Below are 57,671 nucleotides of genomic sequence, written 5' to 3'. Positions count from 1 at the left end.
TACGTTCTAATTGATTTAAACTATCAAAATTTTTACCAAACATACGCCGTAAAACTTCTATTACTTCGGTTGGATATAAATCGATCATACGAAGCTCAAGTAATGTTTGTTCTGGTTCATCTTTTTCATATAAAAAAGGAGGACGCCATTCTTGACTTTTCCATCCGCCAAAAATTTTTGGAACTCCTGAACCTGCGCGTTCTCCAAGTCCGATCATAAGAAACATTTGATGCATTAATCGATTTCTACAATCACTCTCTCCACCTTGCATTACTTGTTCAATCGGAAGACGTAAATTACCGGGATTTCTAAATCCAAACATATCAGGTCGTTTAACAACTAAAATAGAAATTCTTCCTGAATAATCTGCATGAACAATAGTATTTACTAACGCTTCTCGTAGTGCTTCGTGTACTGGAGTATCTTCACGTCGTTGATCTCCTTTGAGTTCAAAAGGGGTCTTCAAATCAGCAACAAGTTTACGATAGACTTTACGGTAAAAATCAAATAAGTTTCCCGACCATGTCCCATCTGGGACAATACGATCTACCCACCGTTTTTCCGTTTTTGCTTCAGGTCTTTCTTGATAATCGATAAAATAATGTGGCATCGCTTCTTGAATTGAAGGCCATTTACCAAACATCAACAAGCCTGCTATGGTTAAACCTACTTCTTTTGTCTGGCGGTCTTGCCTCCAACCATTAAGTTGTCTCAAAAATTCAAGTCCATCATAATCAAGAAACGGATGTGTCGGATTACGATCACTCAACATCTGACGATAAATGCGTAAGCTTTCCAAATCGATATCATCAAGATTATATCCATCTAAAATTTTACTATCCCGAATGTCTTCAACTTGTTCGGCTAACATTCGTTTTATTGTTTCATCATCACATCTTCTATCACCTTCATGAAGACGTCGATAGGTATTTCCTCCAAAAGGATTAGCATTTAGAAATACAGGTTTTTGATGACGTGTTGCACGGGGAATATCAATGATTATAATTTCTGCTTCATCAATAGGCAAGCGTTGTATATTTTTGTCTAATATGAGATTATGACTTACTTTTTTAGGATTGTTAAGATTGTCAAAAAGTTCTTTTAATACTTTTTCTGCATCTGGTACACCTTTTGGCTCAAATACTCCATGCTTTTCTTTAACCCCGAGTATAACAACTCCGCCATGAGTATTAGCAAAAGCACTGTACGTTTCCCAAAAACTTTCAGGTAGTTTTCCACGTCCATCTTGCCCAATAGCAAGTTTACATTCTAGCTCTACAGATTCAGATAACCATTGTAAATCATCAAGCGAAGATATGCTAAGCATTTTATTCCTTTAACCTACAACTTGGACAATACTACCTACTTTTTACGGGCAATCATCAACGTCGAAATATCCATCGAAAAGCTTTTGGTATAGAGCATCTCAAATCCCGCTTCTTCGAGTTCGGCTTTCATCTTGGCAACCGTTAAAAAGCCTTCAATAGAATCGGGGAGATAGCGGTACGCTTCATAATTATTAGAGATCAAACCGCCGATACGTGGGAGGACATTGTTCATGTACCAATCACGCACCTTTCCGAGCATGGATGGATTTTCATTTTTCATAAATTCGAGGATAACTACCAATCCCCCCGTTTTTAATACACGGTTAAATTCGCGTAACCCTGCTTGGCGTTCAACGACGTTACGGATGCCGTAAGAGATACTGATGATATCAGCAGAAGTTTCCGGTTTTGGAAGCTCGGTTGCGGGTGCAATGTGAAATGACATCGTCGGAAATTTCTCGCGCCCGACACCGACCATCCCCTCACTAGGATCAACCCCGACGATTTCAGCCACAGCGATGCCCGCTTTATCGGCACGACGTTTCCAGTATCCCATCATATCACCCGTACCGCATGCAACATCGACTATCGAATCCATAGCTTTTGTGGAGCAATAACCAAACGCTAAATCGCATGCTTTGCGACGCCAAAAGGTATCGACACCCATACTAAGTACCCGATTGGCACGGTCATACGTTGGGGCGATATCGTTGAACATCGAGACGATTTTTTCTTGTTTGGTCATAAAAATTCCTACTTCTTTTTCATCCAAAGGATAATATTATCGGTGATTTTAGCGTGCAGTACCTCAAAATCCTCTTGTATGACTCCAAGACTCTGTGATCCCCCGCCGATTTTGGGTGCAATGTAACTTAGATACCAATCACTCGTATCACGGGTTGCGCTAAACATCCCTGCACCCCCTTCGATCATCACCAGTCGATACTCCTTTATCCGCTCCAAATCTGAGGCGATAAAAACTTGACGATTAGGGATATGAAAAAGGGGGATTGATCGATCAAACTCTTCATTATGTGAATAGATCAACACATCGGGAGCTTTTCCATTGACCAGTCGTGCATCGAGTGTCGGGCGATCCTGTCGCACTGTATTACCGCCGATCACGATCAAATCGCATTTATCACGTAGGGCATGAACATGCACGCGTGAGCTCTGTGAGCTGATCGTTCCGTTATCAATCGTCCCATCGAGACGCTGTGCCCATTTAAAAAATACAAAAGGGTTGGTTTGCCACTGGATAAAAGGGGCCAATAGAGCATTCCCCTCACTCTCCATCACCCCAAAAGTACATTTAATCCCTGCATCTTCGAGGATTTTTTCCCCATTCGCAGCCTCAGGATTAGGGTCTTTGCACGCGATAAAAAGTTCTTGAATCTCTAAATCTCGGATGAGCAATGCACATGAGGGGGTTTTTCCACTATGAGCACACGGCTCCAGCGTCACCGCCATAGAAATCGTTTTAAAAATGCCGTTATGATGAGTTCTGAGGTAATCGTGTATGGCGTGGGAATCATCGCTAGTAGCAATAGTGCTATCCCCTGAGAGAATCGTATAGGCATTCCGCAGTGCATAAACTTCGGCGTGGGGACCACCCGCGATTTTATGCACACCGAGAGAGAGGATTGAACCATCCGAAGAAATACACGCTGCACCGACGGCAGGATTAGGGAAAGTGAGAAGTTGATACTCCCACGCTGCTTCGAGCGCGAGTTTCATAGCATGAAGTGCGGTGGTTTTCATTACCACTCGAAGTAGGTTTTAGCCTTGCTGATTGAGCGGAAAGGGATTTTTTGCTCACCGTTCTCTTTGGTCATTAAAATGATCTCATCGTTTTCGACACCGATCATTTCACCCTCATATTTCTCTTTAGAAATGGTACTCAAAGCAACTTTTTCACCCACTGATTGGATAAAGTGCTCTAGTGTTTTGAGACGACGCTCAATGCCGGGTGAGCTTACTTCGAGACGGTATTCACCGCTTACCGGAGAGGTAACGTCTAATAATGGATTGATAAGATGGGTGAGTTCAGCACATTGGTTGAGCGTTACTCCACCAGGAGCGGTAACACTGACACGAAAAATTGTGTTCTCATTTTCATTAAGTACGGCAGTATCGTAGAGAGACAAGCCGATAGATTCAACCATTTTTTTGATGTCAGATTCAAGACTCATCTTTTTTCTCCTTGGCGATTTGGGCGAACAACGCCTCGATATTTTGACTTCGTTTGAGGGTATCATCAAACACGAAGGTCATACGGGGGCTACGAAACCACCCTTGATCTTTCATACAATGCTCTTCGATAATCGGGCGCGCTTTTTCGAGCAGTTTTAAAAAGGCGGCTTGTTCTTGCGGAGTGTAGTGATGAGGATCAAGATAGACTTTTGCATCGCTTCGTCCGCGGGAACAATGGACATCGATTACATCCACTTCACGCACACGCGCATCGGAGAGTTGGCTGATCGCTTCGGGAATCAACTCTTTGAGAATCGATTCCGTTCGCTTGATTTTTATTTGTGCCGGCGTCACAGGGATACTTTTGTCTCGATTTTTTTGAAGGTTTCGATAACGTCACCCACTTTGACATCGGTGTAGCCGTTGAGAACAACACCACAATCCATCCCTTTACCAACCTCTTTGACATCGTCTTTGAAACGTCGGAGTGACGTAAGATCACCTTCATGGATAACAACACCCTCACGGATAACGCGAACCATTCCGCCGCGTACGAGTTTACCGTCAACAACCACACATCCTGCGATAGTTCCTGAGCCTTTAGGCATTGGGAACGTGTCACGAACTTCGGCTTGTCCAGTGTTCTCTTCTCTAAATTGCGGTGCCATCATGCCGCCGAGCAACAATTTAACATCGTCGATCAACTGATAAATAATAGAGTAGGTTTTGATCTCTACACCCATCTGTTTAGCCATCGCGTTAACATTACCCGTAGGACGTACGTTAAATCCGAGTAGTGCACAGTTTTCGCTGTTGTTGACCAATGCAATGTCATTTTCAGTGATTCCACCGACACCGCTAGAGATAACTTCTACTTTTACCTCTTCGTTACGCAACTCTGCAAGAGCCGATTTAATCGCCTCAAGAGATCCATGAACGTCGGTTTTAAGAACGACTTTAAGGGCTTTAATACGACCCTCAGCGATCAATGAGGTCAAATCATCAAACGATGCTTTGGTACTCAATGAAAGTTCGCGGTGCCGATCATACTCGGCACGTTTTTGTGCTACTTCGCGCGCTTCACGATCACTCTCCATCACCATCATCACTTCACCTGATGGCGGTACGTCACTGAGTCCTACAACAACCGCGGTTTGACTCGGTCCGATGTGTTGAAGCTGTGCTTTACGATCACTAATAAGTGCTCGAACGCGTCCATAAGCCCCGCCGCACACGATGTTATCACCGACGCGCAATGTTCCGTTTTGAACGATAACGGTAGCAACCGGTCCACGACCTTTTTCCAATGTAGACTCAACAACAACCGCTTTTGCCATAACATCAGGATTTGCTTTGAGTTCCATCACTTCGGATTGGAGCAAGATCGCCTCTAAAAGCTCATCGATACCTGTCATTGCTTTAGCCGATACGCCGACAAACTCGACATCTCCGCCCCACTCAGTAGGGTTAAGTCCGAGTTCTGCCATTTGTGCTTTAACCATATCGGGATTAGCACCCGGTTTGTCCATTTTGTTCACCGCAACAATAACCGGAACCTTAGCCTCTTTCGCATGTTGAACCGATTCGCGGGTTTGAGGTTTAACCCCATCATCTGCCGCTACTACGATAACGATAATATCGGTAAGTTGTGCACCGCGTGAACGCATTGCGCTAAACGCTTCATGCCCCGGAGTATCGAGGAACGTAATCAATTTACCTTTTTGCTCTACTGAGTAGGCACCGATGTGCTGAGTGATTCCACCCGCTTCGCCGTGGGCTACTTTTGCATTACGGATCGCATCAAGGAGAGAGGTTTTACCATGGTCAACGTGACCCATGATGGTGATAACAGGAGGACGCTCTACTGCACCCTCACTGTCTTCGTGCTCTTCATCGTATGCAGTCTCAAGATTAAAGGCATCTTTTGGATCGATGGTGGTTACTTCGACACCGAACTCACTCGCCAAGATTTCGATTTCGTCTTTACCGAGGAAGTCATTTTTAGTCACCATCATTCCGAGGTCAAAAAGGACTTTAATAACCGCAGAGATAGTCTGACCTACTTTTTCAGCAAACTCATAAACACGGACATCTTCTGCGATTTCAACGTGAGTAATAACTTCATCTTCTTTAGCATCTTTCGTGTAACGTTTACGAGCTTCACGAGATACTTGACGTGGTTTACCACGATTAGCACCCTGTTTTTTACCCGCGTTACGACCGATCGGTTTTTTCTCTTTCGGTTTTTGCTCTTCTTCCGGTGGCAAATTAGCACCCAAATCGTTGAAGTCCATCAAAACAACTTGATCTTGCTCATAGTCCATAGAGACATCGGAGATTCCGCCGCCGAAAATATCAAGGCGAACCCCTTGATCTTTTTTCTGTACCGGTGAACTGCTATTTTGTGTTTTTTTCGCTCGTTTCGCTTCTAATTCACGTTGAGCCTGCTCACTTAATTTGCCATAACTGGAGACATGTGTAGCTTCTTGACGGGCAGGAGCTACGACTTCTTCTTCAACAGGACGCTTTTTCTTAACGATTTTTAATCCTGAACGCTTTGGAGCATCTGGTTCAACAGGTACAATTTCCTCAACAGGTTCACTCTTAACTTCAACAACAAGAACTGGTGATTCTTTTTCAGTTGAGGATACTACTGTAATAATCTCTTCTACATTAGCAGGTTTAGGGGTAGATTTAGGTGCAGAGCTCTCAACGGATGCACCGCTCATGATATAGTTCATGATTTGCTCAGCTTCTTCGATCGAAACCGAACTTGAGGCAGTTTTCACGTTTAGCCCCATTGCGGCTGCTTTATCCACTACCTCTTTCGAATTGATACCAAGTTCCTTGGCAATTTCATGAACTCTAACTTTATCCATCATTAACGATGATCTCCTTTAACCGATTCATTAGCTCTATGCTAGCGCCGCTTTTACATTGACGGGACAACTGACCCGGAGTTTTTTTATGATCGATGCAAGATCGGCACATATAAAAACTTCTCCCTTCGTAGGCATAAGGTTCTAAAGACCCATTGCGACACTGAAGGCGTAAAAGTGCTTCTTGAGCGAAGCGCTCACGACAAACTACGCACATGCGTATAGGCTGATGTAACTTTTGCGCCATTATATCCAATACTTCCTTAGTTATCGTTCGACAACTAAACCGTCATTGTCAAAACCTAAGATTTTGATCTCAAAATCGGTAAATTCCGATTTGAATTTATCGGCTAACATCTGGGCATCTTGGTCATAAACCATGTTAAAAAATGTCGATCCACTACCTGATAATGTAGACATCAATGCCCCGTTATCGTATGCCATTTTTTGCACGGCAAAGAGTTCAGGCAACATCTTCATCCTTACTTTTTGGTGAAAACGATCTTGGGTCGCGAGACGAAGCATCTCCCAATCCTCATTAAAGAAAGCCCCCACTGTCACCGCAGTATGGGAAAGATTAAAGACAGCATTCTCTTTACTATACGATTTAGGGAGTGTCGTGCGCGATTTAGCAGTTGAGATCGGTTTGTTAGGGATAACAACCACCGCTTTGAGATAATCAGGGAGATGTTTTTGCTGTGAAAAAACCTTTTGCTTCTCCACCATAGCTGCATTAAATCCCCCCATTACTGCGGGGGTAATATTATCAGGATGACTCTCATATACGAGGGCATGATTGAGTATGCGACGCTTGGAAACTTTTACTCCTGCTGCTTCATGGGCGCAGCTGATAGCGCTAACGATAACGGCAGATGAACTACCTAGACCGCGCGACATCGGGATTTGGTTGTAAAACGTAAATTTGAAATTTTGGCGTTTTTGGGTTAAACGGCGATAGTGCTCATTGAAAATAGAAACGAAAAGATTATTTCCTTTAAGGCGAGGGTTGTTTTCTCCCTCACCTTTGATGGAAACGGCAAAAAAACGTGACGGCACCAATTCTACTTGGTTACGCAAATCAACAGCAAGCCCTAATGAATCAAATCCGGGTCCTAAATTCGCACTCGTTGCAGGTACACTAACGAACAAATTATTTCCTTATCCTACGGCATCAATCCCATAATAAGGGAGATTATCCGAATCAAAATTTTGTATATCGATAGAATGGGGGAGTTCAAAGGCGGTAATCTCAGGTGAGACCAACGGTTCTAACTCAATGGTTGAGCTATTTTTAACAAAATAGAGCTTTCCAACTGCTTTGATGGGACTATTTTGGTTAAAAAAGAACGCATCCGTTGCCAAAAGGGGAACTTTTTTCGTGATACTGAGGGTTTTGAGAAAAAGATAGGTAACTTTGATCCCCATAAAACTCCCGGGACCTTTGGCATAGATCAAATGAGAAAAAGAGTATTTTTTTAATAAAGAATCGAAAATTTCAGCCAATACATCCGAACTCATACCATCACTTTTAATCTCTTCGACTAACGCTCCTTCTTTGTAAATGCCTACAAGAACAGGAGAACCGAGCGCGATCACGAGGGCATCATGCATACGCTTTTGCCAACTCTTTTGACTCAGTGTACGCGAGTTCAACAATCTCATAATTTGCCGGATCTTTAAGAAGCTCCAACGTCAATTTGTGGTTGAGATCATGACTCCCCGCGAACGCTTCGTAGTTACCGATAAAATTCATCCCAATCAGCGACATATCCCCGATAGCATCGAGGATTTTATGACGAACAAACTCATCCCCGAAACGTAACCCTTCTGGGTTGAGCACTTTTTTGTCATCCAACACCACCGCATTTTCCAAACTTCCGCCCAAGGCGAGCCCTTTGGATCGGAGGTATTGCACTTCGTGTACGAATCCAAAGGTCCGTGCGCGGGCAATCTCTTTTTTATAGTTCTCTTTGGTAAACGCTAAAACATAGCTTTGTTTATCAATGACGGGATGGGAAAATTTGATCGTAAAATCGTAATTCATGTCATTGGAGGGGATCAATTTAACGTATTTATCCCCCTCTTGAACAATAACCTCTTTTTTGATTCGCATAATTTTTTTTGGCATATCTTGAGGTATGATACCAGCTTCTTCAAGGAGCATACAAAAACTCATGGATGAGCCATCCATCACCGGCACTTCATCGGCATCGACAATAACACGTAAGTTATCGATACCATACGCATAAATCGCGGAGAGCATATGCTCAATAGTTGAGATAGTAACACCTTCACGCCCGATTACCGTTGCCATTTTTGTATCAACAACATTCTCAGGAATCAAAGGGATAGATACCCCTGCATCGCTACGGTAAAATACAATACCGCTATTCGCAGCCAACGGCTCAAGTCTCAATTTTACCGGAGAGCCTCGATGCAAACCGATCCCTACTAGTTCAACACTTTTACCAATCGTTGTCTGCATCATTGTTAATTCCTTATTTACCATCAAACAAAAATTATTTAAAAGTTAATTATATCGGTTTTAGCGTTGATTAATTGTGAATTTTGCACTTTCAATAACACTGGTAATATTGTCATAAATCCACTTTGTATCCATCCATTCTTCAGGACGAACCTCAATTCCTTGAACCAAAACACCAAAATGGAGATGATCTCCCATAGCATAACCACTGAGGCCTGTTTTTGCAATTTGTTGTCCTAGTGCGGCAACATCTCCCTCTTGAACATGGACATCAGAACAGTGTCCATACAACGTATAGAGTCCAAAACCATGATCTATAATTGGTAAGTTTCCGTAAATTCCATTCTCTTGAGAAAAAACAACTTTCCCACCATTGGAGGCTTTAATCGCTCCCATCGAAACGCTCGCCAAATCAAGTCCCATGTGGTATGCATTGGAGATATTTTCCTGCCCTTTATAGCTATAAATGCGATGATCTCCAAAGTCTGCAACTTTTTGACCGTTTACCAAGGGGTAAAAAGGTTCAGGTGTAAACTCTGTAATGATATTCTTCGATACTTTTGAAGTTACTTCATGAATTACTTTTTCATTATCAGCACGTACTTTTTCGTTGATAATACGAAATTGTTCCAAACGATCATCTACTCCAGCCGTTTGTTCGTAAACGTTGGCCAACTCTGCAATTTTACCGTCTAAAAAGGCATCACTAAGTTCAATATTCGAGACGCGATAAACATGGTCTTTTAAACGAAGAGGAATTGCATTTTTGGTTTCATTTCCGGCATGGTCACGGGCGACAACGGTTGCACTAAAGGTTTGCTCTTGTACCGGCCATGCTACTAAAGAGGCGTAATATCCCTCTTTCATAAACGGTTGCGCAATAAAGGTTTTACCGAAATTGGTCTCGATTTTCAAACTTTTTAGGTGAGCATCTTCGGCTTTGAAAATAACAATTGCCGCTCCACCTTTTTGAATTTTATAAGAGTTCGCGATAATCGCGAGTAGCGGACGACGCTGATCAATCACCAATGTAATCTCTTCTTTATAGGTATTACCCATAAAAAGACCCCACAAGCTATTATCTGTTGCTTCAATTTTGAGCGTTACCGAAGCTGCTTCAACACGGCGAACCCCTTTTGGAGGGAGAACCGAAAATGTGTTTTTCACTTTAGATGATGGTCTGTTTTCTTCGACGACAACCCACTCTTCGTGTGGTGTAGCAATCGTTGCCTTGAACGATTTTAATCCACTTTTATCTTCTACCGAAACGCTAATAGGATCTTTAAAATTCCAATATCCGTCATGACTTAATGTCACTTTTGGATCTTCTCGCTCAAACGATGGTGAAAACGCCATAAATCCTATGGCACCCACTACCACTGCCGCTAATATCCATCCTATAACTCCCGAATTGTTTCGGCCTCTTCTCACACAAACTCCTTTGTTATCACACTCATTATGTTCTCTACTAATTCTGAATAATTCTTCTGTTTTAATCGTGTACCTGCACGCTTAACATGTCCGCCACCACCAAACAACCCCATTATTCGTGAAGCATCCAGCGTTCCATTACTCCGCAATGAAACTTTTAAGCCCCCGAGAGGATGTTCAAAAAAGATAATAGAAGCGTGAACACTCCGTATTCCGAGTGCTTCATCCAATACTTTTTTACATTCGCTTATGATGGCACCCGTCTCTTCTAAAAGAGACAGGGGAACTTCAAAAACGGCTAATCGCCCATCCGCAAGCAGTTTCATCTCTTTTAACAACACACTGCGAACACGAATGGATGCAAGTGAACGGCGTTGATAAAGCCACTCAACACACCGTGAATGGTCGGCTCCAGACTTTATCAATGCATGCGCAAGATCAAACGTTTTCAGCGAACATTCTGGATCGCTAAAACACCGAGAATCATCCAAAAGTCCCGCATAAAGCGAAAGTGCCATTTTACCATTGATTTTTATATCATTAGTAACAAAAAAGTCATAAACGACTTCAGTTGTGCTTATCGCGTCCGTATTGATGATATTGAGTGTTCCGTAAAAGTCATTACTCACATGATGATCAATATTGATCAGGGGTATCTCTTTTTCAATTCCCAAACGCCCATAACTCCCACAATCAAAGCTAATCATACAATCAGCATCATCAGGGAAACGGTCTGTCAATTTCTCAAACCACGGCAAAAATCCTAAATTAGGATTGATCTCCTTAGAAACACAAAATAATGTCACTTTTTTTTGGAAACGGATAAGATAAGAGTAAAAAGCACATGCAGAACCCAGTGAATCGGCATCTGGGTTGGTATGGGCGATTAGAACAATATGGTGCGAAGAATTAATCAGGGATAAAGGCATAAATACTCTAAAAGTGCCTATATTTCAGGCGGAAATATGGTGATTATAACACGTCTCTCCCCATTTTTTCTTGATCGAAGTAGGTTACTTGGTTTCGTCCATTCTCTTTGGAACGGTACATTGCTGCATCGGCATGACGTACCAGCATCTCGACCTCTTCTCCATGATCAGGATAAAGTGAAGCTCCGATACTCGCCCCGATCGTTATAACATTTTCATTAACCGAAAATGGCTCTTTCAGAGTTTTTAACATACGTTCAAATAGGGGTTGAACATCTTCAAGAGTATCAATATCGCTAAAAATAACTACAAATTCATCCCCACCGATACGTGCTATCGCATCACTTTGACGAAGCTGTTTTCCTAACCTGTCCGCTACCTCTTTTAATACACGGTCTCCGATCGCATGTCCATAAAGGTCATTAACCTGCTTAAACCCATCCAAATCCAAAAAGGAGATAACCGCTTTCGTATTTTTACGTTTGGAAAATGATAATATTTGCTCTGCCAAGGTCATAAAAAGATGGCGGTTAGGGAGATTAGTCAACGGATCGTAATTCGCCATATGATGCAGTTGCTCTTGGCGTTTGAGATGTTCGGTAATATCACTAAAAATCCCAATATAATTTTCTATTGCACCTTCTCCGTCACGTACCGCATCAATTCGTAAAAATTCAGCGTAGCGCTCACCACTTTTTTTGCGGTTCCAAATCTCTCCTCGCCATGAACCGTGAGTCACTATCGCATCATCAAGTTTTTCATAGAATTGCTTATCATGCATCCCTGATCGTAAAAGAATCGGTTTTTGCCCTATCACCTCATCACGATCATACCCCGTCAATTCACAAAAAGCTTCGTTGACATCAATAATTACTTTTTGAGGGTCCGTAATAATAATCCCTTCCCGTGAGTTGTGAAAAACATTTGCAGCTCGGCGCAAATATTTTTCAGTCTCTTGAACAATCGATATCTGTTTTTCTAAGGAGTCTGATTTTAAACGCAATGTATTGGCTAAGTGTCTCATCCCGGTTGTTAAAAAAATCAATAAAGTAATCACGACACTCAATAACAAGATAACAACTAAGGCATATTTTTGGATAACGTCTTGGAGCGAAAAAGCGGGAGCCGCGTCATAGGGTTTAATCCGAAGTGTTTGCATCAATGTACGTATACCTTCGTACGTGAGAGGAATATTCCATCCGTAATACCCTGCACTCTTGGTTATCTCAGATCCATAGGGTAAATTGAGTAGTGCCACACCGACTTGATTAGCCAAAACCCGTTCTGTATGTTTGGAAGCAGCAAAAGGCCACTCTGGATAAAGTGGCGTAGAGAGAGCCTGCGGAAAGTTTCTCATCGGATGGATTATTTTGAAATCATGGTAATTAATTTTTCCCTCTTTAGCCATTTTCTCCAATACACCGGTGCGGATAAATCCTACATCTGCCGAGCCGCTTTCGACGATATAAACAACTTTATCATGAGGCATATCGGTATATTGGATAGTTGATTCTTTAGTTATATCGATACCGTTCTCTTGCAATACAGCTCTCTGAGCCAAATAGCCGCCCAAAGAAAGTTCATCAACGGCTACAATCTCTTTTCCCTTTAAATCGTTTAGTTGTTGAATATCTTTCCGATCCGAACGAGCGATAATAACCCCACCAAACTCGGTTAACTCTCTGTCACCGACATTTGCTCGGATTAATGTCGCCATACGGCTAGCGCCAAATTTGGCTGAGAGATAAATATAGTGTTCTGGGTTACTAAACATAAAATCGAGTTTATCAGATGCAGCAGCTTCATTAAATTCAGCGTAACTGAGAGGACGTATACTAAAGTGATGGGAAGGAATTTTGCTATTAAGGTAGATGGCTAAGGGCTGCCATTCAGTGAGGGTATCGGCTTTTGAACGGAATGCCAAAACGCCGATTACAGCCTCTTTTTTTCCTGTATCAGGTACAGAAGCGGCAACAATAACCGTATAAAAAGCGGTAAAAAATAGTATTAAAACATATCTGAACAACATGCCACACCTTTATAATAAAAAGTATAGAGCCACATCCCTAAAATTATTGTTAAGCTATGCTATCTTATTCTATTGTCGATTGTAAAACCGCTTCAAAATCTTTTTGTGCCTGCATCAATACCGCTTTTCCCTCAGGATCACTGACACGTGCACTGCTCATCCAGTTGTATACCCCTGGGAATCCCATAACGATTTCATTCGCATCTTTTTTCTTATACACCATCAAAGTACACGGGGCGAACGCTGCCGCTTCCGGACGTGTTTTGGCTACGGTATAAATTACTTTTAATTTACAAATAGAGTAAGTGTCGTAAAAATCAAACGGACTTTTTTCCCCAAGGCTAAAGTTATAATCAGTAAAGTTAGACATCACAAATCCTGCCGGTTTCAGACCGTCTTCGATCATCATCTCAGTCTCTTCTTTATCACTTGACCAGCTCTCTTTACTGCTCTCTTTAACATAGCGGCTAAGCAATGCTCCCTCGGAAGGGAGTGATGTTTCGCTCATGGATACTTTTACGTTCGGCAATGCTTTTTTAATCGATGCTATCGCTTCTTTTTCGATCAGTGCGAATTCAGCTGCTTTAAATCCAGCGATTTTAGCCATCGCTTCAGCACTCAAAATCGATACATGAAGCTCTTTTTCTCCATTGCGTTGATAGACGCCAAATCCCATCGGAACGAAAATTCCTCCATCCGGATTTGATGTTACCAATGCTTCTGAGTGAATTTTATGATAAGCGGTCAAAAGATTAAACTGTGCAAAATCACTTTGTCCGAACTGTTTTTTGAACGGCTCATTCATTTCAGTATTTGCCGATATGACAAAACCGTTCGCTTCAAGTGCCTTTTCGACCACTCCTGCATTAAGCTTGCCTTCTGTATTCGAAACACTAAAAAGGTGAAGATCACCGCCAAAAAGGGACAAAAATCCCGCTAACACTGTAATAATAAGAATTTTCATGCTTGACTCCTAAGGTTGAATATAAAATGCGCCCTCGGTGGCGCGCTCGATCACTTCAGCGATCCCTGCACTGACGATCTCGACGTCTTCGATCAGTTGATCCTGTGTGATTTTTTTCGTCTCCATCGTGTTACCGCACGCGACAAATTCGACACCGTATTGCTGCAATGCACGTACTCGCACCGCAATCTCTTTTTCACTTTTTAGCAATGTGCGGATACCGTGATAGTAGGCGACGATCCGTAAATGGATCTTTTCAGGTCCATAGAATTTGAGAACATTGTTCGCGGTACTAAGACCGTGATGGATCGATTCATTGTCACCGGCACTGATTCCCATTACCACCTCACGCGGTTTATCGATCGAGGGTTCAGGCTGAGCAAAACGGACATCACCAAAGGCAAGAGCAGAAAAACAAAATCCCAAAACTAGTAATCGTTTCATCATCACTCCCATTCTAATACCCGATAAGATGCCTCAACGTTATGTCGATGAGTCCCTTCATACAGCTTGTATTGTTGGTAACTTTCCATCGTCACTTTTTTGATCGTATCATCGATCCCCAACCCCTCAGCGATTGCCGAACGGATTTCGTTACGCATCTGAGTAAAATATTCTCGTGTCATACGTGCCGCATCTTTATCGGTTCGATTTCCATGTCCACCAATCACATGTACCGCACCCAATTTATCCAAATCATCCAAAGCGGTGAGCCACCCATTAATATCGCCACCGCGCACGGAAGGAAGTCGATCATTGAATACCAAATCAGCCGCTATCAATACTTTGGATTTCGGCAAGAAAACCACCATATCTTTAGCGGTATGTGCTTTGTGTTTTGCGATTTTAAGCTCTAATGTTTGATTACCTATGTTAAGCGTCGTATCGCTGCTGATCATCTCACTCGGCAAAGTGGGTTTCGTTTTAGCATACGCTTCGCTAGAGATATACGTTTGCATCCGGGTCGGTTCACTCATATCCGCGTTTACTTTAAAATCATCGGTCCCTAAAACACGGATTCCCTGCTCGGTAAAATAGTTGTTTCCCAACCAATGATCATCATGGATATGGGTGTTGATAACGAGTTTAACGGGGAGGGATTTGATTTTTTTCATCGCTTTATAGGCGGACTCGGCATACGAATACGAGGGACCGGTGTCAACGACGACGTACCCCTCACCTGCATCGATGTAACAACTGTTGACGATGTTGCCGTTGTTAGTTTTATCCATAATCTCGGGTTTCCCAAAAAAACAGTGAACATCCGAGCTAACACGTACCGGTTTAAGGGCGTAATCGTACGCGCTCAAACTCGTGGCCGTTAATAATAAAATTCCTAACAACGTTTTCATCGCTCAGCCTTTAGAAGAGGTAGTTAATTTCGAAACGGTATTCGTTGTATGAGTTATAATCCACTGTAGCACCTACAGCCGGATCAGCATCAATGGTTGCAAAACGGAATTTAAACTCAGTATTTGGCACTTCTTTAAATGTTTTCCACATATCGACGTGGAAAATATCACGATCAGTAAAACCGCTTGTAGCTGCTTTTGCATCGTCAAAATTCATATTTTCATAATCAGCCGCTACTTTGAATCCTGGTACCATACCCGCTTTTCCAAAATCATAAACAGCTTTTACAGCCCAGTTTTTCGTGTTCGCGATCCAGTCTACTTGTGCCATTGAACGGGTGTATCCACCTGTCGGGAATCCACGCCATGGGGCAATAATGTCGGCATCGTCAGAAATTTTAGAGTATCCTGCTGAGAGTTCTAATGGTCCACTTGCTGCCACCAAACGTGCCATAATGATGCTTCCGTCTACACTATCACCTGTTGTATATCCTTTTGAAGCAGCATTTGCAGCCGTTACCGTACCAGCTAAAGATGCTCCACCGATTTTACCCGCACCATCATCCATTTGTTTCAGGTAACGAATACCTGGAGTCAATGTCCATGCATCATTCAGTTTAATTTTATAGTTTGCTTCTGCAATAGCTGTACTGAAAAAATCGTTTAATCCCACATACTCTGCATTGAGTTTCAAATTTGGGATAGAGGTATTCTGAGCTGTAATCAATACCATTTCAGGATCAATATCAGCTCCCTTTGCTCTAATCGCTGTATTTTTTAATCCCTTGTGAACACCTGAATCATCATTTCCATATACTTTACTTGTGTCATTATTAAATGCAATTAGACTGTGAAAGCTTTGGTGATCACGCAATTTTTGAGCCATGATATATCCAGCACGAATAGACGTATTTGGAATATCTTTATTTTCAATAACCGCTGCTTCAAATGTGTTCGGAATCATTTTTGTATCGTTGGTTGCTAGCATCATGCTATCAATCCCTTGACGACCTACTTTCACATTGGTTTTACCGGTTTTGTATTCTAAATACGCTTCAGCAAAATTCCCCATAGCCCCTTCCGTTCCATCAGGACGTGTGTGATACGTATCTTTACCCGCTTTTCCATAATTGGTTCCCGGAGTAGCTAGGGTATTATCAGGATGCATTGGAATCGTTCCATAAAAGCCTACTGTTGCACCTAAACCGTGGAAAAAACCTGTTTTATAAACCAAACTACCGCCAAGTCCCCACATGTTGTTGTCTTGAACAGCATTATTTTCATTGTCCCAATCCCACCAAAACATATTCGAACGGAGACGTCCATAGACTTCACCCTCGGTAAACATCTCTTGAATCGAGTTTACCGCACCCGGCGCTTTGGTATATTCTACTTGGTAATTACCTTTTACCGTACGATCTTCTGATTTAAGCGCATGCGCTGACGTTGCCAATAAACAAGTAGCTGCTGCTACGATACTAAGTTTTACTAATTTCATTCCTAACTCCTATTTTGATTTGAACGCCAAAGGAATAAAATCCCTTTGGCTACGCTAGCCGCTAAGGCACTAAAGCTTGCCCCTTATGGGGCAGATTTTAGTCTTTAACAGCTTCTGGAACCTTTTTTCGGACATCCGCAATCATAATCCATCAGTTTCACATTACTGTTACCGCTAATATTAACATTTTTCTGACGACGGATATACGCTGCAGTTACATCGTAAACCGGACGCGTTAACGAATCTTTAAGATTGCTTCCCGCATTTTGCAGGTTACCGCCCCATGAAGAGACTTTATAGACTTTAGTATCATTGAGAGGTTTTCCTCCCACCATGATGTTGGTGATACGTTTACCACTTACCGCTCCAACACGAATCTCATAGGTCACACCGCCGAGACGACTCATATCGCCCCCTTGCTGATAAAGCGGGTTAGCGTTAAAAACGTTATCCGCAATATCTTCGAGCAATGTACGTATATGAAGACCCGTTAGCTCAAACGTATAGACGTTCGGATAAGTGATCGCTGTCATATCGTAGACATCGTCCATCGTGATTTTGTCACCGCCGAGAACCGTAGTCCCCCAGCGGTATCCCGGAGTAAACGAGATGTCCGAATCCATCGCATCGATGATTGAATCGTTGATCAACTGATCAAAGGTCGAGTGGAACGTATCGCGCTTAAACAACGTCGATTTCGTGATCCCCAACACTTCCGAGAGTTCGGAATCATATGGTGAATACAACTCTTTGACCAACGCTTCACCCTCAGGGTCAGCCGGAATCAAGTTGGACGCAACGGGGATCAGTTTGTACTCATACCCTTTGACCTTATGGTTTTGGATATCGATATCGAGGCGTCCTATATATTTACCGTGGCTCCCCGCGATAACGATCACCGTGCCGTTGATGACGGTCGGACGCGGTGATGGATCATGGGTGTGTCCGCTGAGAATAAAATCGATCCCTTTGACTTGACGGGCAACCTCTTGGTCAACGCTGAAACCGTCATGCGATAGAACCACGACACAATCCACTTTTTCCTCTTTACGCAGTTTATCAACATACGTTTGAAGGGTATCGAGACGCAAACCGAAACTCCACCCTTGGGTAAACTCTTTCGGGTTTGCGGTAGAGGTAAATGGAAACGATTGACCGATAATACCGATCTTCGCACCGCCGCGTTCCATGATCGTATACGGTTCAAAAATAAGTTCTTCAAAATCATCGACAAACGAATCATCCCCGATAATATTTTGGGAAATGAATTTTGCGTTGAGCATCTCGATCAGCTCTTTAACCCGTGTTTTGCCATAGGTAAATTCCCAGTGCCCGACCATTACGTCGACACCGAGATAGTTTTGCGCTTTGACGATCGCTTCACCGCCCGTTTTGAGGGCGACGCCCGTCCCTTGCCATGTATCACCCGAATCGAGAAGCATCACATTATCGGCTCCGCGCTCTTTTTTGATATGGTTGATGAGGGTTTTCATGTGTGAAATCCCCCCCATTTTTCCAAACTTAGAGGCTAATGCGTCAAAGTTCATAAAGGTATCGAAATAGGCATCAAGAGTCTTGCCCTTCATCCCGTAATGCTTCAAAAATGACTCTCCGCACAAAAAGCCCGGAGTTCCGGTGAGATTCGGAGCAGAAATAAGTGTCGATGGCTCTCTCCAGTACAACGGTTTGATGTGAGCATGCATATCACAGATATGCAAAATGGTCACATTCCCTTTGGCATTGAATCCGTAAATATCTTTTAATCCCACTTCATCAGCACGTTTAGGTGCAGATGCTGCTGATGATAGAGTCGGTATCCCGATCCCTAAAGCGGCAGCAATATGGAAAAAATCTCTTCGTGATAAATCCATAATTCAGTCCTTAACGTTTCACGCTAGGGACACTGATAGGGTTCCCTTTGGTTTTATTGGTAACGTATACTTCCAATGCTACGATCTCACGTGATCCGAGTGGAATTTCTGCAAGGAGCGCATTTTTCATACATTGCTGCATACGCTTATCCAACGTTACCATTTGACTTTGGGTCATACGGTATGCTGGCCATGTTCCCGCCGCTGCGGTCTCTTTTGCCCCTAAATCCGGTAGCGGTTGCATACGCAAACGCTGACCGACGATATCCATACTGTGACAGTTGTTGCACGATAGTCCGCGTCCACCGCGACGCTCTTCAAACACTTGCTGACCGAGTTTCATCATCTCAACCATATGTTTGTTTGCTTTTACATCGATAGAGGTTTTTTGTCCGTTTGCGATTGATTTTACATACGCAGACATTTTTACCATCTCTTTACTCTCAAGCTTAGGTACCGGTTTTTCATTTGCAGCTGCTGCCATTTGAATAGTCTGTGCCAACGTCACTACTTTTTTAGCAGGTTCTAAGTAACGGGGGAAACCAGCGATGTATTTCGGTAAATCTTTCTCTTTAACACCCAACATTTTGGCATAACCCGCTGTTCCTATCAGCTCACCAAAGAGTTGTTCCCCTTCAGCCACATCCATCTCAGCCGGGTTGTTTTCTAAAAGCTCCGCATACATCGCTTTATCAGCATCTGACATACTGAGCTTTTCTTCCGCATTCGCTGTTCCCAAAAAAGCCAAACAAATCAATGCGGCCGTAATTGATAAAGTACGCATCGTTTATCCTTTTGGATTAATGGCACTAGTCGTTTCGACACTTTGCCCTTTGTTATCTTTGGCGATAACTTTCAATGTTCCCTCACCTGGTACTTTGAAACTGATAGACATTAATGGATTAACCGACAATGACTCCCAAATCACCATTTTGGTAATCAAAGTATCGTTGAACATAAATTTCACTTCATCGATATAGTTTGCAGGGATCAAATTGCCTGTATCTTTATCTTTACGCATTCCTGTTTCCATCGGGTGCATCGCCATAAAATCGATTTTTACGATATCGCCTGCTTTGTAATTTTTCGGTTTGATTTTGATCAGTGTTTTCATTTTTATTATCCTTATTATTTCGTTGTTATTACTATGACGTTGAATCTAAATCAACCACATCCGCCGATGGTTACTTTTACGTTTTGCTTAGCGGTGAGGAACGATCCGTCACTCATCTCTGCGATGGCTACTACATCTTGAGTTCCACCAAGTTTAATGCGGGTACCGAAGAACGCTTCACCGTTAGCCGGAGTCAAGTAGATATTCGCACAACGAACATTTCCATTTTTAGACGCGAGGATATGAATCGCTTTTACATAATCATTAGCACTCATTGGGCTCTCAACGGTTACTTTTACTGGAACAACTGCACCATTTTCGGCGATTTCAGGAGCTTCCATTTTTACTTTTGCTGAAGCAACCAACGCTTTACCACCGGTAATCGCCGCTACTGCCGTCTCAAAATTCATCGCCATCGGACTGGCTGATTTTTTCTCTTCTGCCGCACTTGCAACATGAGGAAGAGCTACCGCACATGCTGCTACCGCTCCAAAACCTTTTAAAAATGATCTTCTTTCCATAATATTTCCTTTGTTTATTTTTTATCTGCAACAATGTACGATACTAAATCACACACTTCGCGCTCATTCATAAGGCCGTTTGCAAGATTCACCGTCATTGCCGATTTTGGATTATCCAAACGCGGATCAGCAATTTTTTGGTACATAAACTGTGCGTTTCGAACGCCACTGTCCATGTAGAGCTCTTTGTACTTCGTCAAATCCGGTCCGATATTGCCATACCCTTTTGCACCCTCGATGTTATGACAGGCCACACAGTTACCCATTTGTTTTGACTTTCCGTTTGGAAGTAGTCGTGTTAACCCCTCCGGCGGATTCTCTTTGGCATCTTTTCCATTTAGAGTATGAAAAATGTATTGTCCACGAGCGATTGCTTTAGGATCACTGCTGACACATCCCTCAGGCATCGTATACGCTTTTGCAACAGGCAAGGCATCTTTTTTCAAAATAGCCGTCGCATCCGGGGTCTCAATCACCTGCGATAAATCGGCTGCACTTAAAAAAGTCGCAAATCCTAGCATAATCACTTTTCGCATTAGCTCTCCTTGAATTCTTATTTCGAGGAGTATTGTAAAGTAGGAGTGTAAAATTAATGTAAAAAAAGTAAAAATTTACATCATAGTGTAAAGTGGTGGGTAAAAGGTGTACGAAAAGGTACTTCCCTCTCCATACGTTGAGTCGATTTGAAGCTCAATCCCCGCCTTATCGATAATCGACTTGACGATATTAAGACCGATTCCAAATCCCCCTTTATCCCTGTTTTCACGGTAGTAACGCTCAAAAATACGGTTTACATCTTCAATGCCGACTCCGTTATCTCGGAAACGGAGGGTACAATGATCCTCAAATTGCTCCAAGATCACCTCAATGATTCCCTCTTCATGAGAATATTTGATCGCGTTTGAAATATTGTTATCGATAATACGCTGCAACTGTGTCGGATTAAAATGGATCACAATGTTTTCAGTAATCTGAGGGATAATGGTGATATTTTTAAGCGCAGCCACTTCATGAAAATAATCACACCGCTCTTGAACGTACATACTGATATTAATAGACTCATAGTCAAATGCCAACCGTTCATTTTTAATCAAGTAATCCATATCGTTATAGAGTGTTGCCAATGTTTTCGTTGCCGCTTTAATCCGTTGAAGATATTTATTAGTCGGATTGGCACGATGGTATAGATCGATATTGACGTTGATAATAGAAAGCGGGGTGTTAATCTCGTGCATCGAGTCTTTTATAAATTGATCCAACCGTTGGTTAATCCTCTGAAACGGCAAAGCAAAACGGTCTAAAAAATAAAGAGACAAAATAAAGATGAGCGCGGCGATAGAGAGCAAAATCATGACAACGTCCTGATAAATACGTGCATACGAAATCTCTCCGCCTACCACCAAATAAGAAGCATCAAAATAGCGTCTCTCAGGGAGAGAAACCACCAAATAGGCATACCCCCCTTCAATATAATAACCGGTTTTCTGCATCTTCACTTCAGATTTTACAAGGGTAAAAATTGGATTAAAATGGATGTCGTACAAACCGGATTGAAACGAGCGAAATCTCGGATAATCAAAAACTTGTTTTTCTTTAGGGTCGAATTCTTCCATCGCTCGGAGGATAAGATGCGATTGCTTTTTTAGTTTAAACTCATACTGAATCTCATAAACATATTTCATATAGGTAACATAGAGATAGGTTGGGACAAGGAGTAAAACGGCCACTAGCATCGTATATAAAAAAGCGTTTTTAAGGGCGTAGCGATTATCGTTCAATGATGTATCCCTGCCCACGTCTGTTTTGGATAATCTCTAGCGGGAGTTTTTTACGCAGATTGTTAATCTGTACACGGATATTGGCAGGATCAACGTATTCACCCCAAATCTCGTCTTGAAACATCTCTACTGATACAATTTGATTCGTATGTTTGAGTAAGACGGTAAAAATCTCTTTTTCGGTTTTACTCAGTGCAATGTTCTCACCGGCGTGCGTTAGGGTAAAATTTTCAGTATCATAGATCAGTTCTGAACCAAAATCAATTTTGTTTTCACCGTCATGATAATGGCTTTTGAGTGCGTGCATGATCCGTATTTGCAATTCGGTGAGATCGAACGGTTTACGAATATAGTCACAACATCCCGATTTATATCCCTCTTGCAAATCGTTGACATTGACCATCGAAGTGAGAAAAATGGCAGGAGTTTTATTTCCTTCTTTACGCAATGTCCGCAAAAGCTCAAATCCATTCATCCCCGGAACATTGACATCTAGAAGATAGAGGTCAAAATGGGTCTCATAAATCGCATCGAATGCCTTCTCACCATTAGAAAATCCGCTAACTTCAAAGCCTAATTCCTCTAGAAATTCTGTGATGCTTACACGAAGCATGTATTCATCTTCCAGTATTAATACTCTCACCTGATCTCCCCTTTGATCTCATTGGTCACCTTATAATCGAGCATAATACCGATCAGCTCTTCTTTAGAATAGGCATTCAGCCTCTCACGTGCTTCTTCTAAATAAAGCTCGCGATCTTCAGGCGCCACCACATCTTTTAGATACAACAGTTCTTTGTCATAAACACTTTGGAACTGTGCATCTTCGAGTGTTTTTTTGACCGTAATATTGTAAAGCTCATTTCGAGAGAGATGGATTAAGAATGAAATATCCTCTTCATCTGAGTGAGCATACGTCGTTATCTGCTTTTGGGTGAGGGAAAAAACAAAGGCTCCGATTGTCTCCCCTTCTCCATTTTTCATCGGTTCATAAAACAGATAACGCCCTCCGCTAAAAAGGAGACGCGCCGTTTTGAGTGCTTTAAAATCAATCCCGTTTAAAAGCTTCAAATCACTTTGGGTATATTTTGGATTGGCTAAAATGTACTCTTTTCCGATAGAAGGGTTTTCCTGCATGAAAACAGCCGTTTCATAAAATCGATCCTCCATCAATATATACATATCAATTCCCAAACGATCAAAATATTCCTGTGTCGACTCAAAAAAAGAGACTACTTCGACGAACCCGATCATTTTCTCATTATGATATACCGGAACGGTCGCTTTTACCCCCAGCTTGCGCCCCACCTCTATCGCTGAACGAGGCTTTTTATGGGTTTGAAAATAGAGAAGATCGGGACGATGAAAATCCAGAGGCATCCCTGCATACGAGTTATCCCAGCTGCGGGCAAAAATAACATAATCAGCGGTAATAATCTGAGAGCGAATTAACACATCGGTATGCAGTTTAATCGACTCCATCACCTCAGAGAGGATATCAAAACCTTTATCCTCATCTTCTTGTTCCAAGGCATCGCTTAAAGCGCTATTTTGTCCTAGAATAAGAGCAAAACGCAATGCAGTAGAGTGCTCTTTTTCCAATTGATTATTGAGTGCTGTGGAGAGTTGATCACTTAGACGTTCAAGCGTTTGGGAGGTCACCTTTTTTTCGAGATAAAAAAGAAGTGCACCTAAAATGACCATAATGGCCAAAAAGATTCCGGCGATTATTTTTTTATCCGCAAAAAGTTGAAACCAGCGATCCATTAGCTATGTTCCTTCCGTTTTTTACCCATTTTATAGACGTATGCCAACACTTCCGCAACAGCAGCAAACAGCATATCCGGAATCGCTCGATCAATCTCTACCTCAGCATACAATGATCGTGCAAGCGGTGGATTTTGAACAATATGAACCCCATTTTCACGGGCTATTTTTTTGATCTGGATAGCAACATTATCGACCCCTTTTGCCACAACGACAGGAGCGTTATGTTTCGTCTCATCATAAACGATTGCTACCGCATAATGGGTCGGATTCGTGATAACCACATCCGCAGTGGGAACCGAGGACATCATCCGCTTTCTGGCAGCCTGAAACTGAATTTGTCGAATTTTTGCCTTGATATGCGGATCCCCCTCCATATTTTTCATCTCATCTTTTACCTCTTGCTTTGACATTTTGAGTTTATCAAAATAATTTTTACGGGTTAAGAACAGATCGATAATGGCATAAATAAAGATAATCACGAGCATTACCGATGCTAAGATAATCGCTTTATCCCGCAACCACCCCATTTGATCTTGCAACGTAAACAGGGCAACCGTCGGCAGCTCTTCGATGAAGTACCAAAAAAAGATCAGCCCTATTCCCAACGCTGTAAACGATTTAAAAGTAATTTTAAGAGATTCTAGGGCTTTTTGGAGAGTGAACAAATTAGCAAGCCCTTTAATGGGATTCAATTTCGAAAAATTAGGTACCAGAGGCTTGGTGGTAAAATTAAACCCAAATTGAGAAACATTTCCGGCCACTCCGGCAATCGCAATAATAAGTGCAAAAGGAACTGTCATCACCAATGTCTCTTTAAAAGTGACAAACGCAAGATCCATCATTCCCTCCCGTGTTACCGGTTCATTCAGTATGGAAAAATAATAGCGCGTAAGACCCAACATTCGATCAGCAATAAACGTAAACATCATGATTAAAGACAAAATAGCAACAAATAAAACAACAACTCCGGCTACATCTTGACTTTTAGGGACGTTACCGTCTATTCTGGCATCAGAAAGTTTCTTGGAGGTGGGTTCTTCCGTCTTTTCTGTATCGTCAGCCACTTATTAATCCATTTTCATAGACATATCTATCCAATTAGCTTGGTGAATGAGAGAACCGGTACTAATCGCATCAACTCCCGTTGAGGCATAACTCTCGATCGTTTCTAGCGTGATATTTCCGCTCGCTTCGAGGAGAACACTGCTGTGGTGTTCCCATTTGTATTCGACCACTTCGCGCAGTTGTTCGACAGACATATTGTCACACATCACGATATCGGCCCCTACTTCCATAGCATGTTTTGCCATCTCAATCGTCTCAGCTTCAATCTCTATCTTCGCTGTAAACGGTATTTTTGCCCGCGCCTCTTCCATAAAAAGCTCTAAATTGGCAATCGTTTTAAGATGAGTATCTTTGAGCATCAGTGCATCATCCAGCCCCATCCTATGGTTCGTCGCTCCTCCGATACGAGTCGCGTATTTTTCGAAATTACGTAGCAGTGGGCGAGTTTTTCGGGTATCGAGAAGTTTTGTTCCATAGGGGGCGATGAGATCCACATATTTACGGGTCAATGTCGCGATAGAGCTCGCATGCAACAGCATATTCAACAACGTCCGTTCAATCCGCAACAGCGTATGAGAATCGCCGGAGAGTTCCATCAAAGCTTCCCCTTTTACAAACGTCTCACCGTCATGTTTATGCCAAACAATCTCAAATCGCTCCATCTCTGCCAAAACACGCAGATACTCTTCCCCCGCTAAAACACCGTCACTTTTCGCGATGATCTTCGCGCTGGCACTCACCGCATCGGAAACCCGAGCATACAAATCCCCACGCCCTACATCTTCAGCTAATACTTCACGGATAAATTGTTCGATCATAACGCCATCATCCTCTCCAACGCAATTTTCGCCCAATGCGCCGTATCTTCGTCCACTTCGATCTCATTGATCGGGGCACCGTCCTCGATCGATTTAAGGACATTATACAAATCTTCCAACGTCGTTTCATTCATCGTCGGACATTCAGGTTTGGTAGAGGAGAGGATATAGGTATTGGATGGTCGGAGGCGGTTGACCATATTAAACTCTGTCCCTACCGCCACCTTTTGATCCGCTGGAAGTTCCATGATGTATTTGATGAGTTGAGAAGTTGATCCGACAAAATCAGCGCGGTCACAGATAGCAGGGTCACACTCAGGGTGGACGGCGATCAAAATACCGGGATACTTATTGCGGTAAAACTCGATATCCTCGACACTAAAGAGTTGATGCACCGAACAAAATCCGTCGTAACAAATGATATCCGCTTCTTTGGGATCGGTTCCGTCTCCGATGACGCACGATTTCAGCCCCATCATATTGGCGATATTTTGCCCTAAACAGCGATCAGGGACAAATAGGATCTTTTTCCCCTCGGCGAGTGCATTGGTAATAATCGTTTTGGCGTTGGAGCTGGTGCAGACCATCCCCCCCATTTTCCCCACGCGCGCTTTTACTGCCGCATCGGAGTTGATGTAAGTGATCGGGAGGATATCGTCCGCTTTGATCCCTGCATCTTCGAGTTTTTGGATCGATTGATCGTAATAGAGGCCATCAATCATTTTTGCCATCGCACAGCACGCAACTTTCGGCATTACGACCCGTTTATGGGGGCTGAGGATTTTGACGCTTTGTCCCATAAAACCGACACCACAGAACACGACGAACTCTTTATCATCCGCCATCGTACGTTTAGCCAGTTCGAGTGAATCTCCCGTTATATCTCCCATCTCGAACACTTCATCTCGTTGATAAAAGTGCGCTACAACGGTAACGCTGAGACGATTTTTTAAGTCAATAATATTCTGTTTTAATTCTTCAGTAGTCAAACTTATATTCCTTGTTTCATCGATAAAGCTATTATTATAACCTACTCACACCCGTCGCTCCTTGAAGATGAAAACTTCCTAAGCACTTTTTTAGGCAGTTGTAACCATCGGTGCTTTATAATATCACCTCGTTTATCCCAAAAAGGACTCTAATGGATTTTTTATTTAACCTCAATGTACAGTTTTATTTGGCTGCCTATCTCCTCGGCGGTATCCCGTTCGGGCTCATTTTGGCAAAAGTATTTGCCGGGGTCAACATCACCGACTCAGGCTCAGGTAGCATCGGAGCGACCAATGTACTGCGCGTTGTCAAAGAGAGTAATCCTAAACTTGCTAAAAAACTCGGCGCGGCTACTCTCGCACTTGATGCACTAAAAGGGATTATCGTTGTCCTCGCTGCTAAATATTTCGAGCTTAGCGATGCTGCGCAGTGGATGGTTGCTGTCCTCGCTGTACTCGGTCATTGCTTCAGCCCGTATATGTGGTTTGAGGGTGGCAAAGGGGTAGCTACCGGTATGGGCGTTATGGCGGTTATGCTGCCTATCCCTACCGCTATCGCCCTCATTGTATGGGGAGTTGCGGTAAAAACGATCCGTATTTCATCCCTTTCCTCGATGCTAGGACTTGCCGCTCTCGTCATTGCCTCATTCGTTCTCTTTCCGAGTATGCCTCACGCTCCGGTGCTATTTATCGCCTTTATCCTCTTTTATAAACATATCCCTAACTTTGTCCGCTTGTTCAAAGGGGAAGAGAAACGGGTCGCATGAAAATCCTGATCGAGAATCTCACCTTTGAAACCATAATCGGGATTCTTGATCATGAACGTACCACTCCTCAGCAAGTACGTATCGATTGTACGATTGACTACCCCTACTCTGAGGGGAACTTTATCAACTACGCCGAAGTGACACAGCTCATCGAAAGAACGATGAGAGATGAGCAATTTGAGCTAATCGAAACCGCTTTAGACGTTTTAGGAACTACCCTAAAACACCATTTTCCGCTCATCGAAGAGCTCACATTGAATATCCGTAAACCTAACATTTTGCCCCATTGTAGCGTCGGTGTATCGCACACACTCCGCTATTTGTAAACAATTGGTTCACGATTCAACGGTATACTTACAGCATACTAGTTTGACTTTCTAAAGGATTATTTTATGACACGTATGGCTTTATCATTATTAACCGCAGGATTACTCCTTGTCGGATGTGCCGGAACCGAAACCGGTCTTTCTAAAACCCAAACCGGAGCACTTATCGGCGCAGTCGCCGGAGCGGCAGCAGGAGCGGCTACCGGAAATCATAGTGCAAAACGGGTTCTAATCGGTGGCGCGCTTGGAGCGGCAGCTGGTGGAGGTATCGGGTATTATATGGACCGCCAACAAGAAGAGCTTAATAAAGAGCTAAAAGGCTCCGGAGTAGAAGTACAACGCCAAGGAGACACCATCAATCTCAATATGCCGGGCGGAATTACTTTCGACACGGCAAAAACCAATATTAAAGCTAATTTCAATCCGGTCCTAGATGATATCGCAAGCGTTATGGTTAAATATCCGGAAACCAAAATCGAAGTCCAAGGACACACCGATAATGTCGGAAGTGATGCGAGTAATTTAACCCTTTCACAATTACGTGCGCAGAGTGTCACCTCTTATCTCTCAAGTCACGGGGTTGATTCAAATCGTATCAAATCAGTAGGATACGGAGAAACTATGCCCATCGCTTCCAACGATACACCATCAGGACGTGAAGCAAACCGACGTGTAGAGATCAAAATCATCCCTAACCCGACTAAATAAATTTTTCTTCCCAAAATGGGGAGATTAGTCCCGATTGTTTTTTAGACAATCATTTCAAAAGCACCATTATCGTTTATTACTATTCCATTTTTTAAAAAAAATTGAAAAAAAGTTTAAAAATTTCTAAAACTATGGTATCATTTCGGCAAAATTTCCGTTATATGAGGAATCTGAATGCGTATTCTGATCATTGAAGATGAAGTAACCCTCAACAAAACCCTTGCAGAAGGGCTTAAAGAGTTTGGTTACCAAAGCGATGTCGTCGAAACTTTAAAAGATGGCGAGTATTACCTCGACATCCGTAACTATGACCTAATTTTGATGGATTGGATGTTGCCAGATGGCAACAGTGTTGATATCATCCCTGATATCAAAACCAACACTCCAAAAACAGTCGTAGTCGTTCTTTCTGCTCGTGATGACAATCAGAGCGAAATCGATGCACTTCGTGCCGGTGCGGATGACTATATCCGTAAACCATTTGATTTTGATGTCCTTGTTGCACGTATCGAAGCACGCCTTCGTTTTGGCGGAAGCAACATCATCGAAATTGATGACTTGATCATTAATCCTGAAGAGGAAAAAATCATCTACAAAGAAAAAGAGATCGAACTTAAAGGGAAACCTTTCGAAGTATTGACCCACCTTGCACGTCATCGTGATCAAATCGTCTCTAAAGAACAATTGCTTGACGCAATCTGGGAAGAGCCTGAACTCGTTACCCCTAACGTTATCGAAGTTGCAATCAACCAAATCCGTCAAAAAATGGACAAACCTCTCGGTATTACAACCATCGAGACAGTACGTCGTCGTGGTTACCGTTTTTGCTTCCCTAAAGAAGTAAATTAACTTTTAAATTTCCACCTTCTCTAACAAGTCCCTATTTTAGGGGCTTGCATCCTTTCTCTTCTCTCTTTTAACTTACAATTTTCTTGGCTTTATTTCACTCTCTTTAAGAGATTAGACGATAAGAAATTATTGTATAATCATAAAATATTACACGTAACCTGTACTAAGGCTACAACCAAAAGATAGGATGAAAAGAGGAAAATTGTGTTTTCAAAAAGAAGTATAAGACGACGTTTTCTTTTTCAACTGATTGTTGCTTCGGCAGCATTGGTTATCCTATTTTCCTCTTTTTTATTCCTTTTTATCAAACAATCTATTTACGATGAAAAACAAGCTGAACTGATCGGTTATGCTGAAAATATATCATCTTATAAATCTCTTTTATCCTCTCAGCAAAACAACACGGAGACCCTAATGGGACTTAATGTTGAACTCATAACCCTTTCTGTGAAAGAAGAACATCTCGATTTTTACGAAACTACCCACAAAGACAAAACAACCACCCTTACCTTGATTTACCCTTTTGACTTTGAGCGCTCTTCGTATTTAAAAGTAAGCCGTGACATTACCCAAACGAAACGGTTATTGACCAAAATCCTAAACTCTATTTTTCTCATCAATGCCGTTGGCTTTGTTGTTATTATCCTCTATGCCATTGCCTTTTCAAAAATGTTGATTGCACCGATTACCGCTCTCTCACGACGTCTTTCTAATATGAACGAGCACCTCATCCGCCCTATCAAGGTTGAACAGCTCCCTGATGAGTTTGAACCTCTTGGGGAGACCCTGAACCGTCTTATTGCACGGATTCAAAATTTTGTTAAGTACCAAAAAGAGCTCTTTATCGGTGCAGCACATGAGCTCAAAACTCCTCTTGCCGTTATCAAGCTCAAAAATCAAGTTACCCTCATCAAAAAACGCTCTCCTGAAGAGTACATCGAAGCGATCCGTATCACCAACCAAAGTGTCGATGAGATGAATAAAATCGTTGGTGACATCCTCAATATCGGTCGACAAGAAGGGGCACAGCTTGAGATCCCAATACAAACCGATATCATTCAAATTCTAAAAAAATGGGAAGGGGATTTTAAACTTCTCGCGAACAGTGAAAACAAAACCCTTGTAACTGATTTTAGACCCGACGCATTTAGTGCGGTCTTACAAGTGACGCTGTTGAACCAAATTTTGCAGAATTTTTTACAAAATGCCCTCAAATTTACCCCTGAGACAAAAACAATCCGCTTTAATAGCTATCTTAACGGAACCGGAATCGTCATCGAAGTAATCGATGAGGGGTGCGGAATTGATGAAAGTGTCGATCTTTTCGCTCCATTTAAGCGTCAGGGCAATAAATCAGGGGTAGGACTTGGACTATTTTTGGCCAAAAGTGCGGCTGAAGCTATCGGGGCCGTGATTACGTTAACCAATCGTGACGATGGAATTGATGGCACTATTGCCCGTATGGTTCTCCCTTCGAAACTGTGTTGTGTCCTCCCACAGCGATAAGTTTTTCTACTTTAAAACTCCTCAAAGGTTCCTTTCGCTATAAATCGCGCAATAACCAATATAAAAACCGAGGTGCAACCTATGCCACTATTAATAGTCGATGAATGTATCGCATGCGACGCATGCCGAGAAGAGTGCCCGATGGATGCAATTGAAGAGGGTGATCCGATTTATATCATCGATCCAGACCGTTGTACTGAATGCGTAGGAACCTATGATGAGCCTGCTTGTATTGCCGTCTGTCCGGTTGATTGTATCATTCCTGATAAAGACAACGTTGAAACCATGCAAGAACTCCTCTACAAACACAAGCAACTATCGGAGGAAGAGGAGTAAATGGCACAATGTACCGCCGTTATCGACATCGGAAGCAATTCGATGCGGATGGCGGTCTTTCAAAAAACCAGCCGTTTTGCTTTTCATATTCTGCATGAGGTTAAAAGCTCCGTCCGCTTAAGCGAATCCGCTTATAAAAATGGAGGAAATCTTCAACATGAGCCAATGGAGCGTACCTCTTTAGCTATTGGTGAGTTTCTTTCGATCGCCCGTTCATTCGGTGCGCGAAAAATATTGTGCGTAGCTACCTCTGCTTTACGTGATGCCCCTAATGCCTCTGTTTTCCTCTCCCGTATCAAACGTGAACACTCTCTCTCCATCAAAATCATTAGTGGAGAAAAAGAGGCCTATTTAGGGGGGATGGCATGTGCGAATCTCCTCCCTGCTATGGATGAGGCTATCACCGTTGATGTAGGGGGCGGTTCGAGCGAATTTGCCCTACTACGCAACGGAAAAGTGGAACAACTTTATTCTCTGAATATCGGAACCGTCCGCATCAAAGAGCTATTTTTTGATAACGACGATATTAATGGGGCAACCGCCTATATCGATAACGCACTGAAACAGCTCCCCGATTTTGGAACGACTACCCTTGTTGGTATTGGGGGGACTTTTCGTGCCCTCACCAGAGCGTTGATGAAAAAAGAGGAGTATCCTCTCAAAAAACTCCATGCCTATACGAGTGATGCCAATGATTTTTTACGCTTTACCTCTCAAATACTAGGTGCCAGTCCAAAAAAGCTCCGCTCTTTATTTATCAAACCCGATCGTTTTGACACCATCAAACCCGGAACCCTCATTTTAGAGCGTATTATCCGTCATACCCAAAGCCAGAAACTACTGTGTAGTGGGGTCGGTGTACGCGAAGGGGCATTCTTGAGCGATTTACTCCGTAACAACGGAGATAAATTCCCCGCACATTATAATCCAAGTGTACGCTACCTACTCGATACGTACGGAATTCACAGCGATCATGCACTCCAATGCTCTCACCTCTCTAAACGCATTTTTGATTTACTTCATCTCCATTTAGAGATCAATCCTCTCTATCGACATGAACTGAGTGTCGCAGCAAAACTCCTCTCTATCGGTGTTGGTATCCGCTATTATGCCTACCAACGCCATAGCCATTATCTAGCGATGAGTGCTTTGGATTATGCCCTCAGTCATTCACAAATTGCCTTGATCTCCCATCTGTTGCTCTTTAAAAAAGGGAATAGCTCCTCCGATCTCATCCCTAAAAACTCGTACGGATCATTGTTACCCGATGAGGCTACTCTCGATGCCCTGAGCGCAATTTTGTGGCTCTCCCATATCCTCTTAGCCGGACGCGTCAACGCGTCCGATATCACACTCGAAATGGATCCTCACAGCGGTTTATTAATCGTCGGAGGAAAATCTCTCTATTTAGCACGCGAACAGCTCAAAAATATCGTCTTACCCCCTAACTTTACCCTCATACTCAAGGATTAATCTATGGCAGGAAGCAGCCTCCTTATACTCATTGATGATATAACCCTCCTCCTCGACGATGTTGCCGCCATGAGCAAAGTGGCCGCTAAAAAAACAGCCGGCGTTCTCGGTGATGATCTCGCCCTCAATGCACAACAAGTTGCAGGCATACGGGCTGAACGTGAACTCCCTGTGGTCTGGGGTGTTGCTAAAGGGTCATTTAAAAATAAATTGATCCTCGTCCCTGCCGCATTAACTCTTAGTGCCTTTGCCCCATGGTCGATCACACCGATCCTCATGATTGGTGGTGCCTATCTGTGTTATGAGGGGTTCGAAAAAATCGCCCACCCTTTTTTACATTCTAAAGAAGAGGAAGATCATCAGCATGATCTGATTGAAGCTTTCCATAACCCAGACGTTGATCTCGAAGCGTTTGAAAAAGAGAAAATCGAAGGGGCGATTCGTACTGACTTTATCCTCTCCGCAGAGATTATTGTCATTGCGCTAGGGACCGTTGCAGATAAAGATCTCTTAACCCAAACCATGGTTGTTTCTGGAATCGCAATAGCGATCACCATAGGTGTCTATGGGATTGTCGCTGCTATTGTCAAAATGGATGACGCAGGGCTTCATCTGCTTCAAACTGCCCCGGAGGGAAAACGCGGGGCACCACAAAGAGCTTTGGGACAAGGACTGCTCAGTTTTGCTCCGAAACTCATGAAAATTCTCACCGTTGTCGGAACTGCCGCGATGTTCCTTGTTGGGGGAAGCATTCTCTTGCACGGAATTCCTGATGCTCACCATCTCCTAGAGAGTGCCGTACAGAGCGTTGAGAGTATCCCAACTGCCGGAAAGGCATTAGGATGGATAACACCTGTTCTCATCGATGCGATTGCGGGGATTGTAGCAGGTGGAATCGTGATGGGTGTAGTTGAAGTGATTTCTAAAATAGTGAGAGTGTTTAAGAAGTAAGCTTCGCGTTCATGGTTCGACTTAGCTCACCACGAACGGCACTAACCTAAAATCTTTGTCCGATCGTAAACTCAAACGCGGTTGTTTCATCTCCTGGTTTATCCCCGATTGGATTAGCAAACACCAGTTGCAGTGGTCCAACCGGACTAAACCACTCTAGAGAAATACCATAACCGCCCCGTTTGATTTCGCTCAAACTCTTTTCACCAATCATTCCGTAATCGACAAACGCAGTTGCTCGCATACGCGCTTCGGGAACCAATGGAACACTTAACTCAAAACTGTTTGAGAACGTTTGAGTCCCTCCAATTTTATTTGGCTTTCCATTACTATCTACACCATCTGTAGGAGAGATAGAATATCCTTGGTATCCACGAACCGAACCGATCCCACCCATATAAAACTTTTCATTGAGTGGTAAATAGCCACTTTCCTCCGCATAATTAAATCGAGCTTTGTAGCGTAGAATGAGGTCAAAATCGGTCAATTTTTGCAACCCTTTATACGCTCCAAAAGTGGTACGGCTTTTGATAAAATCAGCATCTCCCCCAAGTCCTGCTTTTTCAAAGCTTTGGGAAAATGCATACCCTTCACGCGGGATATAATAGTCATCAGTATTATCAAAGGTAGCCGAAACAATAAGTGAACTTTTTGCATAACTTTCGTAATAGCGTAATTGTTCACTTGTTAATGTAAGCGTATCAAAATCACTGTAATCATTTTTAGAATAGTTATACCCCATATAACCGCTCCAGTAACGATTGAATCGGTGACCTATCCCTACACTTGTACCTAAAGAGGCAACAGAGTAACTATCATATTCTGTTGAACTGTTATAAACTGAAAAATTACCACTAAAATCACTATCGTTAAGGCGAGGATTCGAGATATTAAACGAGTAGTTACTGGTGCGTTGTGAACGCTCCAAATTTAGCCCTACATTAATCCCTGAACCAAAAATATTACGATCACTCACCGCAACGCTGAGCAAGATTCCACCAAAGCTTCCATATCCTCCACCAAGTTGGATATTCCCGGTCGGTGCCTCTTTGGTTTGAACGATTAAGTCCATCGATTCATCATCTATCCGCTTCTCTTCGATTGTATTGCTTTCGAAATATCCAGTACGTCCAATCGCATTACGAGAATCTTTGAGATTGGTCATACTGTACAAATCACCTGGTGCGAGGAAAAGCTCACGGCGTACTACACGGTCTAATGTACGGTTATTACCAGAAACTATTACATTACGAATTCGTACTTTTTTACCTGGATTAATACGGTAAACAACATCAACACTTTTTCCCTCTTTATCTTTTTTTAAATCAGGTTGAACTTGAACATACGCGTATCCCAAATCAGCGATTTTTGTTTTAATACGATCAGCATCTTCACGGAAGGTTTTGATGTTAAAAGGTTTGTTTTTCTCTAGTGCAATAACATCTAAAAGTTCTTTATCATCAATAACAGCTGTATCTTGAAAAATGAGGATATCGCTAACACGATACACATCTCCTTCAAAAATATTGTAGCTCATTTCAGCAGTGTAATGATCGAAATCGACTGCAACAAACGGCTCATCAATTTTCGCATCCAAATAACCGTTCTGCATGTAAAAATCTCGAATACGCAATGGATCGTATTGGAGTTCCGCTACTTTCATCTTACCGTCGTTACGTCCCCAGAGCCATCCCATAAACTGCTCTTCTTTGTTCGCAATCATGCTGTCAAAATCACCACTGTCTTGGGTCAATACTCCAGCGTAACGAAGTTTTTTGATAATAATCTCTTCACCCTCATTAACAATAAAAGTAACGTGCATACTTCCATTCTCGAGTTTTTCGGTATCAATTTCAACTACTGAGTCAATTTTACCATCAGTACTCAGAGCATCGATAATCCGTTTTTTAGCCCCTTCAAGACGCTTTTCATCATAAAGAGCCCCTTTTTCAATCTGCAACAACCCTTTTGTTGCCTCTTCATCATTCTCTTTGTACCCTTTGAGCTCTATCTTAGAGATGATCGGTTTTTCTTTAAAGTGAAACGTTACTTTGCCATCATTTTCATCTGCCCATACATCTTCAAAGTACCCTTGGTCAAAAAAGTTTTTGACGGTTTTATCGACCGCAATCGGGTCGAGAGGTTCACCGACTTTGACCTCATTTAGCCGTTTTGCGACCGCTTCGGAGATGTGGATCATCCCCTCATACTGTATTGATTGAACATTTTGTGTCGATCCGTAAACAAGAGCGCTCGCTACTGCTAAAGAGAGGGTGATTTTTTTCAAGCCAAAGTCCGTTGCGTTAAAATAGTCCCTTATTCTAGCACCGTTACGATTAATAGGAGCGTAAATTAAACTTAAAAGGGCTAAAATAGCACCATTATACGCAAAGGTAAGTTATGAAGATCGGTATTGTGGGGTTAGGATTAATGGGAGGTTCGATGGCGCTTGCCCTCAAGCATCTCTCGTTTATCTCCTCTATAATCGGTTGTGATCATAACGAAGAGCATCAAATGGTCGCTCTTCAACGGGGGTTGGTTGAATCTTTTCTGAGCTTTGAAGACCTTAAAATGCACTGTGACGTTATCTTTTTGGCGGTTCCGGTTAACGGTGTCATCGATTTTTTACAACGATCTACCGACTTGGCAGGAACCGATAAAACCATGATTGATTTGGGAAGTACGAAAGCCCTCATTGTCGAGGCTATCCCACCGTCTATCCGATCCAATGTCGTTGCTGCCCACCCGATGACGGGGACGGAGCAGTTCGGTCCGAGTGCCGCACTCGAGGGGCTCTACGCCGAAAAAGTGGTCGTATTGTGCGATTTGGAACACAGCGGTGATACGCAACGTGATATCGCATTACGGATTTTCCAAGCAATCGGGATGCAGATACGCCGTATGGGAGCGCATCAGCATGACCGTCATGCGGCATTTATCTCTCATATGCCCCACGTTATCTCCTATGCACTTGCTAACACCGTGTTAGCCCAAGAAGAAAAAGAGAATATCCTCACCCTCGCCGCAGGGGGATTTCGCTCCATGAGCCGTTTGGCAAAAAGTTCTCCTGCCATGTGGGAAGATATTTTTCGCCAAAACCGTGAAAACGTTCTCAGTGCGGTTGAACTGTTTGAAATTGAACTTCAAACTCTTAAAAAAGCACTCCAAGAAGAAGATTATTCAGAACTTCGCCGCGAAATGAAGGGTGCGAACAAACTCTACGATATTTTTAAATAATCACCATTCAAATAATTTCGTTTCCCTCGGCAAACGCTTCGGCTGCATCGTGGAGTTTACCCCATCTGTCTGAATCTGTTGATCTCGCTTCTCAATCTTTTTTCTATCCGCTTTAGACATTTCGATCTTTGCCCTACTCTGTTCTAAATTATAACGAAGACGCTTTTGCAACATCGGATCGGCGGTATAGACCCTCTCGTACCAATAACGCGCCCTCTCATATCGACCGCTCATATAAAGAGCATTGGCACGGTTATAACGCACCTGAGGCGAATCGTGTTTCATCTGATGACGTGCAAAAAGTCGCTCCGCTTTTTCATATTCACCCGCTTCATACGCCTCCCTCGCCTTGATAAGCTCTTTAAAATCCAAAATCCCGGCATGAGAGTTCATGGGGAATAGACTCAAAGCAAAAAGGACGATTCCAACACTCACACTTTGACGCTTGCTCATCGAAGAGAGGGCAAACAAAATCAACACCATCGCCAATCCCAAAGGATAAAAAAAGAGGGGGATATGAGCTTGAATACGATGGTTGTTTCTTAGCTCCAGCAATTTTTCATGGACGACTAAAACATCCGATGGGGAAGCAACCAGCATCATACCCTCCATCTTAAACGGTATAGAGGTGATGATGATCGTCATATCTGCTTTACGCTGTGCCAACTTTTCCGTTAACACATCACGATTGGAAGGTTTATCAGAAGGGGCTAGATGACGTATCAATTCCCCTAATATCCCCCCATCATTACTTCGCGGTGCGATTTCATAGAGTTTCTCATCGTATGCCATCAGTTCAATATTCTCACCCAAAACAGAATAGAGAGTTGAGCGTGCCAATGATCGAATCTGCTCAAAATGCTCATTACTCCGATCAATCGCAATGACAACATGAAGCTCTTTCCCCTCGATCGGTGTCGAATCAATAATCACCGGTTGAGCCATAGCTAGGATAATCAACACAGACGAAACTAAAAAAAGGATGTTACGGCCTTTGAGCCCCATAGTGGTCTCAGGTGCACGCAATTTTTCGAGTACCGCCTCACTAAGCCACCGATTTTGGAGTGGTTTTTGAGTAAGCCAAAAATAAAAAAGGAGAAAGCTAAGTGGTAGTAACCAAAAAAGAAATTCGGGATGTAAAAAACTCATGCCAATCCCTTTTGGTTACGGCCATACAGATAGAGGAGCATCGCTAAAAAGCCGATAAAGAGGGGATAAATGTAGTAATACTCAAAATATTTCTCTACCGCAATCCTCCCAAAAGGAGGGTGTGAGCGATGAGACACCTCTACCCAATCCTCAGTGGGTTCGATAATACTCACCTCCAAACCTATCGGTAATGAGCGAATCCACTCTTTGGGTTTCGATGAGAGGAGTATTACCCACCCTCTCGCTTCAGGTGTGGTGGAGAAAAAACGCTCTATCTCTTTGGTTATTTTCCCATCAGAGTTCTCTTTTGTGAGCTGAGAGAGGATTTTTAGAAACGTCTCATGATCCTCCGTAAGAGGGATAATCGTAGGGGATGGCGCAGGGACATAGAGGGCAAAACGATCCGATGGGCGTTTTTCGATAAACGATCGGATATCCTCCAATATTTCGGGTTGAATGGATGAGGGTTCAAGTGCAATCAGGATGTCATATCCTCTTGGCTCCTCTTTCACCTCCCGAACGGGAGACATCAACGCGACGATGAAAAAAGAGATCATCGCCCATTTGGCAACCCACATCCACAAAGGGGGCTTTGTTTCATCCATTCCAAACAGTGCATTGCGGGGAAAATAGATCGGGTTACTGCGAAGCGGACAGAGTGCCTCACATGCGAGAAAGAAAAAGAGGATAAATCCGAGCTTGGGAAACTGGAAATAAATCCCCTCAAGCATCGATAATCTCTAAATAGAGGCGATAATACCCTATCGTCTCCTCATCGATCATCTCCACCTTTGGAGCGTATTTGTAGGGGGCCAAACGCTCAAAGAGGTTATGATATGCCTTTTCTGTACGTTCGTTATCGGAGGCAAACACGCGTCCGAGCTCACTGATGGTGTACGCGGCACGTTTGGGGTCGGAGAAATCGACCGATGAGAGTGCGATAAAACGCTCTTTCCGCAAATTTACACGACGTTTTCGGATCTGCTTGATGAGTGCCAAAATAAGCGCCAAGCTCAAAGCAACCGCTATGAGAACCACCGCGATAAAATAATAGAGTGAATAATCGGGAATCTCCACCAACGGAGCGATGTCATTTAGCGGAATATTCAAATCTTTCATACTCTCCCCTCAAACAACCGTCGCAACGTCACAATCGCATTCGCATCGGTATAGAGCTTGCTCGCGCGAACCCCCGCTTTTCGAAACGATTCAAAAAGTTCGATGTCATGCGCTCTGACCCGCTCGCGGTAGCGCTTCACGCTTTTCTCATTGAAATCCCCCTCCAATACGGCACCGCTCTCAGGATCGATGAGGGCACTAAATCCCATCACTTCAGGATTCTCTTCGGCACGGTCGCGTACGACGATAGCAACTACTTCGTGCTTTCGAGCGAGGAGTCTCAAATCTGGAATCTCGAAAAAATCACCGATCAACACGATCAGAGACCTTCGCTTCGTTCGACGATAGAGCTCTTTGATGCTATGGGTTAGATCAACACGGTGATGCAGTATCTCCGCATCCAAAACACTCCTCGTCGCCTGCTGTACCGAAAAGCGCTTTTTCGCGGGACGAATCTCGTTTCGGAGGGTTTCGGAGTAATTCGCGTGGCCGAAAACATCGCCGTTTGTGACCGCAGAGTATCCGATCAATGCCACCGCTTCGGCAACAGACTCGATCTTAAACTTCTGTGATCCGAAATGAAGTCCCCCGCCGAGCAGTGCGACGGTGAGGACATTAAGCTCGCGTTCTTCTCGAAACACTTTAACGAACGGTTTCCCCATCTTCGCCGTAACGTTCCAGTCGATGTGACGGGTATCATCACCGCTGACGTATTCGCGCAGTTCAATGAAATCGTACCCCTCCCCCCGAAACATCGAGGGGTTGTTTCCGATCCGATCCCCGATGATCTGGCGACGGGCTTTGATAAGGATCTGACGACTATTGTTCATTATGGAATCGGTACCGCTTTAATGATCTTCTCGATGAGCTCATCGACCGCTATCCCCTCTGCTTCCGCTTCATAGGAGAGGACGAGACGGTGACGCATCAGCTCTTTGATAATCGAGGCGATATCACTCGGTGTAACAAATTCCCGACCGCGTAAAAACGCCACCGCACGGGAGGCTTTGAACATATCGATACTCACACGGGGAGATGCCCCAAACTGCAAGAACCCTTTGATCTCATCTAATCCAAACGCTTGCGGATCACGTGTCGCGCTAACGAGGCTGATCATGTATCTCTCCACCTCTTCGTCGATGTGGATTGCTTTGACTCTCTCTTTAAGTGCGATCAATTGATCCGCATCGATTACCGCGTTAATAGCATCACCGAGTCCCGATCCGACACGCCGCGCGATGGAGAGCTCCTCTTCTGGGGTGTTGTAGCCGACATTGATTTTGAGCATGAAACGGTCTAATTGTGCTTCAGGGAGTGGATAAACCCCCTCGTTCTCTATTGGATTCTGCGTCGCCATAACGAGAAACGGAGGGGAGAGTTTAAAACTCTCATCCCCCAGTGTCACCTGTCGCTCCGCCATCACTTCGAGCAATGCCGATTGCACTTTTGCGGGGGCGCGGTTGATCTCATCGGCGAGGAGGAGATTGGTAAAAATCGGCCCTTTTTTGATCTTGAATCCATTATTTTTCGGATCGTAGACCTCAGCACCCAAAATGTCACTCGGAAGCAAATCGGGGGTAAACTGCACCCGTTTAAATCCCAAACCAAGCGATTGCGAAAGGGCTTTTACCGTTGTCGTCTTCGCCAGTCCCGGAATCCCTTCGATCAGAATATGTCCGTCGCACAGCAATCCGATCAACAATCCATCGATCATCTTCTCCTGACCGACAACGACTTTGGCTACTTCGGAGCGTATTTGATTAATTACATCTATCATAGTGTCACCTTTTTATCTGTTGTGAGTTTACCTTGTTTCGTTTTAGGTTTCTATTTGTGTAGAAACTTATCTCGTCATCCCGTACTGGATACGGGATCTATCTTTTGCATTTAAGATAAATTGTGGGATAATTCTCTTGATAAGCCCATGGTTCACCCTGAATAGGGATTTGCCTCTCTCAGCTCACCGATGATGATGCCTTGGGTATTGCATATCGTTCATCTTCTCCATTTTATAATACAAATTCACTCTGTTTATTCCACTTTTTCAATCCATCGAATATTAAAGTTTCCCTGTTTTACATATATCGTCGCCGTATCTCCAATTTGTTTTTTATTGTAAACATCACTATCAACACGAATTTGGTAAGTATCAATTTCATTAGAATTATTATTTAAATGAAATTCATATCTCTTTGCAGACCTTGAAGATGAATATTTGTCTGTAATTATATCTTTAACAATCAATTGAAATGAGTTATCATTCCAAACATTCAAATATTTTATCACTATCATAAAAAAGAAAAAATATGCAATAAAAATATAAAGTGAATATGTTTTTATTAAGTCTATTTTAAATGAACTCATACTAATTTTTTTATAAATATAAAAACAAATTCCAATTGAATATAGAGCAGATAATACGATTGTTGCAAAAATTAACGTTGCTAAGTCTATCGTAGAAGGATATGTAATATATATTTCTATCATACAAAGAAAAAAACTCAAGCTACTCCCAAAAATACTAATAAATTTAATATTTAGAATTGGACGTAAGTTTGTTTGGCTTGAACAATCTAAAACTGATGTATTTATTCCATGATAAATTTCTAAAAAATAATTTCCATATTGTTCTGCAAATCTGGATAAATCGATATCTTTTTTGCGGTATTTTTTCCCTAATTTAAATTCAATTTTAAAAGCTTCATTGTTCTCTATTTTTATACTTTTACAATCATACAAATACGGTAATGAAAAAATATCTAAAATAGCTGAATGCATATTGGCTTTATCGATTTCAGCGTATAATTTTTCATTGTCAGATGCAACATATACAAGTTTATTAAACTGAGTATCATTCGATTGATACGTTCTCAGTAATTTTAGCTTTATCATTAAACGGTCGAATAATGTTTTGTTACGAAAATAAAACCGCTCATCAGAAAGTTTCTGTACAAAAAAAACTATTGATTCTACTTTTCCAGAAATGATTCCATCAATATTCATTACACAACGAATTGATTCATTATTGAATTGAATAATCTCATCAAAATTCCAATCACTATAATCATTTGATTTTTCAGACAAAGAAAATCTAGCTATTAAAAATGATACTAGAATAAAGACTAAAACAAGTACAAAGTAAATCACTTATAACTCCCACTCAAATTTTGGACTAAAATTTAAACCTTGCTTGTGAATATTTTTATAATCTTCAACCCATAAATAGACTAATTCCATCCAAATTCCTAATTTTCTTTTTCTTTTTTTGGGATGGATCCCCGGGTCAAGCCCGAGGATGACAAACCGTCCGTTTTACCCTTCGACAAGTTCAGGGCGAACGACAAATTTTATATGTGTTTTAATGGTATCTTTTGTCCCCTTAATTCATCGAAATTCTATTTTGCACCCCATTTGTGGTACAATAATAAAAAAGGAGTTTGCCATGCGTACCAGTACCAGCATCCGAATAGACAACGATGCAAAAGAGATCGCGACTGCTGTATTGAAACAATACGGCATGAGTCTGAGCGACGGTATCAACCTCTTTTGTAAACAAGTCGCCCTCACCCACTCCATCCCTTTTGAACTCAAAGTTCCAAGCGAGCGGATGAAAATAGCCCTCCAAGAACTCGAAGAGCGCAAGGGTGAGAAATTCACCTCGATGGAAGCGTTAAAACGAGATTTGCTCTCGTGAAATACAATATTTTTGATTGATTTATAAAATAGTCGGATCGTTAGGGAGCAGGTTAAAAACCATATAATCTTCAAAAGCATTTTTACCCGAATTTGGGATATTTTCAAAACCGTATTCTTCGTAAAGACTTCGCTTGTTGGCATTTATAGGGATAAGATAAACATGGTTGATTGCAACTTGTTTTTGAAGTTCAAGCGCAAGGGTTATCGCATAATCAAGAAGTGCATAGCTATTTCGTGGTTCATCGGTATTTTTGTATCTTAAATGCGGTTGGACATAAAGAAATTCGATAAGCAAACCTGCGATATTGTCCACATCGTTGGTGATTTTGAGAGAAATAAATCCGTATGGAGTTTCTCCATTAAATCCTGCATGGATGATATTTTGATAGCAATTGGCTGTTTCACGTAGGAGGCTGACTAATTTCTGGATATGTTCAGATTCACTTTTGAAATCAAATGAATCGAAAAAAGAGGTTAAAGAATTTTGGGGAAGAGGAGTTATCAAGAAGCCAGCTTAGCTCGCAAGCTGTGCTTTGAGCGATTTGATTTTATCGATTTGTTTGACAGTACCGATACGAAGCACTTTTTTTTGCTCATCGGTCAAATTTTTAATAGGTTTGGCGGTCTGTAGTTGATTATCACGAATAATATATGACATTCTAAACCCCTTTTTACTTTGTGATTAGTGAAATTATACCCTAAATACTCACTGGTGCAATCTGATCCAACCTCTTCTTCGCTTCACGCAAATCCAGTGTTCCCGCTTCGAGTTCGGCGATAATCGGCTCGTACACCCTCTCCCCTGAGAGCGCGAGAAGCATCACAAGTTCTTTGGAGGTTTTAGCTTCATCGTAAAACTGCTTTCTTTTTCTGCGAGGTCGCATCTTCCACACTCTTCGTGCAACTTCACCCAACAAGATCCCTGCAAGTACCAGTGCCCCATAGAGAGCAAAACGAGCCAGAGTACTCCAATCACGCAAAGCGGGAGGATCGAGGAGGTTGGAGCGCTCGAATCCTTGTGCCACTTCGATCGCTACCGCCTCACTCTCTAGTCGTTTGATCTTTTGACTTTGGGTATCAAACACCTCGAGTGAGATTTTCGGAATCACAAAACTTTGTTCACTCACGAGGGCAAATTCCTGACGTATCTCCCCCGAAAACCCCGCCGTATCGGGGGTGATGTCGCGGGTCGGCTCTTCGGCGAACACATTGACGCCACTGATGTTTAGCTCATACGGTACGTATTGATCGAGGTTCCCACGTCCACGGATATAGAGGCTCAAATGAACCGGTTCGTGAGCTACCACACTTCGTTTATCGACTCTCACTTCCAAAGATAACTCTCCGCTGAGTGCCGCTGCGTTGGCTTGTGCGGCAATCAGTACTTTGGGCAGATGGGCACTCTCATCATCGAAATCGTATTTTTTGACGTTATCGCGACCGATGGAGGCATTCTCGATCGATGCAAACGTCGTATGACGCATCAGCGCATCCAATGCAACCTCAACGCTCCCCTCTTGGATCGGGGTGATCAGTACATCAAAGGTCTGTACCCGTTTCCCCTCCACGATCCGATCACGCTGGGTTAGGATAGAGGCTTTATAGCGTTCATTTCCGCTCGGTTTAAACGCAATCGTATAGTCCGCCGCATTGGTTGAAAAGGTGCACTCATACCGCACTACACCGCTTTGATGGACGTAGAGACTTTGCGGCGCTTCGAGCACCTTCCACTGATAGGTTGCCCCCCATCCGGACACACTGAGAATCATCAGCGCGACTAGCCTACCAAGGCTTCGTTTCATGGACACTCCTTTGATTGATCAATTCATACTGTTTGGAACTAAGAGCCGCTTTGCCCTGCGACGTTGAAAAGCGCGGATCTGCTTGCGCCTTTTTGCCCGCATCTCCCGCACCGGAGGAGGCTATATCACTTTGCATATTCGATCCGCCCCCCTCTTTGGTTTTCTTCCCCTCACCCGTGGGTTTGTTCTCATCCGAGGTGAATTGATCTTTTTTCTCTTTACGGACATTGAGCGATTTTTGCTCTTGCGCTATGGCAATCGCTTTTAGATTCTGATCGGCTTGGCGGCTATAGCGCAGTGTGAGCGATTTGAGCAGTGCTTGACGCGCGTTTTCAAACTCGCTGAGGCGGATATGAGCGTTACCCATATTGTAAAAGATTTTGGATTTGAAGATCGGATCATTGGATCGGATCGAGCGATACACCGCCAGTGCTTCGGCATATTTTCCACCTTTGTAAAGAGAAGCCGCACGATTAAACTTCCCCTGTGGGGAATCGATATGATAATACCACTGAGCCGAACGTTCATAATTTCCATGAGAATACTCATATTTCCCTAAGGTTTGATAGGGATAATCGAGCAATCCCGCATGGGCACTGATCCCTACAAAAGCCAAAAGGGGCAATATTTTTTTGTTTATTTTCTCCCCTAAGCTCGTATACGCCAACACAAATGCGATCAGCCCCAACACGAGAGGAAAATAAAAAAGTTCTTCATAGCGTGTCACCGTAGATTCGCCTGCGAAATCTTCACTCCGTTCACGTTCGATCCACTCGATCACCGCGTCCGCATCGGCGCCATCGATCACTTTCCCCCCGCTTTGTTCCGCGATGGCATTAATCGCATCGTTGCGTGAACTTACGACGATATGCCCCTCTTCATCTTTGAGCGATCCGTTTTCGCTAGGCAGAGTGCTGCCGCCTGATGTGGCGAGCATCACGATACACACCCTCAATCCGTTTTCTTCTGCAAACGCCGCTTCTTTCTCATACGAGAGTTGATCTCCTCCGTCGGTAAAAAGGACGAGTAGCGGGTGAGCGGCATGGGACATTTTACGGGCAAGTTCCAACGCACTCATCACCTCTGTCCCTTTGGTGATAATCTGCGACTCATCGAGTGAGCCGAAAAGGTGTTCGAGAAGTTCGGTGTCTTTGGTCAGCGGGGAGAGGATAATCGCGCTCGTCGTATGAGCAAGTACCCCGAAGCGATCTTTTTTATCGGTTGCAACAATGCGGTTCAACACCCTCTTCGCCGCATCCAGCCGTGTGGGTGCAACGTCGGTCGCCCTCATCGAATACGACACATCGACGGCTAAGATCACATCGCTTCCCGATTCTTCGACGCTGATCGGTTTTTCTGGTATTACGGGACGGCTGAGGGAGAGGATCAAAAAGAAAACACTCACCAACAGCCAAATTTGGTGATGCCAGCCATAGCGACGTGCCCCCCAGAGATAGAGGGGGAGGAGGATAAGAGCATATAGCCACATCGGAGATAACAAACTCATCCTTTGACACTCCTTCTCCAACCTAACCACAAGACAATGAGCAATGCCCCCGCCACCGCGTACTGGTAATAGTGTTCAAAAAAGGTGTGCTCGGCACTTTTGATGCGGGAGCGTTCGAGTGTATCGATCTGATCATACACCGCTTTGAGTTCCTTTTCATTGGTGGCACTGAAATACTCCCCCCCGCCATCACGCGCCATCTGTGCGAGAAGTTTGCTATCAAACTCCCCCTTTTCGCCGATCCCGATGGTGTAGAGTTTTATCCTAGCTTTTTGCGCCATCGCTACCGCCTCTTTGGGGGAGATCGCACCGCTGTTGTGTTCTCCGTCGGTGAGGAGGATAATCACTTTGGATTTGGCTTTGGAATCTTTGAGCGCTCTCACCGCCTGCGCTACCCCCTCGCCGATAGCGGTATTTTGCCCCGCCATACCGTGACTCAGATAGCCGATCATCTCGGCTATGATCTCTTTCTCATAGGTCACAGGGGTCGCGATAAAGGCAAAATCCCCAAACACCACCACCCCGACGTTATCTTCACGCCGTTTCATCACAAAATCGGAAGCGATCTTTTGGACGATCTCAAATCGAGTGGCACGACTCTCATCACTCGAAAACCCCGAGGCATTCATCGACCCGCTGGCATCGAGGCTTAGGACGATGTCGATCCCGTTACGGTTGCGCGGATCGGAAAAATCGACCACGACGGGAGTCGCCAACGCCCCCACCATCAATGTCACGGCAAGCGCTTTAAACAACCACTCAAGATTTCGCCATTTACTGGGATTTCCGAAAAATTGCAGATGGGGAAAATAGCGTTTTTGAGGGATGATTTTGCACGTGTACAGGCAATAGAGGATGGGAGGAAGAACTAAAAATGCCCACACAAAATCAAACGACCAGATATTCATAGGGGGATTATACCGATTTGAGGATTAAGATTATCGGAGCTTTTTTCGTTATTTTTACACTCTTGATCTATAATCCTTTATAATTTTACAAAAAAGGCCACAAAGATGAAAAAATTATTCCTTCTCCTCGCTCTGTGCGGAGTACTATTCGCCGAAGAAGGGGTTAAAAAAGTGGTTTTCGATCTCACAAGCGGAAAACTCGAAGCGATTGAAAAAAAGGTATTGAGCGGTATCGCTTTCAATAAAACCCATTATGAGAATAACCTCGAAAAACTTGATGTTGCCGTAGTGATCCACGGTGACGCTTATAAATTTTTCATCGATGATTTAGCAAATTCGCCCTATAAAAATGATGCCGCGCTGAGAAAAGCTCACGATCAACTCGGCAAACGGCTCTCCGCAATGGCAAAAAACTACGATGTGGAATTTATCATGTGCGAATCAGGGATGAAATCTCATAAAATCGACAAAAGCACTCTCTACGATTTTGTAAAACTCACCCCGAGTTCAACTATCGGATTGATCGATAAACAAAACGACCAATTTGCCTATGTGCCGATTCACTAAAAAGAGCCTTTGTTCTCTCTAATGATCACACAAAGATATAGTGGTTTTTTTAATAGCTCATTGAACCGGCATTAATTAAACCGATTGAAATCGACATAAATGCCATAAAAGTACCGACGGAGATATCGCCGTTGTGAATATGTTTCTCAACAGAGAATTTACCGCTTAAGCGAGTCAGGATAAAGGCAAAAATGAGTTGTATTGCCATCGCCACTCCAGCCCACATCACAAAATCAATATACGAAACACTATGCACTAATGCACTGTAAAGGGGAATGGAGAGGCCTAAGATGGCTCCGCCGAATCCCAGTGCTGCTGCTGTATTGTTCTCACCGAAGATCATCTGATAATCATCATACGGAGTAACTTTCGCATAAAGAAAAAGAAACAGGGCAAAAACCACGATACCGGTTAGGAAAAAGAGGCCGAACGAGAGAAAATAGTCTATAAACATACTAATCCTTTATTTTAGGGCAATGATAGCCAAAAAAAATTAACGGCACGTCACGTTTGTGTCTAAGATTGCCTCTTCTTTTTTTGCATGAATACATTGTGTTTTACTCATTATGACATCCCTAAAATGGGTCTCCCACAACAACGTATTTTTCATTTTAGCTGTACGCAGATCGTTGCGTATAAACTTGGATCCGCCGATTTCAGAGCCTCTAAAATCGGTTTTATTCAAAATGGCATCCGTGAAATCAGCTTTCCAGACTTTTGCATCACGGATATCGGCACGGCTAAGATCGCTTTGATTTAAATGTGTCCCTTTAAAATTTGCCCCTTGAGCACGAAGCCCTCTTAGATCACTCCGTTCTAATGAAGCTTTCCAAAACACAGCCCCCTGCGCATTCGCATCGCGCAGATTACAATCATTAAAATCAGCCAATTCGAACACACTTTCTCGCAAATCGGCTTTGCTTAGATCACTCCCATGAAAGTCGCCCCCGCTAAAATCCATTTTACTCAGATTCGCCCCCCGAAGATCACATCCGATGCACTCTTTTTCTTCTATCGCTTTTTTCAAATGTGACGTATCGTAAGCGCTCAGACTAACCCCAAAAACAATTGCTAATACAACCCCTCTCATTTGATAGCTCGAATGCGACGAAGCTCCGCCAAAAATGGCTGTGGACGTTTACTTCCGATGATCGTCTCTTTTTTGTTGCCGGCACGATCTACAAAAAACATTGTTGGAATCCCAAAATAATCAAATCCATCCGGAAGTTTACTTTTATGTATGTTTTTATCGATCACCACAAAATGTTGACGCATATACCCTTCGACCGATTTATCGTGAAAAACTTTTTGTTTCATGTACGCACATTCAGGACAATCATCTGTTGTATAAATCATCAGTACAAGCTTATTTTCTTTTCCCATCCCTGCAACCGCATTTTTAAACTGCTCATCATTTTGGATCGTATGGGCGGCAAGATTCAAAACCATGATCCCTACAAGCAACAAAAATTTCATCATTCATACTCCTTTTAAACTCTATAGAACCCAATAATATCATTTTTTCTAATCCATTTTGACTCTTATCGTGTCGCTATCACTACTTTTCGAACAAAATGTCCAATATCCACCCAAATCTATTGACAAAAAAGGTTACAACCGCTATAATTCCCGTCCATAAATTGTGCTGGAACAGTTTATTGTTATTTACGTCCCGTTAGCTCAGCTGGTAGAGCATTTCACTTTTAATGAAGGGGTCGATGGTTCGAATCCATCACGGGACACCACTTTTTTTCAACCACATTTATGTGGCCCCATCATCTAATGGTTAGGATTCCAGATTTTCATTCTGGCCATACGAGTTCGAATCTCGTTGGGGTCACCACTTCATTTTCCAAAAATCATGCTAAACTTACCACTATTTTATAACGTGCTAAAAGAGCCTCTATGAGAATAAAAAATAATTTTTACATCGTCATAACCATATCCATATTAATGATTGCCCTCTCGATCACTATTTCACTTATCAATTACATGGTTTCTCTCCGCTCTACCGAAGCCGATCTCAAAACCCGCTCTCTCCCACTGACCGTTGATAATATCTACACCGAAATTCAAAAACACGTCATCGAACCCAATCTCGTCGCATCGATGATGGCGCATGATACGTTTCTCCAAGACTGGCTTATCAATGATGAACAAAACAGCGATAAAATCACCCGTTATCTTGAAACCATTAAAAATAAATACGGTATGTTTGTTACGTTTTTAGTCTCTGAAAAAACACAAAGTTACTATACCCACAACGGTTTTTTAGAACATCTTAGCCCTTCAAAACCCAATAATGAATGGTATTTTAAATTCAAAAAACTACAAGGAGACAATGAAATCAATTTGGATTTCAATAATAATCTCGATAACTCTTTGATCATGTTTATCAATCATAAAATCTATGATCACAATTACCATTATGTAGGAGCTACCGGAATCGGAATAAAGGTCTCTTATATTAACGAGATGCTCAAGCGATTTCGCCAAGAGTATAATTTTACGGTTATGTTTTTAAATGAACAAGGGGAAATTGTCTTATCCGAACGCACCGATACAAAAGTCCAAAACATTTCTGCCATACCTGAGTTAAATCTTCTCATGGATCAGATCATTGTGAAAAATTCTAGGATTATTGAGTACCAAAAAAATGGAGAAACTTATCTTCTAAAAACAAAATATATACCAGAACTCAATCTCTATCTACTCGTAGAAGCGAAATTGGATTATTTTATCCAAGACGTACGACAAACTTTTTATATCAATCTCACCCTCTCACTCATTGCAACGATGATTATTGTACTAATCATCGTCCGTATGATTAAAGGGTATAACAAAAAACTCGAATTTATGGCTCGCCACGACTCTCTAACCAGACTCTTAAACCGAAATGCTTTTAATGACTCCATGCACGATTTCATCCTTCTTTCAAAAAGAAATTTGACCCCTTTTAGCCTGATTTTCTTCGACATCGATAATTTCAAAATAATCAACGATACTCTAGGACATCAAACCGGAGATGCTGTTCTCATTCGAATTGCAGAAGTTCTCAAAACGCGTCTTCGCCGTACCGATATCGTAGGACGCTGGGGTGGTGAAGAGTTCACAGTGGGGCTCATCAATACTGATTTGGAAAATGCTAAACAAATCGCCGAAACACTTCGTAAATCATTCGAAGAAGATGCTGGACTTTTACATCTATGTGCATCTTCGGTAACCGCTAGCTTCGGCGTAGTCATGCTCTCTGCCGATGATACAGTAGATTCACTCTTAAGCCGCGCCGATTCAGCAATGTATAAAGCAAAAGAATCAGGGAAAAACAAAGTAGAAGTAAAACCTTTTTAAAAGTTTTCCTATTTTAGAGACGGAAAACAACTCACATAAAGAATAAACAATCGTTCGTACATAATGATTATTTTGTGATTTTTAATGGATACTATTGGGCAGCATCTCTCAGTTTTAATAATAGAAAATAACAAATATATAGTTTTTTATTGTTTTAATAAGAAAGATTAAAACGTCATTAAAATCTCATAATGTATGGTTACAATAATCTTCACAAGGAGATAGATTTGTTCAATTGTTTAGCACATATCGAAGAGCTCAAATCGGAAATATTAGACCGTAATTTAATCATGATTACGACTGATCCGACCGGTGTCATTACCGATGTTAGCAAAGGGTTCGAGCTCCTCTCTGGATATGCTAAAGTTGAATTAGTCGGTTTAACGCACAAAATCATTAGCCATCCCGATACGCCAAGGGAAATATTTACTCATCTGTGGGAGACTATCACTAAAGGTAAGCAATGGTACGGAGAAATAAAAAATAAAAATAAGCACGGCTTTGGTTACTGGAGTAAAATCTGTATCGAACCACTCCTCAATGAGGATAATATTTTAGGCTATATTGGGATCTATACCAATATAACAGAACAAAAAGAGTTAAGCCGAAAAGTGGAAATAGACCCGCTTACGGGGATTTATAACCGATCAAAACTGCACCTTCTTCTCATTCATAAAATAGAGCAAGCCTATTTTGAAAACAGTACTTTTCCCATTCTATTTATCGATTTAGACCTCTTCAAATCGGTTAACGATCAATATGGGCATTTAGAGGGTGATCGGATCTTGGTAGAATTTAGTAACCTGATTCGTAATTCACTACGGAGCAGAGACCTTTTTTGCCGGTGGGGTGGAGAAGAATTTATTATTATTTTGGATCAAACGGATATTAAAACCGCCTATCTGATCGCCGAAAAACTCCGTAATCTCGTCCAAGAGTATGATTTTGGTCTCGATCGCCCTATCACCCTTAGTATTGGTATAAGTGAATATGATTCAAAAGATTCAATTGATGATACGATAATGGCGGCAGACCAAGCAATGTACAAAGCAAAAAACCAAGGAAGAAATCAAACCCTTATCGCACATGAAAATAGAGAATAACTATGTTTAAAACGAATAATTTCACCCTGCTTTACATTGAAAGTGATTTAAATATACGAGAAACAAATGCACAATTTATTCGCAGAAATGGATTAAAAGTTTTAGAAACCGATAATTCTCAGAAAGCATGTGATTTATTTCGAACACAAAAAGTTGATATGATATTGATAGATTTGCATCTAACGAATGAAAACGGTCTGGACTTTATCCGATGTCTTCGTCAAAAGGACATATCAACCCCAGTTATTATTACCGCCAGCCATATAGATCAAGATATTCTAATAGATGCGATTAATCTCAATACTACCCGCTATTTGAAGAAACCACTCAAAAACAATGATCTGCTTGATGCTCTTATGTTAAGTGCTAAAAAAATTCTCAACTGTCACTATAGCTCAGCGTATACGATCTTACATAATGGTTTTAGCTATGATCCCATCAACAAAACAATTAAGCATCCTGATGGAGAAATCATACAATTATCCAGAAAAGAATATCTCCTCTTGGAACTCCTCATCAATAAAAAAAGGCTTATTGTCCCTTATAATGTTATAGAATCGATCGTTTGGCAGGAGACTTTAATGAGTATGGATGCCCTTCGAACATTGGTTCGAGGGATCCGAAAAAAGTCTTACCCTGAAATTATTTTAAATATAAACGGAATCGGATATAAAATAGACCTATAGAAATGGACGAATCCGTTAACAAATTCTTGGTAAACTTTTTAATATTTTTCTAAAAAAGAGGCAAAATCATGAAATCTTTGGCACTTATAGTTTTCATCTTCTTTACCGGTTGTTCCGCTACATGGAGTGGTGTCCAACAAGACACTAGCAATGCTGTTGATTGGACAAAAGGACAAGTTAATCAAGGGGCAAATTACGTAAAAGAGAAAACTGAATAGCTTTCTCTTTTACACATCTCGAATAGTCGATGATGGCTCTCCAAAATAATAGCCTTGCGAAAAGTCGACATCCAATTCTTTAACTTTTTCAAAAACATTTTTAGAATGAACAAATTCTGCAACGGTCTTAATATTCATGCTTTTAGCAAAATTGACAATTGATTTGGTAATTATTTGAGAGTTTTGATCATTATCTATATTTTTAATCATCGATCCGTCTATCTTGATGTAATCGACTTTGAGCTTCATCAGATATTCAAAGTTTGAATACCCTGTCCCGAAATCATCTATAGAAATTTTTACACCGTATTTTTTGACACTATCAATAAACTCTAAAACTTGATCAAAGTTCTCAATTCCCTCAGATTCTATAATCTCAAATACTATTTTATTCCCGATGGAAGACTCTTCGAGTTTACTAAAGATAAAATGATGTATCTCTTTATTTAAAATATCTTCTACTGAAATATTAATCGATACAAGATAAGGCAAATTTTCAAACCGTTTAAACGTTTTATCAATGATTATTTTTGTAAGCTGATGATAGAGCTTATTCTTTTTTGCGAGTTCCAAGAAATGGACAGGAGCAATCAATCCCCCTTTGTCATCTATCATCCGCATAAGGGCCTCATATTTGACTATTTTCTCTGTTTTCGTATCGACTATAGGTTGAAAAACCGGTATGATTTTATCTTCTTCTATCGCTTTTTTGAGTCGTTTCGTCCACTCAAAATTTTTCTCATACTCTTTTGCCATTGCCATAGTGTCATCATAGATTAAAAAGTTCTTTTTGCTTTTTTTAGCCAATTTAAGTGCGATATCTGCATTCATTAACAATTGCTCAGACCCATACGATATCCCTATCGTTGCACTGAGACTTACTTCACTTTTATCATCAATATTAAAACTTTTTTGCGCAATTTTTTCACTGACATAGGCTGCAAAAATCTTAAATTCATTAAGTTCCATCCCTCTAGTACACAAATGTGCAAATTCATCCGAATGGAGACGATAAATACCCTCTTTCACAGGAATAATCTCTTGCAGATAATGAGCAAAATCTTTTAAAATAATGTCACCTACATGATCCCCGTATAAATCATTAATCTCCTGAAATCCATCGATATTTATGATCATTAAAAAAACATTCTTATTTTCTTCAAGCTTTTCAGTCAGCTTTCTTCTATTTTCCAATTCCGTTAAACTATCAAAATAAAATTGATGTTCAATCGAGTCAAGCATACTGTTGAAAATATCTTTTATCGAATCGATCTCTTCAATATTATCATTTACTTCTACCCGTTTTGTCATATCCTGAGACGTGGTTATCATTTTGATAACATTTGAAAAGTTTTTAATGGGTTTAATCAAATACTGATTCAATTCTATAAAAATTGCAATAAAGACTGCAAAAGAAAAAATTACGATAAAAATAATAAAAAAGTTGATCATTTCAGTCAGTGAAATTTTTAAATCATCTATCGGGTACGAAACATCAATAACCCCTAAGACATCACCAACGTGTGCATTGGTATGACATTTTAAACAATTATTTTTTGCAATCACTGGAAAATAGTATTCGATAAATTCAGAATCTGAAATATTGAGGACTTCCTCTCCGTTCATGGCTTTTGCAATATCTTGATTTGATTCTCTCGCTAATTTATCTTTTTCAATTTCACCAAAAAGTCCTACTACCGTCTCACTCCGATAAACATTGACTTTCATGTGTTCATCAACACTATTCAGTCGGCTAATGATCTCTTCTAAATCATCTTTAGTCCAACCTCTTTGCATCGCAGAATAAAGTGCTTCAAAAACAAGCATACTCGTTTTCCTAGCATCTACATGAGCAAGATTTGATATGGCCTCTCTTTTCATATACTCACCATATAAAAATGCAGCTATAAGTGTCAGAAACATGGTAATAAAAATGATTTTGGCAGCAATCTTTGTATAGCTTGTTTTTTGTGACATCTTTGCCTACCTGATAAATAAAATCAATAATCTTATAAAATCTATCTTATCAAATAGGGTGTGAAATAAATATTAAAGATTTTAACTTTAACTCGATATGTAAGCTTAGTTGCATACAAATCTCTTTTTTCATTCTACAATAACACATACTGATTCCAAGGACTTTTGATGTGTTTGATTCTCACCCTCGCTTTTCTTGTTGCCACTTTTTCCTTTTTTTCCCAAGGGCTTATTCACCATGCTATTATGAGTGCCATCATCGCCGCTATCTCTCTTTTCTTTTTTATCCGTAAAATTATTACTAACGGCCGTTGTATTTTCGGAAAAGATCGAGATTGTAACAAACCTACGTGAGCTACGCTACAATTCCACCTTTTACCAAAGGTATCGTCAATGCAAATAATCTTTTTCTCTTTACTCCTCTTTATTTCCTTATCTCTTACAGCTGATGAACCACGCCAATGGGGTGAAAACGTCACCGGAGTAACCACCACATTCCAGAGCGATAAGAAAGAGATTGCTCTCACATTTGATGCGTGTGGAGGGAGTTTTCGCAGTTCCCAGTATGATGAGCAACTGATCGATTATCTCAATGAAAATGGTATTGCTGCTACCCTCTTTATCAATGCTCGCTGGATCAAAAGCAACCCCGAAATTTTTTCTGCACTCGCATCCAATCCTCTCTTTGAAATCGCCAATCACGGCACAGCACATCGCCCCCTCTCCGTAAACGGTAAAAGCATTTATAACATCGCAGGAACATCTTCGCCCGAAGAGGTGGAGCATGAAATCAACGGCAATGGAGATTTGATCGAAGGACTCACCGGTAAACGTCCCCGATTTTTCCGCTCAGGTACTGCCTATTATGATGAACAAGCAGTAGCTATTGCTCGGCTCAATGGAGTGGAGATCGGGGGATTTAGTGTGTTAGGAGATGCGGGGGCAACCTTTAGTGCCGAAAAAGTTGCTCATCAGATTACCAATGCGAAAAGCGGTGATATCATACTTCTGCACATGAACCACCCTGAGGGTGGAACCCGCGAGGGGGTTAAAGAAGCGATTGAGAAGCTCAAAGCACAAGGGTTTAGCTTTGTTCGGCTCAGTGATGTTAAAGAGCGACTGATTCCCCTTCCCTAACGTGTATAATTGATCTCAACTGTTACGTGGACAAGCTCTTCGTGAATCCCTAACCGCTCTTTGAAATACTCCGGACTCACCTCTTCATCTGATGAGAGCGAGAGAATCACCGAATATTTCCCTTTTCCTACACGCCAAACATGAAGATCGGTTATTTGTGCTGCGATAGGGCTATCAATAATCACTTCACGAATCTCCTCAACAACAGGATCGTCCATATTAGCATCGAGCAAAATCCTCCCCGTTTGAATCATCAGCCCATACGCCCATACTCCAATAAGTACTGAGCCAACGATCCCCATCATCGGGTCCAGCCACGCCGCACCCCAAAGTTTCCCCCCTACCAACGCCACAATCGCTAAAACCGAGGTTGCAGCATCAGCAAGAACATGTAAATAGGCAGCGCGTAGATTTAGATCATGATGATGTTCATGTTCATGTTCATGATGGTGATCGTGATGATGGCTATCTCTCAAAAGCCATGCACAAATCAGATTGATTGCCAACCCTACGAAAGCAATCGCAATCGCCTGATCATAATGGATTTCACTCGGGTTGATGAGTCGCAAAATTGAGTAATAGAGCATCATTAATGCAACAACGACGAGAAACAACGCACTCGTATAACCGCCCAAGACTTCGATCTTCCATGTCCCAAACGCAAATCGAGGATCTGCCGCGTATCGACGAGCTGCACCATAAGCAAGTACAGAAAGCCCTAAAGCTAGTGCATGCGTACCCATATGCCACCCATCCGCTAAAAGTGCCATCGAGTTGTAAATCCACCCCCCGAAAATCTCCGCTACCATCATAAATGCCGTGAGGGCAACGGCAATTTTAGTATTACGTTCCCCGAGAGGATTACCCTCATCGAAGTTATGGGGATGGGTATAAACTTTTGTACTCATAGCAAAAAGGTCCTTTTAAATAATGATAATTATATGCAATTAATATTCACTCTCTAATTAATAAAAAAAAGTAATTTGCAGTTAGAGGAACTAAGTTCCCATCGTTATAATTCCATACTTATTTTTCAGGACTCACTATGAATGAAACTCTCCTTATCCTTGCGGTGGCATTAGCGATGGACTCTGTCGCCGTATCGATCGCCATCGGTTCCAAATACAAAGATCTTTTAGTTTCAAAAGCCCTCTTTACCGCCGCTGTTTTTGGTTTTTTCCAAGGGGCCATGCCCATCGCTGGGTATTTCATCGGAATCAGTTTTGCGGAATATGTCCAAGCGTATGATCACTGGATCGCGTTTGTTCTCCTTGTAGGACTGGG

63 protein-coding genes and 2 tRNA genes (1 of these 65 running past the window's edge) are annotated in these 57,671 nt (G+C 42.2%); 20 read left to right on the top strand and 45 right to left on the bottom strand.

What is annotated here, in order from left to right; translation table 11 throughout:
- The 28 genes from PHR02_RS01810 to nadA form a co-directional block, all read right to left on the bottom strand.
- On the bottom strand, positions 1-1,327 hold the 5' portion of the coding sequence (locus PHR02_RS01810; protein ID WP_299988080.1) for an RNA-binding domain-containing protein. The gene continues 641 nt to the left of window position 1, outside the view; 1,327 of the gene's 1,968 nt are visible here — the first part of the coding sequence; its start codon is at positions 1,325-1,327; its stop codon lies off the left edge, out of view.
- 35 nt (positions 1,328-1,362) lie between these two features.
- Positions 1,363-2,073 carry a bifunctional demethylmenaquinone methyltransferase/2-methoxy-6-polyprenyl-1,4-benzoquinol methylase UbiE gene (ubiE, locus tag PHR02_RS01805; protein WP_299988077.1) on the bottom strand — a complete coding sequence of 237 codons (711 nt, stop codon included), beginning with the start codon at positions 2,071-2,073 and terminating at the stop codon, positions 1,363-1,365.
- A gap of 8 nt (positions 2,074-2,081) precedes the next feature.
- A complete protein-coding gene (ribD, locus tag PHR02_RS01800; protein WP_299988074.1) occupies positions 2,082-3,089 on the bottom strand; it encodes a bifunctional diaminohydroxyphosphoribosylaminopyrimidine deaminase/5-amino-6-(5-phosphoribosylamino)uracil reductase RibD in 1,008 nt (335 codons plus the stop codon).
- Positions 3,089-3,520 carry a ribosome maturation factor RimP gene (locus PHR02_RS01795; protein ID WP_295013869.1) on the bottom strand — a complete coding sequence of 144 codons (432 nt, stop codon included), beginning with the start codon at positions 3,518-3,520 and terminating at the stop codon, positions 3,089-3,091. The genes ribD and PHR02_RS01795 overlap by 1 nt, the downstream gene beginning before the upstream one ends.
- Positions 3,510-3,875, bottom strand: a complete 366-nt coding sequence (gene rbfA / locus PHR02_RS01790) for a 30S ribosome-binding factor RbfA (RefSeq protein ID WP_299988069.1) — start codon at positions 3,873-3,875, stop codon at positions 3,510-3,512. The genes PHR02_RS01795 and rbfA overlap by 11 nt, the downstream gene beginning before the upstream one ends.
- The gene (gene infB, locus PHR02_RS01785; RefSeq protein ID WP_299988154.1) at positions 3,872-6,400 is read right to left on the bottom strand and encodes a translation initiation factor IF-2; all 2,529 of its coding nucleotides are present in this window, start codon (positions 6,398-6,400) and stop codon (positions 3,872-3,874) included. Before infB ends, rbfA begins: the two co-directional genes overlap by 4 nt.
- Entirely contained in the window at positions 6,393-6,617 is a 225-nt protein-coding gene (locus tag PHR02_RS01780; RefSeq protein WP_299988151.1) for a DUF448 domain-containing protein, read from the bottom strand. Before PHR02_RS01780 ends, infB begins: the two co-directional genes overlap by 8 nt.
- Before the next feature lie 50 nt (positions 6,618-6,667).
- Positions 6,668-7,549, bottom strand: coding sequence for a homoserine kinase (thrB, locus tag PHR02_RS01775; RefSeq protein WP_299988067.1), 882 nt, complete (start codon positions 7,547-7,549; stop codon positions 6,668-6,670).
- Between the two features lie 9 nt (positions 7,550-7,558).
- The gene (locus tag PHR02_RS01770; RefSeq protein WP_299988063.1) at positions 7,559-8,011 is read right to left on the bottom strand and encodes a hypothetical protein; all 453 of its coding nucleotides are present in this window, start codon (positions 8,009-8,011) and stop codon (positions 7,559-7,561) included.
- Positions 8,004-8,888 carry a UDP-3-O-acyl-N-acetylglucosamine deacetylase gene (gene lpxC / locus PHR02_RS01765; RefSeq protein ID WP_299988060.1) on the bottom strand — a complete coding sequence of 295 codons (885 nt, stop codon included), beginning with the start codon at positions 8,886-8,888 and terminating at the stop codon, positions 8,004-8,006. Before lpxC ends, PHR02_RS01770 begins: the two co-directional genes overlap by 8 nt.
- 57 nt (positions 8,889-8,945) lie before the next feature.
- The gene (locus PHR02_RS01760) at positions 8,946-10,316 is read right to left on the bottom strand and encodes a M23 family metallopeptidase (RefSeq protein WP_299988057.1); all 1,371 of its coding nucleotides are present in this window, start codon (positions 10,314-10,316) and stop codon (positions 8,946-8,948) included.
- Entirely contained in the window at positions 10,313-11,245 is a 933-nt protein-coding gene (locus PHR02_RS01755; RefSeq protein WP_299988054.1) for a DHH family phosphoesterase, read from the bottom strand. The genes PHR02_RS01760 and PHR02_RS01755 overlap by 4 nt, the downstream gene beginning before the upstream one ends.
- Before the next feature lie 43 nt (positions 11,246-11,288).
- Entirely contained in the window at positions 11,289-13,274 is a 1,986-nt protein-coding gene (locus tag PHR02_RS01750) for a diguanylate cyclase (protein WP_299988051.1), read from the bottom strand.
- Between the two features lie 64 nt (positions 13,275-13,338).
- Complete coding sequence (locus tag PHR02_RS01745; protein WP_299988048.1) at positions 13,339-14,238, bottom strand: DUF302 domain-containing protein; 900 nt, start codon at positions 14,236-14,238, stop codon at positions 13,339-13,341.
- Positions 14,239-14,247: 9 nt separating this feature from the next.
- Entirely contained in the window at positions 14,248-14,682 is a 435-nt protein-coding gene (locus tag PHR02_RS01740; protein ID WP_299988045.1) for a DsrE family protein, read from the bottom strand.
- Positions 14,683-14,684: 2 nt separating this feature from the next.
- Entirely contained in the window at positions 14,685-15,590 is a 906-nt protein-coding gene (locus PHR02_RS01735) for an MBL fold metallo-hydrolase (protein WP_299988042.1), read from the bottom strand.
- A 10-nt stretch (positions 15,591-15,600) separates the two neighbouring features.
- On the bottom strand, positions 15,601-17,088 hold the full coding sequence (locus PHR02_RS01730) for an OprD family outer membrane porin (RefSeq protein WP_299988039.1): 1,488 nt from the start codon (positions 17,086-17,088) through the stop codon (positions 15,601-15,603).
- A gap of 104 nt (positions 17,089-17,192) precedes the next feature.
- Entirely contained in the window at positions 17,193-18,959 is a 1,767-nt protein-coding gene (gene soxB, locus PHR02_RS01725; RefSeq protein ID WP_299988036.1) for a thiosulfohydrolase SoxB, read from the bottom strand.
- Between the two features lie 10 nt (positions 18,960-18,969).
- Complete coding sequence (gene soxA / locus PHR02_RS01720) at positions 18,970-19,743, bottom strand: sulfur oxidation c-type cytochrome SoxA (protein WP_299988033.1); 774 nt, start codon at positions 19,741-19,743, stop codon at positions 18,970-18,972.
- A gap of 3 nt (positions 19,744-19,746) precedes the next feature.
- Positions 19,747-20,073: a thiosulfate oxidation carrier complex protein SoxZ gene (gene soxZ / locus PHR02_RS01715; protein ID WP_299988030.1), complete on the bottom strand. Its 327-nt coding sequence runs from the start codon at positions 20,071-20,073 to the stop codon at positions 19,747-19,749.
- Positions 20,074-20,123: 50 nt separating this feature from the next.
- Positions 20,124-20,594, bottom strand: a complete 471-nt coding sequence (gene soxY / locus PHR02_RS01710; protein ID WP_299988027.1) for a thiosulfate oxidation carrier protein SoxY — start codon at positions 20,592-20,594, stop codon at positions 20,124-20,126.
- Positions 20,595-20,608: 14 nt separating this feature from the next.
- The gene (gene soxX / locus PHR02_RS01705) at positions 20,609-21,130 is read right to left on the bottom strand and encodes a sulfur oxidation c-type cytochrome SoxX (protein WP_299988024.1); all 522 of its coding nucleotides are present in this window, start codon (positions 21,128-21,130) and stop codon (positions 20,609-20,611) included.
- A 75-nt stretch (positions 21,131-21,205) separates the two neighbouring features.
- Positions 21,206-22,372, bottom strand: coding sequence for a HAMP domain-containing sensor histidine kinase (locus PHR02_RS01700; RefSeq protein WP_299988021.1), 1,167 nt, complete (start codon positions 22,370-22,372; stop codon positions 21,206-21,208).
- Positions 22,362-23,015 (bottom strand): response regulator transcription factor, encoded by a 654-nt coding sequence (locus PHR02_RS01695; protein WP_299988018.1) that lies wholly within the window; start codon positions 23,013-23,015, stop codon positions 22,362-22,364. Before PHR02_RS01695 ends, PHR02_RS01700 begins: the two co-directional genes overlap by 11 nt.
- A complete protein-coding gene (locus PHR02_RS01690; RefSeq protein WP_299988015.1) occupies positions 23,012-24,139 on the bottom strand; it encodes a cache domain-containing protein in 1,128 nt (375 codons plus the stop codon). The genes PHR02_RS01695 and PHR02_RS01690 overlap by 4 nt, the downstream gene beginning before the upstream one ends.
- Positions 24,139-25,206 (bottom strand): flagellar biosynthesis protein FlhB, encoded by a 1,068-nt coding sequence (flhB, locus tag PHR02_RS01685; protein ID WP_299988012.1) that lies wholly within the window; start codon positions 25,204-25,206, stop codon positions 24,139-24,141. The genes PHR02_RS01690 and flhB overlap by 1 nt, the downstream gene beginning before the upstream one ends.
- 3 nt (positions 25,207-25,209) lie before the next feature.
- Positions 25,210-26,025 carry a carboxylating nicotinate-nucleotide diphosphorylase gene (nadC, locus tag PHR02_RS01680; RefSeq protein ID WP_299988009.1) on the bottom strand — a complete coding sequence of 272 codons (816 nt, stop codon included), beginning with the start codon at positions 26,023-26,025 and terminating at the stop codon, positions 25,210-25,212.
- A complete protein-coding gene (nadA, locus tag PHR02_RS01675) occupies positions 26,022-27,020 on the bottom strand; it encodes a quinolinate synthase NadA (protein ID WP_299988148.1) in 999 nt (332 codons plus the stop codon). Before nadA ends, nadC begins: the two co-directional genes overlap by 4 nt.
- Before the next feature lie 146 nt (positions 27,021-27,166).
- Between nadA and plsY the strand changes: the two genes are divergently transcribed.
- From plsY to PHR02_RS01635, 8 genes are all read left to right on the top strand, one after another.
- Positions 27,167-27,781, top strand: coding sequence for a glycerol-3-phosphate 1-O-acyltransferase PlsY (gene plsY, locus PHR02_RS01670; RefSeq protein WP_299988006.1), 615 nt, complete (start codon positions 27,167-27,169; stop codon positions 27,779-27,781).
- A complete protein-coding gene (locus PHR02_RS01665; RefSeq protein WP_299988003.1) occupies positions 27,778-28,107 on the top strand; it encodes a dihydroneopterin aldolase in 330 nt (109 codons plus the stop codon). The genes plsY and PHR02_RS01665 overlap by 4 nt, the downstream gene beginning before the upstream one ends.
- Before the next feature lie 66 nt (positions 28,108-28,173).
- Entirely contained in the window at positions 28,174-28,815 is a 642-nt protein-coding gene (locus tag PHR02_RS01660; protein WP_299987998.1) for an OmpA family protein, read from the top strand.
- A 174-nt stretch (positions 28,816-28,989) separates the two neighbouring features.
- Positions 28,990-29,664, top strand: a complete 675-nt coding sequence (hsrA, locus tag PHR02_RS01655; RefSeq protein WP_299987995.1) for a homeostatic response regulator transcription factor HsrA — start codon at positions 28,990-28,992, stop codon at positions 29,662-29,664.
- A 204-nt stretch (positions 29,665-29,868) separates the two neighbouring features.
- Complete coding sequence (locus PHR02_RS01650) at positions 29,869-31,170, top strand: HAMP domain-containing sensor histidine kinase (protein ID WP_299987991.1); 1,302 nt, start codon at positions 29,869-29,871, stop codon at positions 31,168-31,170.
- An 81-nt stretch (positions 31,171-31,251) separates the two neighbouring features.
- Positions 31,252-31,506 (top strand): YfhL family 4Fe-4S dicluster ferredoxin, encoded by a 255-nt coding sequence (locus PHR02_RS01645; protein ID WP_299987988.1) that lies wholly within the window; start codon positions 31,252-31,254, stop codon positions 31,504-31,506.
- Positions 31,507-32,979: a Ppx/GppA phosphatase family protein gene (locus PHR02_RS01640; protein ID WP_299987985.1), complete on the top strand. Its 1,473-nt coding sequence runs from the start codon at positions 31,507-31,509 to the stop codon at positions 32,977-32,979.
- A gap of 3 nt (positions 32,980-32,982) precedes the next feature.
- Positions 32,983-33,930, top strand: coding sequence for a DUF808 domain-containing protein (locus tag PHR02_RS01635; RefSeq protein ID WP_299987981.1), 948 nt, complete (start codon positions 32,983-32,985; stop codon positions 33,928-33,930).
- Positions 33,931-33,976: 46 nt separating this feature from the next.
- Here the strand turns inward: PHR02_RS01635 and bamA are convergent, their stop codons facing one another.
- Positions 33,977-36,217 (bottom strand): outer membrane protein assembly factor BamA, encoded by a 2,241-nt coding sequence (gene bamA, locus PHR02_RS01630; protein WP_299987978.1) that lies wholly within the window; start codon positions 36,215-36,217, stop codon positions 33,977-33,979.
- A 113-nt stretch (positions 36,218-36,330) separates the two neighbouring features.
- Here bamA and PHR02_RS01625 point away from each other — a divergent pair, with 113 nt between their 5' ends.
- A complete protein-coding gene (locus PHR02_RS01625) occupies positions 36,331-37,167 on the top strand; it encodes a prephenate dehydrogenase (protein WP_299987975.1) in 837 nt (278 codons plus the stop codon).
- Here the strand turns inward: PHR02_RS01625 and PHR02_RS01620 are convergent, their stop codons facing one another.
- The 6 genes from PHR02_RS01620 to PHR02_RS01595 form a co-directional block, all read right to left on the bottom strand.
- Complete coding sequence (locus PHR02_RS01620; RefSeq protein WP_299987973.1) at positions 37,168-38,316, bottom strand: tetratricopeptide repeat protein; 1,149 nt, start codon at positions 38,314-38,316, stop codon at positions 37,168-37,170.
- Entirely contained in the window at positions 38,313-39,047 is a 735-nt protein-coding gene (locus PHR02_RS01615) for a hypothetical protein (protein WP_299987970.1), read from the bottom strand. The genes PHR02_RS01620 and PHR02_RS01615 overlap by 4 nt, the downstream gene beginning before the upstream one ends.
- Complete coding sequence (locus PHR02_RS01610; protein ID WP_299987968.1) at positions 39,040-39,435, bottom strand: hypothetical protein; 396 nt, start codon at positions 39,433-39,435, stop codon at positions 39,040-39,042. The genes PHR02_RS01615 and PHR02_RS01610 overlap by 8 nt, the downstream gene beginning before the upstream one ends.
- The gene (locus PHR02_RS01605; RefSeq protein ID WP_299987965.1) at positions 39,432-40,265 is read right to left on the bottom strand and encodes a DUF58 domain-containing protein; all 834 of its coding nucleotides are present in this window, start codon (positions 40,263-40,265) and stop codon (positions 39,432-39,434) included. The genes PHR02_RS01610 and PHR02_RS01605 overlap by 4 nt, the downstream gene beginning before the upstream one ends.
- On the bottom strand, positions 40,265-41,212 hold the full coding sequence (locus tag PHR02_RS01600; RefSeq protein ID WP_299987962.1) for a MoxR family ATPase: 948 nt from the start codon (positions 41,210-41,212) through the stop codon (positions 40,265-40,267). The genes PHR02_RS01605 and PHR02_RS01600 overlap by 1 nt, the downstream gene beginning before the upstream one ends.
- Positions 41,213-41,466: 254 nt before the next feature.
- A complete protein-coding gene (locus PHR02_RS01595; RefSeq protein WP_299987959.1) occupies positions 41,467-42,582 on the bottom strand; it encodes a hypothetical protein in 1,116 nt (371 codons plus the stop codon).
- 295 nt (positions 42,583-42,877) lie between these two features.
- Between PHR02_RS01595 and PHR02_RS01590 the strand changes: the two genes are divergently transcribed.
- The gene (locus PHR02_RS01590) at positions 42,878-43,129 is read left to right on the top strand and encodes a type II toxin-antitoxin system RelB/DinJ family antitoxin (RefSeq protein ID WP_295012412.1); all 252 of its coding nucleotides are present in this window, start codon (positions 42,878-42,880) and stop codon (positions 43,127-43,129) included.
- A gap of 21 nt (positions 43,130-43,150) precedes the next feature.
- Here the strand turns inward: PHR02_RS01590 and PHR02_RS01585 are convergent, their stop codons facing one another.
- Genes PHR02_RS01585 through PHR02_RS01565 form a run of 5 tightly spaced genes read right to left on the bottom strand, consistent with a single transcriptional unit; the run spans position 43,151 to position 47,348 of the window.
- Positions 43,151-43,636, bottom strand: a complete 486-nt coding sequence (locus PHR02_RS01585) for a hypothetical protein (protein WP_299987956.1) — start codon at positions 43,634-43,636, stop codon at positions 43,151-43,153.
- A 9-nt stretch (positions 43,637-43,645) separates the two neighbouring features.
- Positions 43,646-43,789 (bottom strand): hypothetical protein, encoded by a 144-nt coding sequence (locus tag PHR02_RS01580; RefSeq protein WP_299987953.1) that lies wholly within the window; start codon positions 43,787-43,789, stop codon positions 43,646-43,648.
- Between the two features lie 40 nt (positions 43,790-43,829).
- A complete protein-coding gene (locus PHR02_RS01575) occupies positions 43,830-44,933 on the bottom strand; it encodes a hypothetical protein (RefSeq protein ID WP_299987950.1) in 1,104 nt (367 codons plus the stop codon).
- Positions 44,914-46,440 (bottom strand): VWA domain-containing protein, encoded by a 1,527-nt coding sequence (locus PHR02_RS01570; RefSeq protein WP_299987947.1) that lies wholly within the window; start codon positions 46,438-46,440, stop codon positions 44,914-44,916. The genes PHR02_RS01575 and PHR02_RS01570 overlap by 20 nt, the downstream gene beginning before the upstream one ends.
- Complete coding sequence (locus PHR02_RS01565; protein ID WP_299987944.1) at positions 46,437-47,348, bottom strand: VWA domain-containing protein; 912 nt, start codon at positions 47,346-47,348, stop codon at positions 46,437-46,439. Before PHR02_RS01565 ends, PHR02_RS01570 begins: the two co-directional genes overlap by 4 nt.
- A 105-nt stretch (positions 47,349-47,453) precedes the next feature.
- On the opposite strand from PHR02_RS01565, the gene PHR02_RS01560 reads away from it, so the two are divergent.
- On the top strand, positions 47,454-47,915 hold the full coding sequence (locus PHR02_RS01560) for a DsrE family protein (RefSeq protein ID WP_299987941.1): 462 nt from the start codon (positions 47,454-47,456) through the stop codon (positions 47,913-47,915).
- A gap of 49 nt (positions 47,916-47,964) precedes the next feature.
- On the opposite strand, the gene PHR02_RS01555 is transcribed toward PHR02_RS01560, so the two are convergent.
- The 3 genes from PHR02_RS01555 to PHR02_RS01545 are packed head-to-tail and all read right to left on the bottom strand — an operon-like array spanning position 47,965 to position 49,394.
- Complete coding sequence (locus PHR02_RS01555; protein ID WP_299987938.1) at positions 47,965-48,369, bottom strand: DUF350 domain-containing protein; 405 nt, start codon at positions 48,367-48,369, stop codon at positions 47,965-47,967.
- A gap of 39 nt (positions 48,370-48,408) precedes the next feature.
- Positions 48,409-49,005 carry a pentapeptide repeat-containing protein gene (locus PHR02_RS01550; RefSeq protein WP_299987935.1) on the bottom strand — a complete coding sequence of 199 codons (597 nt, stop codon included), beginning with the start codon at positions 49,003-49,005 and terminating at the stop codon, positions 48,409-48,411.
- Positions 49,002-49,394 carry a thioredoxin fold domain-containing protein gene (locus tag PHR02_RS01545; RefSeq protein WP_299987932.1) on the bottom strand — a complete coding sequence of 131 codons (393 nt, stop codon included), beginning with the start codon at positions 49,392-49,394 and terminating at the stop codon, positions 49,002-49,004. Before PHR02_RS01545 ends, PHR02_RS01550 begins: the two co-directional genes overlap by 4 nt.
- A 190-nt stretch (positions 49,395-49,584) precedes the next feature.
- On the opposite strand from PHR02_RS01545, the gene PHR02_RS01540 reads away from it, so the two are divergent.
- The 6 genes from PHR02_RS01540 (at position 49,585) to PHR02_RS01515 (ending at position 53,273) form a co-directional block, all read left to right on the top strand.
- Positions 49,585-49,660 (top strand) — tRNA-Lys (locus PHR02_RS01540).
- A gap of 23 nt (positions 49,661-49,683) precedes the next feature.
- Positions 49,684-49,758 (top strand) — tRNA-Glu (locus tag PHR02_RS01535).
- 62 nt (positions 49,759-49,820) lie between these two features.
- The gene (locus PHR02_RS01530) at positions 49,821-51,266 is read left to right on the top strand and encodes a sensor domain-containing diguanylate cyclase (RefSeq protein ID WP_299987929.1); all 1,446 of its coding nucleotides are present in this window, start codon (positions 49,821-49,823) and stop codon (positions 51,264-51,266) included.
- 227 nt (positions 51,267-51,493) lie between these two features.
- Entirely contained in the window at positions 51,494-52,369 is an 876-nt protein-coding gene (locus tag PHR02_RS01525) for a diguanylate cyclase (protein WP_299987927.1), read from the top strand.
- A 2-nt stretch (positions 52,370-52,371) separates the two neighbouring features.
- Entirely contained in the window at positions 52,372-53,055 is a 684-nt protein-coding gene (locus PHR02_RS01520; RefSeq protein WP_299987924.1) for a response regulator, read from the top strand.
- A 68-nt stretch (positions 53,056-53,123) separates the two neighbouring features.
- Positions 53,124-53,273 (top strand): hypothetical protein, encoded by a 150-nt coding sequence (locus PHR02_RS01515; protein WP_299987922.1) that lies wholly within the window; start codon positions 53,124-53,126, stop codon positions 53,271-53,273.
- Between the two features lie 9 nt (positions 53,274-53,282).
- Here the strand turns inward: PHR02_RS01515 and PHR02_RS01510 are convergent, their stop codons facing one another.
- Positions 53,283-55,100, bottom strand: coding sequence for a GGDEF domain-containing phosphodiesterase (locus tag PHR02_RS01510; protein WP_299987920.1), 1,818 nt, complete (start codon positions 55,098-55,100; stop codon positions 53,283-53,285).
- Positions 55,101-55,418: 318 nt separating this feature from the next.
- Here PHR02_RS01510 and PHR02_RS01505 point away from each other — a divergent pair, with 318 nt between their 5' ends.
- A complete protein-coding gene (locus PHR02_RS01505; protein WP_299987918.1) occupies positions 55,419-55,604 on the top strand; it encodes a hypothetical protein in 186 nt (61 codons plus the stop codon).
- Positions 55,605-55,643: 39 nt separating this feature from the next.
- Positions 55,644-56,387 carry a polysaccharide deacetylase family protein gene (locus PHR02_RS01500; protein ID WP_299987915.1) on the top strand — a complete coding sequence of 248 codons (744 nt, stop codon included), beginning with the start codon at positions 55,644-55,646 and terminating at the stop codon, positions 56,385-56,387.
- Here the strand turns inward: PHR02_RS01500 and dmeF are convergent.
- Positions 56,384-57,295: a CDF family Co(II)/Ni(II) efflux transporter DmeF gene (dmeF, locus tag PHR02_RS01495; protein WP_299987912.1), complete on the bottom strand. Its 912-nt coding sequence runs from the start codon at positions 57,293-57,295 to the stop codon at positions 56,384-56,386. The two genes, PHR02_RS01500 and dmeF, sit on opposite strands and share 4 nt — an antisense overlap.
- 137 nt (positions 57,296-57,432) lie before the next feature.
- On the opposite strand from dmeF, the gene PHR02_RS01490 reads away from it, so the two are divergent.
- The coding region (locus tag PHR02_RS01490; RefSeq protein ID WP_299987909.1) for a manganese efflux pump at positions 57,433-57,671 on the top strand (239 nt) is incomplete at its 3' end.

Origin of the sequence: Sulfuricurvum sp. (assembly GCF_028688295.1) — a bacterium.
In the GTDB taxonomy this organism is placed as follows: domain Bacteria; phylum Campylobacterota; class Campylobacteria; order Campylobacterales; family Sulfurimonadaceae; genus Sulfuricurvum.
Note: the sequence above shows the minus strand (reverse complement) of the source record. Positions and strands in the feature narration are given on the sequence as shown.

What these genes read in the sequence shown, in the direction of transcription:
- ubiE (WP_299988077.1), bottom strand. Translation starts at nt 2,073, where the DNA reads ATGACCAAACAAGAAAAAATCGTCTCGATGTTCAACGATATCGCCCCA.
- ribD (WP_299988074.1), bottom strand. Translation starts at nt 3,089, where the DNA reads ATGAAAACCACCGCACTTCATGCTATGAAACTCGCGCTCGAAGCAGCG.
- PHR02_RS01795 (WP_295013869.1), bottom strand. Translation starts at nt 3,520, where the DNA reads ATGAGTCTTGAATCTGACATCAAAAAAATGGTTGAATCTATCGGCTTG.
- infB (WP_299988154.1), bottom strand. Translation starts at nt 6,400, where the DNA reads ATGGATAAAGTTAGAGTTCATGAAATTGCCAAGGAACTTGGTATCAAT.
- PHR02_RS01780 (WP_299988151.1), bottom strand. Translation starts at nt 6,617, where the DNA reads ATGTGCGTAGTTTGTCGTGAGCGCTTCGCTCAAGAAGCACTTTTACGC.
- PHR02_RS01770 (WP_299988063.1), bottom strand. Translation starts at nt 8,011, where the DNA reads ATGCATGATGCCCTCGTGATCGCGCTCGGTTCTCCTGTTCTTGTAGGC.
- lpxC (WP_299988060.1), bottom strand. Translation starts at nt 8,888, where the DNA reads ATGATGCAGACAACGATTGGTAAAAGTGTTGAACTAGTAGGGATCGGT.
- PHR02_RS01755 (WP_299988054.1), bottom strand. Translation starts at nt 11,245, where the DNA reads ATGCCTTTATCCCTGATTAATTCTTCGCACCATATTGTTCTAATCGCC.
- PHR02_RS01750 (WP_299988051.1), bottom strand. Translation starts at nt 13,274, where the DNA reads ATGTTGTTCAGATATGTTTTAATACTATTTTTTACCGCTTTTTATACG.
- PHR02_RS01745 (WP_299988048.1), bottom strand. Translation starts at nt 14,238, where the DNA reads ATGAAAATTCTTATTATTACAGTGTTAGCGGGATTTTTGTCCCTTTTT.
- PHR02_RS01740 (WP_299988045.1), bottom strand. Translation starts at nt 14,682, where the DNA reads ATGAAACGATTACTAGTTTTGGGATTTTGTTTTTCTGCTCTTGCCTTT.
- PHR02_RS01735 (WP_299988042.1), bottom strand. Translation starts at nt 15,590, where the DNA reads ATGAAAACGTTGTTAGGAATTTTATTATTAACGGCCACGAGTTTGAGC.
- PHR02_RS01730 (WP_299988039.1), bottom strand. Translation starts at nt 17,088, where the DNA reads ATGAAATTAGTAAAACTTAGTATCGTAGCAGCAGCTACTTGTTTATTG.
- soxB (WP_299988036.1), bottom strand. Translation starts at nt 18,959, where the DNA reads ATGGATTTATCACGAAGAGATTTTTTCCATATTGCTGCCGCTTTAGGG.
- soxA (WP_299988033.1), bottom strand. Translation starts at nt 19,743, where the DNA reads ATGCGTACTTTATCAATTACGGCCGCATTGATTTGTTTGGCTTTTTTG.
- soxZ (WP_299988030.1), bottom strand. Translation starts at nt 20,073, where the DNA reads ATGAAAACACTGATCAAAATCAAACCGAAAAATTACAAAGCAGGCGAT.
- soxY (WP_299988027.1), bottom strand. Translation starts at nt 20,594, where the DNA reads ATGGAAAGAAGATCATTTTTAAAAGGTTTTGGAGCGGTAGCAGCATGT.
- soxX (WP_299988024.1), bottom strand. Translation starts at nt 21,130, where the DNA reads ATGCGAAAAGTGATTATGCTAGGATTTGCGACTTTTTTAAGTGCAGCC.
- PHR02_RS01690 (WP_299988015.1), bottom strand. Translation starts at nt 24,139, where the DNA reads ATGGATCGCTGGTTTCAACTTTTTGCGGATAAAAAAATAATCGCCGGA.
- nadC (WP_299988009.1), bottom strand. Translation starts at nt 26,025, where the DNA reads ATGATCGAACAATTTATCCGTGAAGTATTAGCTGAAGATGTAGGGCGT.
- plsY (WP_299988006.1), top strand. Translation starts at nt 27,167, where the DNA reads ATGGATTTTTTATTTAACCTCAATGTACAGTTTTATTTGGCTGCCTAT.
- PHR02_RS01665 (WP_299988003.1), top strand. Translation starts at nt 27,778, where the DNA reads ATGAAAATCCTGATCGAGAATCTCACCTTTGAAACCATAATCGGGATT.
- PHR02_RS01660 (WP_299987998.1), top strand. Translation starts at nt 28,174, where the DNA reads ATGACACGTATGGCTTTATCATTATTAACCGCAGGATTACTCCTTGTC.
- hsrA (WP_299987995.1), top strand. Translation starts at nt 28,990, where the DNA reads ATGCGTATTCTGATCATTGAAGATGAAGTAACCCTCAACAAAACCCTT.
- PHR02_RS01645 (WP_299987988.1), top strand. Translation starts at nt 31,252, where the DNA reads ATGCCACTATTAATAGTCGATGAATGTATCGCATGCGACGCATGCCGA.
- PHR02_RS01640 (WP_299987985.1), top strand. Translation starts at nt 31,507, where the DNA reads ATGGCACAATGTACCGCCGTTATCGACATCGGAAGCAATTCGATGCGG.
- PHR02_RS01635 (WP_299987981.1), top strand. Translation starts at nt 32,983, where the DNA reads ATGGCAGGAAGCAGCCTCCTTATACTCATTGATGATATAACCCTCCTC.
- PHR02_RS01625 (WP_299987975.1), top strand. Translation starts at nt 36,331, where the DNA reads ATGAAGATCGGTATTGTGGGGTTAGGATTAATGGGAGGTTCGATGGCG.
- PHR02_RS01620 (WP_299987973.1), bottom strand. Translation starts at nt 38,316, where the DNA reads ATGAGTTTTTTACATCCCGAATTTCTTTTTTGGTTACTACCACTTAGC.
- PHR02_RS01615 (WP_299987970.1), bottom strand. Translation starts at nt 39,047, where the DNA reads ATGCTTGAGGGGATTTATTTCCAGTTTCCCAAGCTCGGATTTATCCTC.
- PHR02_RS01610 (WP_299987968.1), bottom strand. Translation starts at nt 39,435, where the DNA reads ATGAAAGATTTGAATATTCCGCTAAATGACATCGCTCCGTTGGTGGAG.
- PHR02_RS01605 (WP_299987965.1), bottom strand. Translation starts at nt 40,265, where the DNA reads ATGAACAATAGTCGTCAGATCCTTATCAAAGCCCGTCGCCAGATCATC.
- PHR02_RS01600 (WP_299987962.1), bottom strand. Translation starts at nt 41,212, where the DNA reads ATGATAGATGTAATTAATCAAATACGCTCCGAAGTAGCCAAAGTCGTT.
- PHR02_RS01590 (WP_295012412.1), top strand. Translation starts at nt 42,878, where the DNA reads ATGCGTACCAGTACCAGCATCCGAATAGACAACGATGCAAAAGAGATC.
- PHR02_RS01580 (WP_299987953.1), bottom strand. Translation starts at nt 43,789, where the DNA reads ATGTCATATATTATTCGTGATAATCAACTACAGACCGCCAAACCTATT.
- PHR02_RS01575 (WP_299987950.1), bottom strand. Translation starts at nt 44,933, where the DNA reads ATGAAACGAAGCCTTGGTAGGCTAGTCGCGCTGATGATTCTCAGTGTG.
- PHR02_RS01570 (WP_299987947.1), bottom strand. Translation starts at nt 46,440, where the DNA reads ATGAGTTTGTTATCTCCGATGTGGCTATATGCTCTTATCCTCCTCCCC.
- PHR02_RS01565 (WP_299987944.1), bottom strand. Translation starts at nt 47,348, where the DNA reads ATGAATATCTGGTCGTTTGATTTTGTGTGGGCATTTTTAGTTCTTCCT.
- PHR02_RS01560 (WP_299987941.1), top strand. Translation starts at nt 47,454, where the DNA reads ATGAAAAAATTATTCCTTCTCCTCGCTCTGTGCGGAGTACTATTCGCC.
- PHR02_RS01555 (WP_299987938.1), bottom strand. Translation starts at nt 48,369, where the DNA reads ATGTTTATAGACTATTTTCTCTCGTTCGGCCTCTTTTTCCTAACCGGT.
- PHR02_RS01550 (WP_299987935.1), bottom strand. Translation starts at nt 49,005, where the DNA reads ATGAGAGGGGTTGTATTAGCAATTGTTTTTGGGGTTAGTCTGAGCGCT.
- PHR02_RS01545 (WP_299987932.1), bottom strand. Translation starts at nt 49,394, where the DNA reads ATGATGAAATTTTTGTTGCTTGTAGGGATCATGGTTTTGAATCTTGCC.
- PHR02_RS01530 (WP_299987929.1), top strand. Translation starts at nt 49,821, where the DNA reads ATGAGAATAAAAAATAATTTTTACATCGTCATAACCATATCCATATTA.
- PHR02_RS01520 (WP_299987924.1), top strand. Translation starts at nt 52,372, where the DNA reads ATGTTTAAAACGAATAATTTCACCCTGCTTTACATTGAAAGTGATTTA.
- PHR02_RS01515 (WP_299987922.1), top strand. Translation starts at nt 53,124, where the DNA reads ATGAAATCTTTGGCACTTATAGTTTTCATCTTCTTTACCGGTTGTTCC.
- PHR02_RS01510 (WP_299987920.1), bottom strand. Translation starts at nt 55,100, where the DNA reads ATGCTTGTTTTTGAAGCACTTTATTCTGCGATGCAAAGAGGTTGGACT.
- PHR02_RS01505 (WP_299987918.1), top strand. Translation starts at nt 55,419, where the DNA reads ATGTGTTTGATTCTCACCCTCGCTTTTCTTGTTGCCACTTTTTCCTTT.
- PHR02_RS01500 (WP_299987915.1), top strand. Translation starts at nt 55,644, where the DNA reads ATGCAAATAATCTTTTTCTCTTTACTCCTCTTTATTTCCTTATCTCTT.
- dmeF (WP_299987912.1), bottom strand. Translation starts at nt 57,295, where the DNA reads ATGAGTACAAAAGTTTATACCCATCCCCATAACTTCGATGAGGGTAAT.